The sequence below is a fragment of the Marinobacter sp. es.048 genome, from assembly GCF_900188435.1.
Lineage (GTDB): Bacteria > Pseudomonadota > Gammaproteobacteria > Pseudomonadales > Oleiphilaceae > Marinobacter.
Genome location: NZ_FYFA01000001.1, coordinates 2,000,013 through 2,057,683, shown reverse-complemented (window position 1 = coordinate 2,057,683; position 57,671 = coordinate 2,000,013). Strand labels below are relative to the sequence as shown.

The 57,671-nt window shown below is 58.2% G+C and carries 52 protein-coding genes (2 of these 52 cut by a window edge); 11 read left to right on the top strand and 41 right to left on the bottom strand.

All coding sequences use genetic code 11. The features are described from left to right. From nqrE to CFT65_RS09490, 6 genes are all read right to left on the bottom strand, one after another. Positions 1–312, bottom strand: the 5' portion of a protein-coding gene (gene nqrE, locus CFT65_RS09515; protein WP_014577568.1) for an NADH:ubiquinone reductase (Na(+)-transporting) subunit E. It extends 297 nt beyond the left edge of the window; 312 of the gene's 609 nt are visible here — the first part of the coding sequence; it begins with the start codon at positions 310–312; its stop codon lies off the left edge, out of view. Continuing rightward, on the bottom strand, positions 312–977 hold the full coding sequence (locus tag CFT65_RS09510) for an NADH:ubiquinone reductase (Na(+)-transporting) subunit D (protein ID WP_008175066.1): 666 nt from the start codon (positions 975–977) through the stop codon (positions 312–314). The genes nqrE and CFT65_RS09510 overlap by 1 nt, the downstream gene beginning before the upstream one ends. Positions 978–979: 2 nt before the next feature. Then, positions 980–1,783 (bottom strand): Na(+)-translocating NADH-quinone reductase subunit C, encoded by an 804-nt coding sequence (locus CFT65_RS09505; protein ID WP_088827790.1) that lies wholly within the window; start codon positions 1,781–1,783, stop codon positions 980–982. Further along, the gene (locus tag CFT65_RS09500) at positions 1,776–2,984 is read right to left on the bottom strand and encodes an NADH:ubiquinone reductase (Na(+)-transporting) subunit B (protein ID WP_088827789.1); all 1,209 of its coding nucleotides are present in this window, start codon (positions 2,982–2,984) and stop codon (positions 1,776–1,778) included. The genes CFT65_RS09505 and CFT65_RS09500 overlap by 8 nt, the downstream gene beginning before the upstream one ends. Positions 2,985–2,988: 4 nt before the next feature. Continuing rightward, positions 2,989–4,335: a Na(+)-translocating NADH-quinone reductase subunit A gene (locus CFT65_RS09495; protein WP_088827788.1), complete on the bottom strand. Its 1,347-nt coding sequence runs from the start codon at positions 4,333–4,335 to the stop codon at positions 2,989–2,991. A 269-nt stretch (positions 4,336–4,604) separates the two neighbouring features. Then, a complete protein-coding gene (locus CFT65_RS09490) occupies positions 4,605–6,074 on the bottom strand; it encodes a glyceraldehyde-3-phosphate dehydrogenase (RefSeq protein ID WP_088827787.1) in 1,470 nt (489 codons plus the stop codon). A gap of 221 nt (positions 6,075–6,295) precedes the next feature. On the opposite strand from CFT65_RS09490, the gene mfd reads away from it, so the two are divergent. Together mfd and CFT65_RS09480 are read left to right on the top strand one after the other, a co-directional pair. Continuing rightward, on the top strand, positions 6,296–9,814 hold the full coding sequence (gene mfd, locus CFT65_RS09485) for a transcription-repair coupling factor (RefSeq protein WP_088827786.1): 3,519 nt from the start codon (positions 6,296–6,298) through the stop codon (positions 9,812–9,814). Positions 9,815–9,859: 45 nt separating this feature from the next. Next, complete coding sequence (locus CFT65_RS09480; RefSeq protein WP_088827785.1) at positions 9,860–10,687, top strand: CsiV family protein; 828 nt, start codon at positions 9,860–9,862, stop codon at positions 10,685–10,687. Here the strand turns inward: CFT65_RS09480 and CFT65_RS09475 are convergent. From CFT65_RS09475 to CFT65_RS09455, 5 genes are read right to left on the bottom strand one after another with little or no spacing between them, the layout of a single operon-like run. Then, on the bottom strand, positions 10,662–11,450 hold the full coding sequence (locus CFT65_RS09475) for an S-methyl-5'-thioinosine phosphorylase (RefSeq protein ID WP_088827784.1): 789 nt from the start codon (positions 11,448–11,450) through the stop codon (positions 10,662–10,664). The genes CFT65_RS09480 and CFT65_RS09475 overlap by 26 nt on opposite strands. After that, on the bottom strand, positions 11,447–12,670 hold the full coding sequence (locus CFT65_RS09470; RefSeq protein WP_088827783.1) for a mechanosensitive ion channel family protein: 1,224 nt from the start codon (positions 12,668–12,670) through the stop codon (positions 11,447–11,449). The genes CFT65_RS09475 and CFT65_RS09470 overlap by 4 nt, the downstream gene beginning before the upstream one ends. Before the next feature lie 24 nt (positions 12,671–12,694). Further along, positions 12,695–13,189, bottom strand: a complete 495-nt coding sequence (locus tag CFT65_RS09465) for a L,D-transpeptidase (RefSeq protein ID WP_088827782.1) — start codon at positions 13,187–13,189, stop codon at positions 12,695–12,697. Between the two features lie 55 nt (positions 13,190–13,244). Next, entirely contained in the window at positions 13,245–13,922 is a 678-nt protein-coding gene (locus CFT65_RS09460) for a TetR/AcrR family transcriptional regulator (protein ID WP_008173132.1), read from the bottom strand. A gap of 60 nt (positions 13,923–13,982) precedes the next feature. Further along, the gene (locus CFT65_RS09455) at positions 13,983–14,876 is read right to left on the bottom strand and encodes a hypothetical protein (RefSeq protein ID WP_088827781.1); all 894 of its coding nucleotides are present in this window, start codon (positions 14,874–14,876) and stop codon (positions 13,983–13,985) included. 158 nt (positions 14,877–15,034) lie between these two features. Here CFT65_RS09455 and CFT65_RS09450 point away from each other — a divergent pair, with 158 nt between their 5' ends. Next, on the top strand, positions 15,035–15,655 hold the full coding sequence (locus CFT65_RS09450; protein ID WP_088827780.1) for a riboflavin synthase subunit alpha: 621 nt from the start codon (positions 15,035–15,037) through the stop codon (positions 15,653–15,655). A gap of 13 nt (positions 15,656–15,668) precedes the next feature. Here the strand turns inward: CFT65_RS09450 and CFT65_RS09445 are convergent, their stop codons facing one another. The 5 genes from CFT65_RS09445 to CFT65_RS09430 form a co-directional block, all read right to left on the bottom strand. Then, complete coding sequence (locus tag CFT65_RS09445) at positions 15,669–16,817, bottom strand: class I SAM-dependent methyltransferase (RefSeq protein WP_088827779.1); 1,149 nt, start codon at positions 16,815–16,817, stop codon at positions 15,669–15,671. 165 nt (positions 16,818–16,982) lie between these two features. Continuing rightward, entirely contained in the window at positions 16,983–18,029 is a 1,047-nt protein-coding gene (locus tag CFT65_RS09440; protein WP_088827778.1) for a class I SAM-dependent methyltransferase, read from the bottom strand. A 124-nt stretch (positions 18,030–18,153) separates the two neighbouring features. Continuing rightward, positions 18,154–18,327 carry a hypothetical protein gene (locus CFT65_RS19025; RefSeq protein ID WP_172408449.1) on the bottom strand — a complete coding sequence of 58 codons (174 nt, stop codon included), beginning with the start codon at positions 18,325–18,327 and terminating at the stop codon, positions 18,154–18,156. Positions 18,328–18,447: 120 nt separating this feature from the next. After that, entirely contained in the window at positions 18,448–19,131 is a 684-nt protein-coding gene (can, locus tag CFT65_RS09435; RefSeq protein WP_088827777.1) for a carbonate dehydratase, read from the bottom strand. 65 nt (positions 19,132–19,196) lie between these two features. Continuing rightward, entirely contained in the window at positions 19,197–24,083 is a 4,887-nt protein-coding gene (locus CFT65_RS09430) for an NAD-glutamate dehydrogenase (RefSeq protein ID WP_088827776.1), read from the bottom strand. A gap of 163 nt (positions 24,084–24,246) precedes the next feature. Here CFT65_RS09430 and CFT65_RS09425 point away from each other — a divergent pair, with 163 nt between their 5' ends. From CFT65_RS09425 to CFT65_RS09400, 6 genes are read left to right on the top strand one after another with little or no spacing between them, the layout of a single operon-like run. Next, positions 24,247–25,209: an AAA family ATPase gene (locus CFT65_RS09425; protein ID WP_014577587.1), complete on the top strand. Its 963-nt coding sequence runs from the start codon at positions 24,247–24,249 to the stop codon at positions 25,207–25,209. 37 nt (positions 25,210–25,246) lie between these two features. Beyond that, positions 25,247–26,188: a DUF58 domain-containing protein gene (locus tag CFT65_RS09420; RefSeq protein WP_088827775.1), complete on the top strand. Its 942-nt coding sequence runs from the start codon at positions 25,247–25,249 to the stop codon at positions 26,186–26,188. Continuing rightward, positions 26,185–26,655: a DUF4381 domain-containing protein gene (locus CFT65_RS09415; protein WP_088827774.1), complete on the top strand. Its 471-nt coding sequence runs from the start codon at positions 26,185–26,187 to the stop codon at positions 26,653–26,655. The genes CFT65_RS09420 and CFT65_RS09415 overlap by 4 nt, the downstream gene beginning before the upstream one ends. Then, complete coding sequence (locus CFT65_RS09410) at positions 26,649–27,677, top strand: vWA domain-containing protein (protein WP_088827773.1); 1,029 nt, start codon at positions 26,649–26,651, stop codon at positions 27,675–27,677. The genes CFT65_RS09415 and CFT65_RS09410 overlap by 7 nt, the downstream gene beginning before the upstream one ends. Beyond that, on the top strand, positions 27,667–29,481 hold the full coding sequence (locus tag CFT65_RS09405) for a VWA domain-containing protein (RefSeq protein WP_088827772.1): 1,815 nt from the start codon (positions 27,667–27,669) through the stop codon (positions 29,479–29,481). Before CFT65_RS09410 ends, CFT65_RS09405 begins: the two co-directional genes overlap by 11 nt. Beyond that, positions 29,475–31,211, top strand: coding sequence for a BatD family protein (locus CFT65_RS09400; protein WP_088827771.1), 1,737 nt, complete (start codon positions 29,475–29,477; stop codon positions 31,209–31,211). Before CFT65_RS09405 ends, CFT65_RS09400 begins: the two co-directional genes overlap by 7 nt. Before the next feature lie 3 nt (positions 31,212–31,214). Here the strand turns inward: CFT65_RS09400 and ccmI are convergent, their stop codons facing one another. The 9 genes from ccmI to ccmA all read right to left on the bottom strand — a co-directional run bounded on the left by ccmI (position 31,215) and on the right by ccmA (position 38,458). Further along, positions 31,215–32,483 carry a c-type cytochrome biogenesis protein CcmI gene (gene ccmI / locus CFT65_RS09395; protein WP_088827770.1) on the bottom strand — a complete coding sequence of 423 codons (1,269 nt, stop codon included), beginning with the start codon at positions 32,481–32,483 and terminating at the stop codon, positions 31,215–31,217. Positions 32,484–32,551: 68 nt separating this feature from the next. Continuing rightward, positions 32,552–33,025, bottom strand: coding sequence for a cytochrome c-type biogenesis protein (locus tag CFT65_RS09390; RefSeq protein ID WP_088827769.1), 474 nt, complete (start codon positions 33,023–33,025; stop codon positions 32,552–32,554). Beyond that, positions 33,025–33,561 carry a DsbE family thiol:disulfide interchange protein gene (locus CFT65_RS09385; RefSeq protein ID WP_088827768.1) on the bottom strand — a complete coding sequence of 179 codons (537 nt, stop codon included), beginning with the start codon at positions 33,559–33,561 and terminating at the stop codon, positions 33,025–33,027. Before CFT65_RS09385 ends, CFT65_RS09390 begins: the two co-directional genes overlap by 1 nt. Further along, the gene (locus tag CFT65_RS09380) at positions 33,558–35,564 is read right to left on the bottom strand and encodes a heme lyase CcmF/NrfE family subunit (protein ID WP_088827767.1); all 2,007 of its coding nucleotides are present in this window, start codon (positions 35,562–35,564) and stop codon (positions 33,558–33,560) included. The genes CFT65_RS09385 and CFT65_RS09380 overlap by 4 nt, the downstream gene beginning before the upstream one ends. Positions 35,565–35,601: 37 nt before the next feature. Continuing rightward, positions 35,602–36,072, bottom strand: coding sequence for a cytochrome c maturation protein CcmE (ccmE, locus tag CFT65_RS09375; protein WP_088827766.1), 471 nt, complete (start codon positions 36,070–36,072; stop codon positions 35,602–35,604). A 14-nt stretch (positions 36,073–36,086) separates the two neighbouring features. Beyond that, positions 36,087–36,326, bottom strand: a complete 240-nt coding sequence (gene ccmD / locus CFT65_RS09370; protein ID WP_088827765.1) for a heme exporter protein CcmD — start codon at positions 36,324–36,326, stop codon at positions 36,087–36,089. A 3-nt stretch (positions 36,327–36,329) separates the two neighbouring features. Next, on the bottom strand, positions 36,330–37,073 hold the full coding sequence (gene ccmC / locus CFT65_RS09365) for a heme ABC transporter permease CcmC (RefSeq protein WP_088827764.1): 744 nt from the start codon (positions 37,071–37,073) through the stop codon (positions 36,330–36,332). Between the two features lie 31 nt (positions 37,074–37,104). After that, a complete protein-coding gene (ccmB, locus tag CFT65_RS09360) occupies positions 37,105–37,830 on the bottom strand; it encodes a heme exporter protein CcmB (RefSeq protein WP_088827763.1) in 726 nt (241 codons plus the stop codon). Then, positions 37,820–38,458 (bottom strand): cytochrome c biogenesis heme-transporting ATPase CcmA, encoded by a 639-nt coding sequence (gene ccmA / locus CFT65_RS09355; protein ID WP_088827762.1) that lies wholly within the window; start codon positions 38,456–38,458, stop codon positions 37,820–37,822. Before ccmA ends, ccmB begins: the two co-directional genes overlap by 11 nt. Positions 38,459–38,713: 255 nt before the next feature. On the opposite strand from ccmA, the gene CFT65_RS09350 reads away from it, so the two are divergent. Both CFT65_RS09350 and CFT65_RS09345 read left to right on the top strand, forming a co-directional pair. Next, positions 38,714–39,973: a flagellar hook-length control protein FliK gene (locus CFT65_RS09350; RefSeq protein WP_228705812.1), complete on the top strand. Its 1,260-nt coding sequence runs from the start codon at positions 38,714–38,716 to the stop codon at positions 39,971–39,973. Further along, complete coding sequence (locus CFT65_RS09345) at positions 39,970–40,284, top strand: EscU/YscU/HrcU family type III secretion system export apparatus switch protein (RefSeq protein ID WP_088827761.1); 315 nt, start codon at positions 39,970–39,972, stop codon at positions 40,282–40,284. Before CFT65_RS09350 ends, CFT65_RS09345 begins: the two co-directional genes overlap by 4 nt. On the opposite strand, the gene CFT65_RS09340 is transcribed toward CFT65_RS09345, so the two are convergent. From CFT65_RS09340 to flhA, 16 genes are all read right to left on the bottom strand, one after another. Continuing rightward, positions 40,270–41,373, bottom strand: a complete 1,104-nt coding sequence (locus tag CFT65_RS09340; RefSeq protein WP_088827760.1) for an ATP-binding protein — start codon at positions 41,371–41,373, stop codon at positions 40,270–40,272. The two genes, CFT65_RS09345 and CFT65_RS09340, sit on opposite strands and share 15 nt — an antisense overlap. Then, positions 41,370–43,652, bottom strand: coding sequence for an ATPase, T2SS/T4P/T4SS family (locus CFT65_RS09335; protein ID WP_088827759.1), 2,283 nt, complete (start codon positions 43,650–43,652; stop codon positions 41,370–41,372). The genes CFT65_RS09340 and CFT65_RS09335 overlap by 4 nt, the downstream gene beginning before the upstream one ends. A 26-nt stretch (positions 43,653–43,678) precedes the next feature. Continuing rightward, positions 43,679–44,071, bottom strand: coding sequence for a DUF2802 domain-containing protein (locus CFT65_RS09330; RefSeq protein ID WP_088827758.1), 393 nt, complete (start codon positions 44,069–44,071; stop codon positions 43,679–43,681). A gap of 67 nt (positions 44,072–44,138) precedes the next feature. After that, the gene (locus CFT65_RS09325; RefSeq protein ID WP_008173094.1) at positions 44,139–44,627 is read right to left on the bottom strand and encodes a chemotaxis protein CheW; all 489 of its coding nucleotides are present in this window, start codon (positions 44,625–44,627) and stop codon (positions 44,139–44,141) included. Between the two features lie 134 nt (positions 44,628–44,761). Beyond that, positions 44,762–45,577, bottom strand: a complete 816-nt coding sequence (locus tag CFT65_RS09320; protein ID WP_088827757.1) for a chemotaxis protein CheW — start codon at positions 45,575–45,577, stop codon at positions 44,762–44,764. Then, positions 45,570–46,367 (bottom strand): ParA family protein, encoded by a 798-nt coding sequence (locus CFT65_RS09315; protein WP_172408448.1) that lies wholly within the window; start codon positions 46,365–46,367, stop codon positions 45,570–45,572. Before CFT65_RS09315 ends, CFT65_RS09320 begins: the two co-directional genes overlap by 8 nt. 193 nt (positions 46,368–46,560) lie before the next feature. Next, positions 46,561–47,343: a flagellar motor protein MotD gene (gene motD / locus CFT65_RS09310; protein WP_088827755.1), complete on the bottom strand. Its 783-nt coding sequence runs from the start codon at positions 47,341–47,343 to the stop codon at positions 46,561–46,563. A gap of 18 nt (positions 47,344–47,361) precedes the next feature. Continuing rightward, positions 47,362–48,102, bottom strand: a complete 741-nt coding sequence (locus CFT65_RS09305; protein ID WP_088827754.1) for a flagellar motor protein — start codon at positions 48,100–48,102, stop codon at positions 47,362–47,364. Continuing rightward, positions 48,102–49,253, bottom strand: coding sequence for a protein-glutamate methylesterase/protein-glutamine glutaminase (locus tag CFT65_RS09300; protein ID WP_088827753.1), 1,152 nt, complete (start codon positions 49,251–49,253; stop codon positions 48,102–48,104). Before CFT65_RS09300 ends, CFT65_RS09305 begins: the two co-directional genes overlap by 1 nt. Positions 49,254–49,308: 55 nt before the next feature. Continuing rightward, positions 49,309–51,432, bottom strand: coding sequence for a chemotaxis protein CheA (locus CFT65_RS09295; RefSeq protein ID WP_088827752.1), 2,124 nt, complete (start codon positions 51,430–51,432; stop codon positions 49,309–49,311). 16 nt (positions 51,433–51,448) lie between these two features. Next, entirely contained in the window at positions 51,449–52,234 is a 786-nt protein-coding gene (locus tag CFT65_RS09290; RefSeq protein WP_088828203.1) for a protein phosphatase CheZ, read from the bottom strand. A gap of 20 nt (positions 52,235–52,254) precedes the next feature. Continuing rightward, complete coding sequence (cheY, locus tag CFT65_RS09285) at positions 52,255–52,638, bottom strand: chemotaxis response regulator CheY (RefSeq protein WP_008173086.1); 384 nt, start codon at positions 52,636–52,638, stop codon at positions 52,255–52,257. A 162-nt stretch (positions 52,639–52,800) separates the two neighbouring features. Next, positions 52,801–53,544, bottom strand: coding sequence for an RNA polymerase sigma factor FliA (locus CFT65_RS09280; protein ID WP_088827751.1), 744 nt, complete (start codon positions 53,542–53,544; stop codon positions 52,801–52,803). Positions 53,545–53,575: 31 nt separating this feature from the next. Next, positions 53,576–54,388 carry a MinD/ParA family protein gene (locus CFT65_RS09275; protein WP_088559149.1) on the bottom strand — a complete coding sequence of 271 codons (813 nt, stop codon included), beginning with the start codon at positions 54,386–54,388 and terminating at the stop codon, positions 53,576–53,578. A 68-nt stretch (positions 54,389–54,456) separates the two neighbouring features. Then, positions 54,457–55,767, bottom strand: coding sequence for a flagellar biosynthesis protein FlhF (gene flhF / locus CFT65_RS09270; RefSeq protein WP_088827750.1), 1,311 nt, complete (start codon positions 55,765–55,767; stop codon positions 54,457–54,459). Between the two features lie 60 nt (positions 55,768–55,827). After that, a protein-coding gene (flhA, locus tag CFT65_RS09265) for a flagellar biosynthesis protein FlhA (RefSeq protein WP_088827749.1) crosses the window boundary here: on the bottom strand, positions 55,828–57,671 show its 3' portion. The gene runs 337 nt beyond the window's last position; only the last 1,844 of its 2,181 coding nucleotides appear in the window; the start codon falls outside the window, past its right edge — the gene reads right to left on this strand; it ends in the stop codon at positions 55,828–55,830.

Sequence of the window (57,671 nt, the reverse complement as noted above, 5' to 3'; positions counted from 1 at the left end):
CTTGTCCAGCACCATTTCCATGATCTGGACAATAGCCGCGATTACACCGATATACGTCAGCAATCCGAGAAAGCTCAAGTCGACATTTGGCAGACCTGCCCAGTCCAGAGCACCTTCACGAAGGATGGTGTTGTAAAGCAGGTTGTTCACCGGAACGGTTACCGTCAGCACTACAACAACGGCGATGCCAAGACCAGTCGCAGCCTCGATCTTCTTGGAGATGGCCAGAAAAGTACACATCCCCAGGAAGAACGCCAGAGCCATGTTTTCAACGAAAACTGCCTTCAGAATCAGACTGATATAATGTTCCATCAGAAGGCCTCCTTGGCGACATGACGTGACATTTTGTAGTCAGGCTCTTCAACCTGCTCCGGCTTCCAGGTCCGCAGACCCCAGATAGCCAGGCCGATGATGAAGAACGCACTCGGCGGCAGCAGCAACAAACCGTTCGGAATGTACCAGCCGCCTTCGTTGACCACCGGCATCAGGGACACGCCGAACAGGGAACCAGCACCCAGCAGTTCACGGAAGAAGGCAACAAAGATCAGGAGTACGGAGTAACCCAGACCGTTACCGACGCCGTCCAGGAAGCTCAGCCAGGGGCCGTTCTTCATGGCGAAGCCTTCCGCGCGACCCATGACGATGCAGTTGGTGATAATAAGACCAACAAACACCGACAGCTGCTTGGAAATCTCATAGGCATAGGCCTTGAGCACCTGGTCAACCACGATTACCAGTGAGGCGATAATGGTCATCTGCACGATGATCCGGATACTGCCCGGAATCTGGGTACGTACCAGCGACACCGCGAGGTTGGAAAATGCGGTAACGGCAATAACCGCTGCACACATAACAAGAGTAACGTTCATGCTGGTGGTTACCGCCAGCGCTGAACAAATGCCCAGAATCTGCAGGGCAATCGGGTTATTGCTGAAGATCGGTTCGAAGAGAACCTGTTTGGCTGATGCATCTGCCATGATCAGACCTCCCCTTCACGAAGTTTTTGCAGGAACGGCGCGTACCCGCGGTCGCCCATCCAGTAGTTGACCAGTTGCTCAACGCCGCGGCTTGTCAGCGTAGCACCGGAGAGAGCATCAACCTTATGCTCCTTGTCCTGCGCATCGGCGCCAACACCGCCCTTGACCAGTCGCACCTGGGGCTCGGAACGGTCTTCGTTGTAGACCTCCTTGCCAACCCACTGGCGCTTCCAGCGCGGGTTGTCCACTTCACCACCAAGACCCGGAGTTTCTGCATGTGCATAGAAACCCAGACCTTCGATGGTGTTCAGATCACCCTCAAGAGAAATGAAGCCGTACAGCGTGGACCAGAGCCCGTAGCCGTGGATCGGAAGAACCACGCGGTTGATCTGGCCGTTCTCGCTCATGGTGTAGACCTTGGCAACATTCGGGCGGCGCTTGATGCCGGCCTTGTCTTGCGACGACGGAATGTTGGTAGACATCTGCGGATCGGAAGCAGCCCTGTACATGTCGTATTTCATCGGATCCTGGACACCCACGTCGGAAGGTTCGACGAATTCACCGGTGTCGAGGTCGACCAGGCGAACATCAAAACGCGCAAACGCTTCTTCAATCTGCTCGGCGCTGGAGCCGGACTCCAACATGCCGGCGGCAGACAGAATATTGGTCTTGATATCCAGGTTCTGGTTCTGAATCTGGGCCGGGCGCAGCAGAACTGCTGCCGTGGAGACCACGACAGAGAACGCTATACTCAGCACCAGCGCAACAATCAGCGTGCGGGAGACGGTTTCTTTAGCTTTAGCCACGAGCAAGCCTCCGTTTGATGTTCGCCTGAACCACGTAATGGTCCATCAGCGGCGCGAACAGGTTAGCGAACAGGATGGCCAACATGATGCCTTCCGGGAAGGCCGGGTTGATGACGCGAATCAGGATTGTCATTACACCCACCAGTATGCCGAAGCACCAGCGGCCTGTGTTGGTCATTGCCGCGGAAACCGGATCGGTTGCCATGAACATCATCCCGAAGGCAAAACCGCCCATGACCAGGTGCCAATGCGCCGGAATCGCGAACATCGGGTTGGTTTCAGACCCGATAATGTTCAACAGCAGCGACATGCCGATCATGCCGATCAGCACACCGCCAACAATCCGGTAGCTGGCAATTTTCATGGCCAGCAGGATCAAACCACCGATGAGCACCGCCAAGGTTGAGGTTTCACCCATGGAACCCTGAATCGTACCCATGAACGCACTCATCCAGCCGATCTGGGTTTCAAGGGCTTCCAGGCCGCCGCTTGCGGCCCAGCTCAGCGCCGTGGCGCCACTGAAGCCATCAACAGCGGTCCACACTGTGTCGCCGGATATCTGTGCCGGGTAGGCAAAGTACAGAAACGCGCGACCAGTCAGTGCCGGGTTCAGGAAGTTCTTGCCAGTACCGCCAAACACTTCCTTACCGATCACAACACCGAAGGTAATACCCAGAGCCACCTGCCATAGCGGGATGGTGGGCGGACAGATCAGAGCGAACAGCACCGATGTGACGAAGAAGCCTTCATTCACTTCATGACGGCGCACAGTTGCAAACAGCACTTCCCAAAATCCGCCCACAATAAATGTGACAGCGTAGATCGGAATAAAGTAAGCCATTCCATAGATGAAATTATCCAGGACGCCGGCACCTGCTCCGGTCGAGGCGAGTGCAGTTATAAAGGCGGTACGTAAACCGCCATCGCCGACCATGGCATCCGGCGTGGCTGCCAGATAGCTATTGGCCTGAAAACCAATGTTCCACATACCGAAGAACATAGCCGGGAAAGTACACATCCACACCGTGATCATGATGCGCTTCAGGTCTACCCCGTCGCGAACGTGAGCGGTTGTGGAAGTCACCTTACCTGGCGTGTAGAAAATGGTGTCTACGGCCTCGTACAAAGCGTACCAGCGCTCGTACTTGCCACCCTTTTCAAAGTGATGCTCGATTCCATCGAGAAACTGTCTGATAGCCATCGTGTTAGCCCTCGATCTCGATTCTGGTCAGGTTCTCGCGGAGAATCGGACCGTATTCATATTTGCCCGGGCACACGAACGTGCACAGTGCCAGATCTTCTTCATCCAGCTCCAGCGCACCGAGCTTCTGTGCCATCTCTGTGTCGCCGACAATCAGCGAACGCAGCAGCTGCGTTGGCAGAATATCCAGAGGCATGATCTGCTCGTACGCGCCGACCGGAACCATTGCCCGCTCACTACCATTGGTAGTGGTGGTGAAGTTGAAAAGCTTGCCACTGGCCAGTTTGGACAAATAGATGTTAAGCACCGAGAACCGATTCGGCCCCGGAGAAAGCCAGCCCATGAACTCGCGCTTGTTGCCCTCTTCGAGCACGGATACCTGATTGGCAAACCGGCCAAGGTACGCGCAAGGGCCGTCGCCGCGGCGACCACCGAAAACAGAGCCGGAAATCGCCCGGACTTCGCAGTCTGTGGCAGCTTCACCTTCCAAAAGTTCCGCGAGACTGGCACCCAGGCGGGTACGCACCAGGCGAGGATTCAGTGCCTTGGGGCCACCAATCGCCACGATACGTTCCACCGGCACTTCTCCGGATTCAAACAGCTTCGCGATGTCGATGACGTCCTGGTAATTGATACTCCAGACGGTCTTGCTGCCGGACACCGGATCCAGATGATGAATGTGGGTGCCCACATTACCCGCGGGATGCTTGCCATCAAACTGGTGCACCTCGACAGCATCGGACTTGGGAACCGCGACGTTGGATCCCGGCTTGCCGGTAACAAAGACCTTGCCGGTGGTCAGCCTGGCGAGGATCGTGAGGCCTTTTTCAAACGCCTCGCTGTTCTCGCCAATGATAACCGTCGGGTCCGCTGCCAGCGGATTGGTGTCCATAACCGAAACAAAAATGGAATGGGGAGCGGAATCAATCTCGGGAACCTTGCTATACGGACGCGTCTTGAATGCGGTCCAGAGCCCGGACTCCACCAGATTATCGACTACCTGCTGGCGCTCCAGGCCGGCAAGATCCGCTTCGCTGTAGCGCGCAAAGGTCTCAGCCTCATCGCCATCAATTTCGATGACGATGGACTGGAATACCCGACGCTCACCACGGTTGATCTCTTTCACAACGCCCGCGGCGGGTGAAGTATAACGAACGCCTTCGGTCTTCTTGTCCGTGAACAGCAGCGTACCGCGTTTGACACGGTCCCCCTCTTTCACAGCCATCGTCGGCTTCATGCCGATATAGTCAAAACCGATCAACGCCACGTGGCGAACGGGTTTGCCGTCTGTAATGGTCTGCTCGGGAGCGCCGCTGATGGGAAGATCCAGGCCTTTTTTGATCTTGATCATTAGCCTCATCCAATCATCAGAAACTTTGCAATGGATTCGTAACGCCCGACACCTGCGGCCCAGAAAAACCATGAGAAACGGAGTGCCAGACGTACCCAAAATCGCGCCAATTATAGAGATTAAGGAATCCTATTTCCACCAGAAACCGGAACCGGTTAAAAGCCGACAGCTAATCGAGCCTGGCAAATGGCTATAAAAACAAAAACCCCGGCAGCCAGCGCTGCCGGGGTTTTTGAATACCTTTATCTCACCAGATCGGTGCAATGTGCTCAGTCTCTCGCACGTTTGGGGAAGATCGGGTAATTTACGCCCGCCATCTGGTTTACCACACGGACGACCTGGGCGCTGTAGCCGAATTCGTTGTCGTACCAGACATACAGAATCAGACGCTTACCGCTGGCAATCGTTGCCTGGGCATCAACAATACCGGCGTGGCGGGAACCAACAAAGTCGGTGGAAACCACTTCCGGAGAGTTCACGAAGTCGATCTGCTTCTGCAGCTCCGAGTGCAGAGCCATATCCCGCAGATATTCGTTAACACCTTCCACATCAACGTCTTTCTTGAGGTTGAGATTCAGGATCGCCATGGAAACGTTCGGCGTTGGCACCCGGATCGCATTGCCGGTCAGCTTGCCTTTCAGAACCGGCAGCGCCTTGGCGACGGCTTTAGCAGCGCCTGTCTCGGTAATTACCATGTTCAGCGCCGCACTGCGTCCACGACGGCTGCCCTTGTGGTAGTTATCAATCAGGTTCTGGTCATTGGTGTAGGAGTGAACGGTCTCGACATGACCGTCTTCGATGCCGTACTCGTCCTCAATCGCCTTCAGTACGGGGGTGATGGCGTTGGTGGTACAGGAGGCCGCTGACAGGATCTTGTCTTCGTCGGTGATCCAGTCGTTGTTGATGCCATAAACGATGTTCTTGATGTCGCCTTTGCCCGGAGCGGTCAGGATAACGCGGCTGACGCCCTTCGATTTCAGATGGAGGCCAAGCCCCGCTTCATCACGCCACTTACCGGTGTTATCGATCACAATGGCGTTATTGATGCCGTACTCGGTGTAGTCCACCTTGTCCGGTCCGTCCGAATAAATCACCTTGATGTAGTTGCCGTTGGCAATCAGGGCGGATTCTTTTTCATCAACCGTTATGGTGCCATCGAACGGCCCGTGCACAGAGTCACGACGCAGCAGGCTGGCACGCTTCTCAAGATCGTTTTCCGCACCGCCCTGACGAACGACAATCGCGCGGAGGCGCAGGTTGTTACCGCCGCCCGCTTTCTCAATCAGGATTCGCGCCAGAAGACGACCGATACGGCCGAAGCCATACAGGACAACGTCTTTGGTGTCGTTATGGGCGTCTTCTTCAGACTGTGCGGCGTACTGCCCGACAACCGCACCGATTTCGCGCTTCAGAAATTCGGTGAGATCACCACCTTCGTCCTTGAACTTGACCGCCAGCTTGCCGATATCCACGTGGGCCCGACCAAGATCAAGCTTGTCCATGGCCTGCAGGATCGGCAGGGTGTCGTGAACAGAGAGCTCGCTGTCTTCAACCTGACGCACAAAGCGGTGGGCGCGGATGATATCAATAACCGACTGGTTGATGATGGCGCGGCCGTATACAGAAGTAACCACATTATTCTTGCGGTAGAGGCGGCCGATCAGCGGAATCATGGCTTCCGCGGTGGATTCTCTTTCTGTCCAGTTGGACAGGTGCTGATTGATCTGTTCGTGACTCACGCTTGAACCTCTGCAGTTGGCACTGGGAAATTGGGGCGCACATTATCCAATTTAATCCGGTCGACCGCAAATACGGCAGGCCATGACCTTCGTATAGGACGCGCTTGCCAATTAAGCAAGCGCTGACCGGAGCGCGGGCGCCATGACAGTGCCGGGCGCGAGCGTTAGAATACGCGCCTTACCGCCGCCCGGACATCCACAGCAGGAGAGCCAGACCGCCCATGAGCCAAGGTGCCAGCACACGCCCGTCGCCCCGACCAATGATTGCCCCCGAATTTCCAACGCGGCCGGCCGATCACAGAACATGGGGTCAATTGCACGGCAGCAGTGACGCGCTGGCCATCTGTGAGAGTGCCCGCGCGCACAAGGGTCTGACATTGGTCATCACCCGCAGCACCGCCGACGCCATCCGGCTTGAACAGGCCATGCGCTTCTTCCTCGGGCTGCCTCCAGAAGAAGATGGCCCGGCGGTGAGCGACGACGGGCTGGAGCTGCTCTCCCTGCCAGACTGGGAAACCCTGCCCTATGATCTGTTCTCGCCTCATCAGGACATCATCTCCCGGCGAATCCGGACGTTGCACCGCCTGCCCTCCACCAGTCATGGAGTTCTGGTGGTTCCGGCACGAACCCTGATGCACAGGCTGCCGCCGGTAAACTACCTTCAGGGCAATACTCTGCTCCTGGAAGTGGGACAGTCCCTGGCTATAGATAACTGGCGAATGCAGCTGGAAGCCGCAGGTTACCGCCACGCCGAGAACGTTTACGAACACGGCGAATACGCTGTCCGGGGTGCCATACTGGACATTTTCCCCATGGGCGCCAGCCAGCCTTACCGGATTGATCTGTTCGACGATGAGATCGAAACCCTCCGCACGTTCGATCCCGAAACCCAGCGCTCGATCGACCGCATTGACCGCATTGAGCTGCTGCCCGCTTTCGAATTCCCCTGGCACAAGGAGGCACGATCGGGGTTCCGAAGCCGCTGGTTCGAACAGTTCCCGGAGGCCGACAAGGACACGCCCATCTACCAGGACGTAACACACGGCATCACCCCGCCGGGTATCGAGTACTACCTGCCGCTGTTCTTCGACGAGACGGCAACCCTGTTCGACTATCTGCCCGGTGCCACCCATGTCTTTACCGCCGACGGACTGAACGATGCGGTCAGCCATTTTGACAGCGAAACCCGCAACCGGTACGAAGACCGACGCCACGATCGCCTGCGGCCTATCCTGCCGCCTACCCGCCTCTTCCTGCAGCAGGAAGAGCTGTTCAGGCACCTGAAAGCCTTCCCGAGGGTAACGGTCTCCTCCGAAATCCACGATTCCGCCGGGTCGGTGAATTGCCCGACAGAAACTCTGCCGGACATCGCCATGGATGGTCGGGCCTCAGATCCTGCCGGTCGTCTCAAGCGATTTCTCGGCGAGTTCGACGGCCACGTACTGATCTGCGCCGAATCTTCCGGTCGGCGAGAAGCCCTGATGGAGAACCTTGCCGAGCAGGGCCTTGAGATGAAAACCCTCTCTGGCTGGCAGTCCTTCCTTGAAGACAAAAAGAGCCCCCTGGCCATTACCATTGCTCCGATGGAGCAAGGCCTTGTGCTCCCCGCGCATTCCGTTGCCCTGATTACCGAGACAGCCCTGTTCGGAGAACGGGTGTTGCAGCGACGCCGTCGTGAAAAGCCCACAGAAACCGACGATGCCGGTTTCCGGGATCTGTCGGAATTGCGGATTGGTGCGCCGGTGGTTCACATTGACCACGGCGTGGGCCGCTACCGGGGTCTGGAGACCATTACTGTCGAAGGCGAAGCCAGCGAGTTTCTGATGCTTGAGTACGCCGGCGGTTCCAAGCTCTACGTACCGGTTTCAAGCCTGCATCTTATTTCCCGCTATGCCGGCAATGACACCGAGCATGCGCCACTGCACAAACTGGGAACAGATCGCTGGAGCACGGCCAAACAGAAAGCCCTCGAGAAGATCCGTGATACGGCCGCCGAGCTGCTGGATGTCTACGCCCGCCGGGAAGCACGCAAGGGCTTCAGCTTTGAGGATCCGAAGGAGGCCTATCGCGCTTTTGCCGCCGGCTTCCCGTTCGAGGAAACGCCGGACCAGCAGGTCGCCATCCAGTCGGTGTTCGAAGACATGACCAGTGAGCGCCCCATGGACCGCCTGGTGTGCGGTGACGTGGGTTTCGGAAAAACCGAGGTCGCCATGCGCGCCGCGTTCATGGCGACATGGTCCGGCAAACAGGTAGCGGTTCTGGTTCCCACTACCCTGCTTGCCCAGCAGCATTATGAATCCTTCCGGGACCGCTTCTCGGACACGCCGGTTCAGGTTGAGCTGCTCAGCCGGTTCCGCACCGCGGGCCAGACCAGCAAGGCCCTGGAGGCCGTGGAGAACGGCAAGGCGGACATTGTCATCGGGACCCACAAACTGCTTCAGGGCGACATCAAGTTCAAGAATCTTGGACTGGTCATCATTGATGAAGAGCACCGCTTTGGCGTGCAGCAAAAGGAGAGGCTCAAAGCGTTGCGAGCGGAAGTCGACATGCTGAACCTGACCGCCACGCCAATTCCACGGACGCTGAACATGGCTATGGGGCACTTGAGAGACCTCTCGATTATCGCAACACCACCGGCACGGCGACTCTCGGTGAAAACCTTCGTGCGCCAGAAAGACAACGCCATGGTCAAGGAGGCCATCTTGCGGGAGATTCTCCGCGGCGGTCAGGTCTATTTCCTCCATAACGATGTGGCGACCATCGAGAAAACCGCAGAGGATCTCCGATCACTCATTCCCGAAGCCCGCGTGGGCGTCGCCCACGGCCAGATGCGGGAGCGGGATCTGGAAAGGATCATGTCGGACTTCTATCACAAACGTTTCAACGTGCTGGTTTGCTCGACCATCATTGAAACCGGCATCGACGTTCCCAGTGCCAACACCATCATCATCGAGCGGGCCGACAAGTTCGGCCTGGCTCAGCTTCATCAACTCCGGGGTCGCGTGGGCCGGTCTCACCACCAGGCCTACGCATACCTGCTCACGCCGCCGCCAAAATCGATTACGTCGGATGCCAAAAAGCGTCTGGATGCGATTTCGGAGGCGCAGGACCTGGGCGCCGGCTTCATGCTGGCCACCCACGATCTGGAAATCCGCGGTGCCGGGGAGTTATTGGGGGAAGAACAGAGCGGGCAGATCGAAAGCATTGGCTTTACCCTTTACATGCAGCTGCTGGACGAGGCCGTCAAGGCGATTCGCGAGGGCCGAACCCCGAACGCCGACCTGCCACTGAGCCACGGCACTGAAATGAACCTGAGAATCCCGGCGCTGATTCCCGAGGATTACCTGCCGGATGTCCATAACCGTCTGATGCTCTACAAACGGATTGCCAGCGTGGACAGCCCGGAAGCATTAAAAGAACTTCAGGTTGAAATGATCGACCGGTTCGGATTATTGCCGGATCCGGCCAAAAACCTGATCCGCCAGACCGAGCTTCGACTCCGTGCGGAAGCCCTTGGCATCGTGAAAGTAGACGCCGGCAAGGAATGGGCGAGGCTCGAGTTTGGCAGCTCTACACCAGTCGATCCCCTGGTTCTGGTTAAAAAAGTGCAATCCGCACCGGACCAGTACCGGCTCGAAGGTGCCAACAGCTTTCGTTTTCGGCTGAAGGATGCCACAACCGGTGGTAAACTCGACGGCATTTCCCGGATGCTTGGCGAGTTGGAGCCTGCTAAAAAATGACGCGTCCGGCTCATGAACGGCCGACCAACATGTGGAGTACGACCCTTGCAAATTGATGGAATTCGCTGGTGCCGATACCCGACCCGGGCCATCCTGGCAGCCCTCCTGCTGAGCTTTGCAGGCACAGGTGCTGCACAGCAGCCTGACCGGGCTACCTTGCCCCTTGAGCCTGGCACCCCCGTTCCCGATGACTACTACCGGGCCGAGTTTGTGATTCTTGAGCGGATTACAGAACCCGAGTCTGTTAATGAGCAGATGTCTGGCCGCACAGTAGAGGAGCCGACGGAAACAGAGGAGGTTCTCTGGTCAGTACTTGAAAATGGCACCACGGAAACCACTCTGGAACTGGCGCCCCGCAACGATCTCCATCTAGCCAGCGCCGCTGCCAGACTTGAACGCAGTGGCCGTTATCGTGTGCTCGTGGCTGCTGGTTGGTACGAGGCGTTTCCACCGGATTACGAGGGGATACCCTTGCGGGTTGAAGCAGGCGACTGGCTCAACGAGGCTCGCACCCGCGAGGTTGAGGGCCGCATAACCATTGACCGGCAACGCTATCTGCACGTTAATGTTCATCTCAACCACTGGCAACTGGCGGAAGAGCCATCGGCGCTGCCTGCAGAGGCGGCGACCGAGCTCTCTGAAGAAACACCCCCCGCCCCGGACGCATCTGACGCTAGTGACTCCGCCCCAATGTCAGCAGCAACCGGAGAAGCAGCCGGTCAGCAACTACCCGTGCTGGCTGAACCCGCGCCCCTGGAATTGTTAACCTGGATCCGGGAAACCCGCCGGATGCGCAGTGAGGAAATCCACTTCCTCGATTCCCCCACCATCGGCGTACTAGTGTTCTTCAAGAAGATTGAGGCAACGGAGTAAGCACACCGAGGCCGGCCATCGAGACTTCGAGAATCCGTTTGACACCGGACATGCCCTGCTCGATGGCCGCCTCAATCTCTGCCATGGTAATAATGTGGTCGGATTTGCCGGCCGCCCAGTTCACCACCAGACCGAGACAGACGTAGCGCATACCCAGTTCCGCCGCCAGCGCGGCTTCCGGCATACCGGTCATGCCCACCAGATCGCAGCCGTCCCGTTCCATCCGGATGATTTCAGCCGCGGTTTCCAGCCTCGGGCCCTGGGTTGCGCCGTAAACCCCGAAACCGGAAAACGGCACGTTTTCTGCGCCGGCGGCATCGATCAGGATCTGACGCGCACTCTCATCGTAGGGCCAGGTGAAATCAATGTGGGTCACCGAGTCCAGATCCCCCTCGAAGTAGGTGCTGGCGCGCCCCCAGGTGTAATCGATAATCTGATCGGGAACAACCACATGGGCAGGCCCCATATCCGCATGAATACCGCCCACGGCGTTGACGCCAACCACCGTTCGGACACCGGCATCATAGAGGGCCTTGAGGTTTGCCCGGTAATTCACCTGATGGGGTGGGATACGGTGGGGATTACCATGGCGCGACAGGAAGATAACCGGCTGATCACCTAACCGCCCCTCAACCAGGGGCGCGGAAGGAATTCCCCAGGTCGTTCCTGCCTTGTTCTCCCCAGTGATTTCCAGGCCAGACAACGTGGTCAGGCCTGTACCACCGATAATGCCTACAGGATGCATTTTCTCCGGTGACGTCATTCTGACTCTCCTGAATCTTCTACATCTCCGGTGGTCTGGCGATTCTGCGATTTCTGCGCACTTTTCCCGGAGGAGGCTTCCCCACTCTGATTTGCCGAGCCGTCGGACTGCGATCTGGACAATCGAACTCCCTCGGGCAAGTGCAGAGTCCGGGTCGGGAAGGCCACCTCGGCTCCGTACCCTTCAATAATATCGCTGATCTTCAGCAGCACATCCTGTTTCACCCCATGGAACGGAACCCACTGGGTTGTCTTGGTAAAGCAATAAACCATGATATCCAGTGACGACGCATTGAAAGCCAGGAAGTTCACAATCAGGGTCTCATCGCTCTCGATGTCCTCATGCTGCTGAAGCATGGCTTTAATATCTTCCACGATCGTTGCCATCTGCCCGACATCGGCATAGCGGATGCCAATGGTCTCGTAGATCCGACGATTGCTCATGCGCGAGGGGTTCTCTACCGCAATGGTGGTAAACGCGGCATTCGGCACGTAAAGCGGACGCTTGTCGAAGGTACGAATGGTCGTCAGACGCCAGCCGATATGCTCGACCGTACCCTCGATATTCCGATCCGGCGAGCGCACCCAATCGCCGACCTTGAATGGTCGATCAAGATGAATGATAAAACCGCCAAAAAAGTTGGCCAGCAGGTCCTTGGCGGCAAAGCCAACAGCAATACCGCCCACGCCGCCGAAGGCCAGGACGCCGGAAATGCTATAACCCAAGGACTGCATTGCAATCAGCACCGCGGTAATCAGGACTACAGCCCGGGACAACTTGCTCACCGCATTAACGGTGGTGTAGTCCATGGGCTCTTTCATCTTTAGAGGAGACACCAGAATCCCCTCCGCTTCCTTGATCAGTCGCAATACCGCCCACACCAGGACAAAGATGAAACCGATCTGCAGAACAGACTCATTGGCCTTGAAGATCTCTGCTTCCGAGTATTTGTGAGCTACCTCCGCAGCCCAATAGACACCCTGCAGCCATACGAATGCGACAACTGGTTTGCGCGCCGCATGCAATAGCGCGTCGTCGAAGAGGTTTTTGGTCTGGCTGAATTTGCGCTCAAGCGCCGCGATAATGTGGCTGGCGATGTAGGCCACCGTGGCCGTCCCGAAAACCAGCGCAAACACGACAATTCCGACACGCCAGGCCTCAGACAGCAGCCCGAAATTCTCGATCCAGCCATTCACCATGGCCATAACATCCCCGATCATCGGATCCCTCTGGTTTCGAAAGGTTTATCGAATGGAAACGGCCGTTCCCGGCACGACGCGCTCAAACAGATCAATAATGTCTTCATTGCGCATCCGCACACAGCCGTGTGACAGCGGCACGCCCATAGGCTCGCTGTCAGGTGTGCCGTGAATGTATATGAAGCGGCGGAAAGTATCGACACCCGGGCCCCGGTTTTTGCCCCACTCGCGACCACATAACCAGAGAATCCGGCTCAGGATCCAGTCACGGTCAGGATGTAGACGGGAAAGTTCGGCGCTATAGGTTTCGCCTGTCGGGCGCCGGGCACGAAATACCGTTCCCTCCGGAACTCCGGCGCCAATACTCGCGCGAATATAATGTTCGCCTCGTGGAGTGCAGCCACTGCCATCGCTCTCACCCGGCCCGTGTGAACCGGTGGAAACCGGATAGGAGGCAATAAGCTCTCCGCCCTCGGTTTCAAGCCGCAGGCGCTGGAGGGTCAGATCAATGTCAATGCGGACTGATGCAGGATGCGTCAAAACCGGTCAGGCTCCCATGGAGATTCAGAGGAGAGCCTAACCGAGACAGAGGAATTCAGGCAACCGAGACCTTGCTGCCGGCGGGCGGAATCAACATGGCATCTTCAGCCTGCATACCGGCGGCCAGGAAGGGCACCAAACGGGCAGCAATTTCCTGGACGGTGGTTTCCACACCCAGCTTGTTCTGGAGGATATCCCTCAGCGCATCGCTGCTGGACATGGTGAACGCCGTTGCCCCGAGCATGAACTGGATTCGCCAGTAGCGATCCACCGACGACAGCTGTGGGGTCGCTTCCTTGAGCAGCCGCATGAATCGGCTGAAGGGCTCGCTATACTCCTGCTCGAGAAACTTGCGTAAATGGCCCTGGGACTGGGTGTAGGCAAGCCCGAGCAGGCGCATAAAGATCGAAATACCCTTTTCGTTACGCTGGGGCATGCGCACCGCACTTTCCGTGAGCGCCCAAAGCGTTTGATTCAGGGTTGGCGGCTTGCCGCTGCATCGTTCTTCAAGTTCATCAAAGGCGTTTTCCAGCGTGGCAGAAAACGGCGTCAGAAAGCGCGCGAACACCGCATGAATCAGGGCGTTCTTTGAACCAAAGTGGTAATTGACAGCGGCCAGATTTACTTTAGCCTTACTGGTAATCATTCGGAGCGAGGTTTCCGAGAAACCCCGGTCGGCGAACAGCTCTTCGGCTGCATCGAGAATCCGGTCAACGGTATCAGACTGCGCCATTTTGTTATCAAAGCCTCTAGCAAACGTCTGTTTGAAACATACGTTTGAAGCGCATCCATGTCAAGTTCTGGGGTCAGGCTCTGCCGCCACCTCTTCCCAGCCCTGGTCAATCGCTTCCTGGTTACCCTCGAAGAAGGCTTTCTGAACGCGGCTGTATGCCTTCTCTGCCTCCAGCAGGTATATCAGGTAAAGGCGTACGTGCTCCCGACGATTCAACTGGCGCGACAGGACTCGGTTCTCGGACGACCTGAGAAGATTGCTGAAGCGCGTGTTCTTCAGCGCAGGGTTAAAATCAGCCATTCGGGCACATTGCCAGACAAGGCCATCTGCCCCCTCCAGATGAGCAACGTGCTGCCTTGCCTCTCGGAGCATCCGCCGTCGGGTCATGATCAAATCAAGATAGGAAGGCTTGGTGGTGTAGATTCTGCGTACCGCCGGTATTCCCAGAAACAGAATGATCACAAAGGCACCGAAGCCGCCGCCGGCAATCCAGGCCGGGACAAATCCGGTCAGTCCACTCAGAAAGATGGCTGCGGCAATCAACGCACTGAACAACCATAGATCCCGACCCCGGCGCGCCTCGGCCATAGTAAAGTTGTCCGGCCAACCGTTCATGGCGAGCAGATCGAAGTCCATAAGCAGCACCCGGTCACACTGCCGCAGCATCAGCCGAAGTTTGCGTTGCCGGGATTCTGCCAACACCCTCTCGGTCCCGCGACTGTCCGCCTCCCGTGACTCCTCACCACCTAACGGTTTACCGGTTTTGGCAGCGGTGTCCGGGGCCTGATGGGACGGTGCATTTTCTGCGGCCTGACTAGCGGATACTGGCGCCGAAGCCTGGGCACCCGCAGTTATGGGCGCCGGCACAGGATCGGCCGCCCGGCCTGGCCTCAGTACCGGGGCCTGCGCCGGCTCATTCGCCTGGTTAGCAGCCTTACTCTGATTTTCAGCCATGACAGATTGTCCGAATTCAGGGGTTTAAACAGGTATCGACCATCGCATCGGATACTTGAATTCCCCCGCCTCAACCTTGGCATTGGTCAGCCCGCTCGTTATCCTTGGCGCACCTGCCAGAAAGGCATCCGCACACCACACCTAACGAGGTCGGGATTATGTTCACAGGCATTGTCCAGGGCATTGCAACCATCGAAGACGTCAGTGCCGAGCCCGGACTGAGCACCTTTGCTATCAGGCTACCGGCAGACAAAGCAGGCGGCGTGTCCATTGGCGCTTCGGTGGCAATCAACGGCACCTGCCTGACCGTGACACGCCAGGAAGACAGCGTGCTTTATTTCGATGCCATGCAGGAAACCCTGAGACTCACCACATTGGGGGACCTGAAAACCGGAGACCAGGTCAATTTCGAACGGGCCGCCCGAATCGGGGATGAAATTGGCGGTCATCTTCTGTCAGGGCATATCCACACGGCGGCGAACATCGTCGAAATCCTTCGCACGGAAAACAACGTTACGCTGTGGTTCGAAGTCCCCGACGAATGGGCCCGCTACATCTTCCCCAAGGGCTACATCGCCATCAATGGCGCCAGCCTGACCATCGGCGAAGTTCGTGGCAACCGGTTCAACATCCATCTGATTCCGGAGACCCTGCGCACCACAACCTTTGGCACCTGTGAAGAGGGTGAACGGGTGAACATAGAGATAGACAGTCAGACCCAGACCATTGTGGACACCCTGGCCCGCCTGGGTTACGACCGCCCGGCTCCCACTCTTTAACCCGTATGACCTTTTAGCGGTTGCCGGCCCGGAACACCACAAACTTGGGGCTGGCATCCAGCTGTTCTACCAGAGAAAAATACCGCCGCAGGCTTCGGTGATAGCCCAGGTGGCGATTTCCTACCAGGAGCAGGCGACCGCCCGGCCTCAGGTGTTGCGAAGCCTGCTCGAATAACCGCTGGGCAATGTGGTCACCGATCACACCACCCTCGTGAAACGGCGGATTCAGAAGGATCAGGTCGAAAGCGCCGGTACCTGTAACAATGCCATCGCTGTGAGAGAAAGTCGTGCTGGCGTCCGGAAAAGCTCGTTCAACATTATGGCGGGCACTGAGCAAAGCCTGGCTTGAAACGTCGCTGAAACCCAACTGTAGATCTCCTCTTTCCGCCAGCGTCGCCAGGCCCAGCACGCCGTTGCCACAGGCCAGATCAAGTACAGAGCCGCCGGACTGTATAGTCGATACCGCTTTCGCCACATGGGGCAGAAGCAAGCGAGTACCGATATCCAGATTTTCCCTGGCGAACACCGCGGGCATTGCCTCGACTGCCACATCGCCGTTCCGTCCGGTTAATCCATACCCCTTCCAGGTAGCTGACCAATTCGCCAGACTCGGTGCTCCTTTCCGGCAACGAATTGCCCGAGCCTTTTTTCTCGCGGGCAGAACCTGCTCCGTCTGCACCGCTTCGGCAAACACGTCGACGCTTTTCGCGGGCAGATGCTTGATCATGCCTCCTGCCAGCAAGACACCGGCATCAGCCATCACGCCATTGAGCCAGCGCAACAACCAGGCCAGATAGTCAGCCTGGCGCGGTATTCTCAATACCACCAGGTCGAACGGGCCTGCCGGGGGATCTATCCAGCTAAAAACAGATTCAGGTAAAGCAAACTCGGGGTTCAAGGAAACATTACTTGCCAACGCAGCGGGCAACAAAGCGCTGTCAGCAACGACGGTCGGCGACAGCCGCGAAAGCCCTAACGTCAGAGCCCCGAACTGGTCATCCACCACCAGGACCCGGGGCTCATCAAAGGCTGCCGCAGCGCCAAGAGCCTCTTCAAGCAGAAGCTCGTCCGCCGCATCCCACGCCCTGAGCGTCGGATCACCGGTGCCCGGCCGGCTGAGAGTCAGCGTGCCTTGCGAAAAAACGAGTTCGGCAGTTGTCATTTCGGGCATCCTGTGGGCTTTTTGTCACAAAAGCGCCATTCTAGGCTGTTTATTCTAGAAATTAACCCTAACGTGGAGGGTGTTCACGCTGAATATCCCTTTTCCGGTTGGCTCCGTTGTTCTGGACGCGAACCTCTTGCCCCTCACCCCAGGGGCTTTTTTCGTTCAGGAACGGCGAAAAGCGCGATAGACCGTAAAACGCCGATCTTCCCGCAGGCGTTCAACCGGTCCGATGCAGCGCTTCATCAATGGCTCATAGGGCAGAAAGCTGTTCGCCACCAGGCGCACTTCACCACCCGGTGCCAGATGACGCACCACCTCTCGAAGAAAGCGTTCGGTCATCGACAGGTCAGTTCTGACACCATTATGAAACGGGGGATTGCTCAGAATAACGGGCCAGGTGCCCTCCACTCCCGAAAGGCCATCCGAGGCCAGGATGCGTCCCGAAACGCCGTTGCGCTCATAGGTTGCCCGGGCACAGACGACCGCCTGGGACTGAACGTCGATTCCGTCAACCTTTACCCGGGGTTGGTTCTGCTGCTCATGCCAGCGGTGCAGCCAGGCACCAAGAACACCGGCGCCACACGCGAAGTCCAGGACAGAACTGGATCGCAACGGATTCTCGTCCAACGTTTCCAGCAACATCCTGGTGCCCTCGTCCAGCTCGCCGAGGCTAAAGATACCCGGCAGCCCAGCGACTTCCAGATGCACCGACTCGCAGTCAATGCCGGTCCAGGTCATCCACTGCTGAAGCGAGAATTCGGGCAGGGGTTCGATATGTTCCGCACACCAGACCTGGCAGTGCCTGGCACTGTCGGTCTTGGTCGCTTCAGGCGCCACGGCTTTAAGCTGTTTGACGGCTCCGGCAATGCCTTCTTTCTTCTCGCCAACAAGCACTAGCCGGGCGCCCCGCACAGCCAGCGAGCGCGCCAGGGCAAGACGCAGGTCAAGCTCCGCCCGCGCCTTGGGCAGAAACACGACCAGGGTGTCAAAGGTGCCGGCAGCCAGTGCCGGGTCGTCGTAGCCGAAACAGATCTGCCAGCCGTCGCGTCCGGCAAGCGAAGCACACACACCGACATGCTCACTCATGGCTATACCGCCGGCCGGCAGATTCGCCAGCAGTTCGTTGGCGGCTACGCCCAACAGGGCCACCCGCCCCTGCAACAGGTGGCGGTTTCGCAACACGGCGTCATGGGAATTGGGCAATGACATTGATTGGCTGATCCCGCGTGGATGGTTCGGAAACGGGATACTTTAACCGGAATGAGCCCTCGCGTCTCCCTAGGCAGGCAGAGACCGGAGGGCTATCAGAGGGCAAATACCATGGCAAACTCAGTTACTTGTAACGGGCGACCGTACCAACACGCAGAGCATCTTCAGGGGACATGCCCCAGTCTTCGGGTTGGCTGGCGTCAGAAGGTTTGCGTCCCCGACCCCGTTGATCCGGGCCGGCAGTACCGTCTTTACGCTGATTCAGGGCTGTCAGGGCTTTTTGCATCAGTTCTTTCATGGTCTACCTCCTCGCTTACTGCAGGATCTACTGTAGCAAAGCGGGAGGTGACCAACTGTGATGACGCCGAGGGTCAGGAAGTGACGCTCATCACGATTTTTTGACGCAATTTAACATTCTCTACTGGACGCTTTTCTGACGCCCCGAGCGCACCGGCCTCTGCACCAATTCATCGATACTATTCTGCCTGACCCGTTCACGATCCTCCTCGCTGGCGACTGACAACCCCATGTCCCGGAGAATCCCGTCAGCGACATCGTAGACAAAGCCATGCACCGTGAGTGGCTGCCCCCGCTTCCAGGCTTCCTGAACAATGTTGTTCTGGCAGACATGGCCTACCTGTTCAACAACGTTGAGCTCGCACAGCCGGTCCACGCGATCCTGAACGCTTGGCAAATCATCCAGCACCTGCTGGTGCCGGTCACGGACATCCTGAACATGACGAAGCCAGTTGCTGATCAGCCCAAACCCTTCATTGAGCAATGCCGCTCTCACCCCGCCACAACCATAGTGGCCAACCACCAGAATGTGCTTCACCTTTAACACTTCGATGGCGAACTGCAACACCGAAAGACAATTAAAATCCGTATGGACAACCACGTTGGCCACGTTTCGGTGAACGAAGAGTTCCCCCGGCAGAAGATCGACGATCTGGTTGGCCGGTACACGGCTGTCCGCACAGCCTATCCATAGGTATTCCGGTGCCTGCTGGTTCGACAGGCGGTGAAAAAACTGCGGATCCTGAGACTTGATGCCATCCGCCCAGGCCCGGTTTTTTTCAAGAAGATGGTCAAGCTGACCCATTATCCCACTCCGTTTGATGGTTCCCGATCATCGATTGAACGGGAATGCGGATTTCAAAGCAATACTCAGTTGGTCTGAACCTCTGCCCCAGTGTGTGGTTGGTGCATGGTGCTCTGGGCCAGATCCAGCAATTCGCGCAGGGCCACCGAGAACATCGCGTATTCTGGCTCTCTCACCCCCTTGAGCTCGGAAAGCATGGATTTCCAACGATCAATCATCTGCTGATGGCGCGACAGCCAGCTCTCCACACAGGCAGATACGTCTTCCGGCTTTTCCGCCAGCTTCAGAACGCCGGTAGTCAGAGCCCGCTGCTGCCAGTCCAGATCCTCACGGAAACTCTCCCGGGCCAGTGCCTGCCAGTGGGAAGCCGGTTGCATCGCCGCAATAGCGCTGGCAAACCAGTTCAGGTCAAGGCGGTCACCCAGCTCATAGTAGAGGTTGGCGACAGTTTTCAGGGGCATGCCAGAGGCTTCGTGGGCCTCAATGATACCCAGGGACGAATACAGGTACCCGGTACCCGAAACCACGGAGGCCAGCTCTGAAGGAAGGCCAGCATCCACAAGAGCCTGATGCCGTTTTTTCCAGGTGGTTTTGGCCTGATCACCAAGATACTCGGGCAGCCCGGCAGTAATTGCCCAGACGCTGTCGGCAAACCGCTCCATATGGTGCTGAATGCTGAGCTCAGCACGACGGTTACGCAACAGCCAGCGTACCGAGCGGCGCATCAGGCGCATGAGGTCCTGCATCAGCTCCATCTGCAGTTGGGCCGGTACATGAAAATCCAGGGCCTCAATCCTGTCCCACCAGTTATCAATACGAAATACATCCCGGGCGATGATCCAGGCCAGTGCAATGGAGGCCGCATCAGCTCCTGTCGATTGGTTCAAACGCTCCACAAAGGTAATCCCCATGTGGTTGACCATGTCATTGGCAATCTGGGTCGCGATGATTTCCCGACGCAGCTGATGCTCTCCAAGCTCCTTCGAGAATTTCTGGGTCAAATCCCGTGGAAACACCTTGTACATTTCCCCAGCCAGCAACGGATCGTCTGGCAGTGTACTGTCGATCAGGGTCTGTTTCAGATCGCCCTTCACATAGGAAATCAATACTGACAATTCCGGCCGGGTCAGTCCCTTCTTGTCCAGCTTGCGCTCGGTCAGGGTTTCGTCATCCGGCAGGAACTCCAGGGGCCGGTTCAGCTTACCCTCGCTCTCGAAGGTGTTCATCAGCCGGCGATACTCCTCCAGCCGCGTTGCCGCATCCTCACTGGCAATACTGATAGCCTGAGTTTGCCGGTAGTTATTCTTGAGCACCAGCTCCGCCACATCGTCGGTCATCTCTTCCAGCATGACGTTGCGCTGCTTGTTGGTAAGATCGCCCATGGCCACGGCCCGGTTGAGCAGGATCTTCATATTGACCTCATGGTCGGAACAATCCACGCCACCAGAATTATCGATGAAATCGGTGTTCAGGCGCCCGCCCCGCAGGGCGAATTCAATCCGGCCGAGCTGTGTAAGACCAAGGTTGCCGCCCTCACCGACCACCTTGCAGCGCAGCTCCGAACCATTGATCCTCAGACCGTCGTTGGCCTTGTCCCCGACATCGCCATGGGATTCGCTGGCGCCCTTCACGTAGGTACCGATACCACCCACCCAGAGCAGGTCGACCTGAGCCCTGAGTATGTGCGAGATCAGCATGTTGGGCGGCACCCGGTCCGATTTGATGCCCAACAGCTTCTTCATTTCCGGGCTGACCGGTATGGACTTGGCATTCCGGCTGAAGACTCCGCCGCCCTTGGAAATGAGTTTGCTGTCGTAATCGGTCCACGCCGAGCGAGCGAGCCCGAACAAGCGCTTTCGCTCCTTGAAACTTTTCTCCGGATCCGGCGACGGATCAATAAAGATGTGCACGTGGTTAAAGGCCGCAACCAGTTTGGTCTTCTCGGAGCAAAGCATGCCGTTGCCGAAGACGTCGCCGCCCATGTCACCAATACCGATGGCGGTGAATTCATCCAGAGCCGGGTTGATACCCATCTCCCGGAAGTGACGTTCTACCGACACCCAGGCGCCGCGGGCGGTAATGCCCATTTTCTTGTGGTCGTAGCCATTGCTGCCGCCGGAAGCGAAGGCGTCGCCCATCCAGAAGCCGTATTCCGCGGCCAGTCCGTTGGCAATATCCGAGAAGGTGGCTGTGCCTTTGTCAGCTGCGACCACCAGATAATGGTCATCTTCGTCGTGACGAATCACTCGGTCCGGAGACGCAATACCCGTATCCACGAGGTTGTCGGTAATATCCAGCAACCCCCGGATAAAGGTTTTATAGGCCTCTATGCCCTCCGCCTGGAACGACTCCCGGTCTGACGGATCGGGCAGGCGTTTGGCAACAAAACCACCCTTGGCGCCGACTGGCACGATGACTGCGTTCTTGACCTGTTGGGCTTTGACCAGACCCAGAATCTCCGTGCGGTAATCCTCGAACCGGTCAGACCAGCGCAAGCCACCGCGGGCGACCTTGCCACCCCTGAGATGCACACCCTCAACGCGGGGTGAATACACGAAAATCTCGAACATCGGCATGGGTAGAGGCATGTCCGGAATCCGGGATGGATCGAACTTCACGCTGATATAGGGCTTGGGACCGCCAGCCTCATCAAACTGGTAATAGTTTGTGCGCAAGGTTGCCTGGATCAGCTCCAGGTAGAGCCGAAGTACACGGTCCTCACTGAGATTCTCAACATCCTCAAGGCCGGCATTGAATTCGATTTCCAGTTTCTGCTGGGCTGCCTGGCTCTTGCCCGGGCTCTGATAGCGCTCCGGGTTAAAGCGTATCTCGAAAAACTCCAGCAACAACCGCGTCAGCTCAACATGATTTACCAGGGTGTTGGAAATAAAGGTCTGGCTGTTGGAGAACCGGATCTGACGCATGTACCGGGCATAGGTCCGCAGCAACGCGATTTCCCGCCAGCTCATGTAGGAAGAAAGCAGCATCCGGTTAAAGGCGTCGTTTTCCGCTTCGCCGTACCAGACCCGGCGGAACAGCTCCTCAAAGATTGGCCGAATACGGTGAATGTCCACGATATTGCCGGTGTGGGCCTTGAGGGTGAAATCGTGGATCCAGACCGTCTTGTTGTGCCTGTCAGTCACCTCGAAGGGGTGCTCACCGATAACCCGGAATCCCAGGTTATCGAATATCGGCATCACATCCGAAAGGGGCAAGGGCTCATCGGGGTAAAAGAGCTTGAAATGCAGCGTGCTCTCATCCTCTTCCAAAGCCCGGTAGAAGCTCATGGCCAGATCGTGATTGTTAGCCGATGCCGCAATGTGCTCCAGATCGATAGCCGCTCGCCTGGGCGAGAACATATCGGTATAACTGGCCGGGAAACCACCCGCCCACAGCCGGTAAAGTTCATTGCCCTGCTCTTCACCATAAGCCTCGGTCAAGGCTTCGGAGAGACCGTCACGCCAGGACTGGGCAAGCTCCATGACCTTTTCACGGATCTCCGCCGTAGGCAGTTGGCGGTTCTCAACCTGGGGTACCCGGATGGTGAACTGGACCCGCGCCAATACCGACTCGGAAAAGTGCGTTACGAACTCAACGTCCTCGGCTTCCAGCCGGTCTACCAACACCTGCTCTACCTTCAACCGCAATTCGGTGTTGTAGATGTCCCTGGGGAAGAACGCCAGGCAGGTAACAAACTGACCGTAGACATCTTCCCGCAGGAACAACTCGATGCGGCGGCGCTCCTGGATATACAGGATACTTTTTGCCACCTTGAGTAATTCGTCCGTCTCAATCTGGAACAGTTCATCCCTGGGATACACCGTCAGGATCTGCTCCAGTTCCTTGCCGGCGTAATCGTCACGGAGGAACCCGGACCGCTTCATTACGCTCTGGAACTTCCGACGCAGCAGGGGGATCTCGTCGGGCCGCTCATTGTAGACCCGAGCAGTGTAGAGGCCGAGGAAGCGACGTTCACCGACCACCTCGCCCTTGCTGTTGAATTTCTTGACCGCAATGTAGTCCGGGTAAGCAGGACGATGCACCCGTGAACGCTGGGCCGACTTCGCGAAGATGAAAATATCGTCGCACCGGGTCATTTCGTGTCGGGTGCGCTGTGGCAATTCATTCAGGCGAACCCGGTCCGGGCGTTCGTTATTGACGCGAAGAATACCCAGTTCCGAATTCTCTACCCGACGCACCACCATGCCGCTTTTGTCCTTGGCAAAGTCGTACTCGTCATAACCGAGAAACGTAAAATGATCCCCGGCCAGCCATTCCAGAAATTCACGGGCCTCTTCTTTCTGCTCATCATTGATGCCTGCGGTGGTGCTTTCCAGCTCGCCGAGAATCTCGTTTACCTTCTCTGTGACTATAGGGAAATCGCTGACAGCGATCCGCACCTCATGCAGCACATTCTGGAGCGCATCTTCCAGGTCCCGAAGATCCTCGGGATTACTGTGCCGATCGATCTCGAGAACAATGAAGGCCTCGTAGGCCGAACCAGAGGCTTTCTTTTTGGAGGTGTGCAGTTTCTTGAGCTTGCCACCTTCGTCCCGCTCTACCTGGAGGATCGAGTGCTGGATAGAATGGGTACCGATTTCCCGGTGGTTTATCGCAATGCGCAGGGAATCAATCAGAAACGGAATGTTCGGGTGCAGGATAAAAACAACGGTGTGGGTCGATTGCCAACCGTCACTCTCCAGGTCGGGGTTGAAAACAGCAACCGGAGTTTCCTCGGCAGACCGCTTCTGCAGAAACTGCCAGGCTGCCAGAACGGCGCCGTAGGTATCCGCAAATCGTCGACTGACCAGCTCTTCGAGGGGAATATGAGCATAATGCTGCTTGGCAAATTCGCTGATTTTCTTGGCTTCGGTTTTGGAAATCTTCTTTGCGAAAGCGTCAGCCAACTGTTCAAAGAATTGATCCTTGCTGGCCACTGTCAGCGCATTCATGGTCGACCTCAGTTAGTGTGAAATAAACGTAATCGGCGTATCGTCACATAAGCATAGTCAAACCCTTGATTTTTGCCGGCCAGACGCCAAAACTTCGGCAACTACCTACGCAAGATACGGGTTTCTCCGGAACATCCTCAGATACAGAGAGCAGTCATTTCCAATGTCGCTACAGCATACGTTCGGTGAGTTACGGGAACAGTTAGCCAAACGGATAATCGGGCAGGAAAAGCTGGTGGATCGTCTGCTGATCGCACTGCTTGCCGACGGCCACCTGCTGGTAGAAGGTGCGCCTGGACTGGCGAAAACCACCGCCATCAAGGCGCTTGCCGACCACCTCGAAGGCGATTTCCACAGGATCCAGTTTACGCCGGACCTGCTGCCCTCAGACGTCACCGGCAGTGAAATATACCGGCCTGAAACAGGCCAGTTCGAATTCCAGCGCGGCCCCATCTTCCACAACCTGGTGCTTGCGGACGAAATCAACCGTGCGCCTGCCAAGGTGCAGTCTGCGCTTCTCGAGGCCATGGGCGAACGCCAGATCAGCGTGGGGATGCGCACGTTTCCGCTGGATCGGCTGTTCCTGGTGATGGCCACCCAGAACCCCATCGAGCAGGAAGGTACCTACCCGCTGCCCGAAGCCCAGCTGGACCGCTTCCTGATGCATGTGGTTATCCACTACCCGTCGGCGGAAGCGGAGAAGGCCATTCTGCAACTGGCCCGGAACGATTATCGTCATGGCCTTCCGAAAACGGACCTTCGCCTGACGCCAGACCAGGTGTTTGATGCCCGCGCGGAAGTCGCGAACATCTACATGGCGGAACCCGTCGAGCAATATTTGTTGGCCCTGGTGCTGGCAACCCGCGACCCGGCGGCACTGGATCCGGAACTGGCCCGCTGGACAGCCTTCGGCGCCAGCCCCCGTGGCACCATCGCCCTGGACCGCTGTGCCCGTGCGCTGGCCTGGCTAGATGGCCGGGATTACGTAACGCCCGACGATGTCCGAGCCATGGCCTTCGATGTGCTGCGACACCGCATCCTCCTCACGTTCGAAGCAGAGGCCGAAGGCATGACCGCTGACACGGTTATCGAACGGCTGATCGAACGTGTTCCGGTGAGCGCCTGAAGCCATCGACGGAAGCAATACACGGGAGCCGTCAGGCATGGGCAACACCGAAGCAATAACGCACATCGGCCTACCGGATCTGATCCGCCTGCAGGCAGACGCACGGGCACTGAAACTGCCCTCTGCCCGCCCCGTGCGTTCCCGCCACGCCGGCTTGCAGCGCTCACCCCAGCGCGGCCGCGGTATGGCGTTTGCCGAAGTCCGTCTTTACCAGCCCGGAGATGACATCCGCAGCATCGACTGGCGGGTAACGGCCAGGCGTCAGGAACCGCATACCAAGCTTTATGAGGAAGAGCGGGAACGGCCTGTGCTGCTCCTGTGCGATCTCGGTCCCAGCCTGTTCTTTGCCAGCACCGGCGCCTTCAAACAGGTTCGCTGTGCCCAGATCGCCTCCATTCTGGCCTGGCTGGCGTTGTGGTCCGGGGACCAAGTGGGCGGTATTGTTTTCAATGGTGAGACCCTGAGCGTCCTTCGCCCTGCCCGTCGTAAGAAGTCGGTGCTGCGCTTGCTGGACACTCTGGACCAACAGCAACGACGGGATAACCGAGGGCCGGTTCAGGACGAGCAGGCCGGTCAGTGCCGGCTGGACACGGCACTGATCGAGGCCCGCCGGGTGGCCCATACCGGCAGCCGGATTTTCGTGATCAGTGATTTCCTGAATATCTCGCCAGAGACCGGCACACTGCTCGGAGCCCTCGCCCGTCATAATGCCGTCAGCGCTTTGAGAATTGTGGACCCATTGGAAAAAGAGCTGCCGACAAGCGGACGCTTTGCGGTGGCCGGTCCGGACGGTCCGGTGTGGTTCGACGCAGGGAATCCCCGGTTCCAAAGGGCCTGGCATGAAAAAGTCACTAACCATGAACACAGGCTGGCAGAGTGCTTCCGTACTTCCGGCGTTGCCATGGCAGAGTTATCCACGGCGGAGAACCCCGCATTGACCCTGAAGTTGCTGCTGGGGCCCGGAGGGCGAATCGGATGAACCCGCAGGATCCGCTCAACCAGCTCCGGGACATTCACCTGCCCGAAACCGGTGGCTTCTGGCCGCCGGCTCCGGGTTGGTGGATTCTGGCCGTCCTGCTCATTGCCGCGCTCGCCGCCCTGACCTGGCTGGTTCTCCGGCGACGAAAAAGAAACCGCTGGTTCCGATTCGCGCGGGCCGAGCTCGCCAGACTGGAGCGTTTAGCCAGCCCCGACCCCTCGTGGTTTGCACAACTGAACACCCTGCTGAAGCAGGCTGCCCGTGAGCGCTACCCCGACCAACACCCGGAAGCGCTGACTGGCGATGCCTGGGTGGAATTCCTTATGACCACCGCACCCAGAGACCGGGTTGCCTCCAGACCAGTTGCCGAGGCACTGGTGCACAGTGCGTGGCGGCCCACGGTTTCGGCTGAGCCCACCGAGGCACTGGCGTTCGCCCGTTTGTGGCTGGGAGGGCAGAAATGCTGAATTTTGCCTGGCCCTGGGTACTGGCTCTGGTGCTGTTACCGCTGATCCTGAAATGGCGCAAGCCCAGGGGGCAATCGGTCGACGCGCCGGTGCTGCCGGTTGGCCACTGGCTGTCGGACCTGCCCGGGGTCAGTCGTCGCGGCAATGGCGTACCGATCTGGCAGCAACTGTTGCTGTTTCTTATATGGACCCTTTTGGTGATTGCGCTGGCAAGGCCGCAGCATTTGGGCGAGCAGGTTCAGATGCCGGTTTCCGGCCGGGATCTGATGCTGGTCGTGGACATTTCACCCAGCATGGATGAGCAGGATATGGTCCTGCAGGGCAGAAGCATCAATCGCCTGCAGGCGGTCAAGCGAGTGCTTGATGACTTTATTTCCCGCAGACAAGGCGACCGGCTCGGTCTGATCCTGTTCGGCACCGAGCCCTACGTCCAGGCTCCCCTCACCTTCGATCTTGAAACCGTCAGAACCCTGATGCGCGAGGCAGGCCTGGGCATGGCCGGGCGCGCCACCGCCATTGGCGACGCGGTGGGTCTGGCAACCAAACGGCTGAGAAACCGGCCCCAGGACCAGCGCGTTGTGGTCCTGCTGACCGATGGCGCCAATACCGCCGGCGAAATTACCCCGGACAAGGCCACCGAAATTGCCGCGGCTGCCAGCATCCGCCTGTACACCATTGGCATTGGCGCCGAGTCCATGGTGCAGCGTGGCCTGCTGGGTTCGCGCCGAGTCAATCCCTCCAGGGATCTGGACGAAAACCTGCTGACCCGCATGGCCCAGCAAACCGGCGGTGAGTATTTCCGGGCGCGCAGCCTGCCGGAGCTGGAACTCATTTACGAGAGCATCGATCAACTGGAACCGATCGAGCTTGAAGGCAAGTTCTATCGACCGGTAACCGAGCTCTATGTCTGGCCCGCCGGGCTTGCGATCATTCTGTGGCTGGCCCTGTTCCTCGTCCGCCACGGGCGGGAACTTGTTGCTGAAACCCGCCGGAGCAAGGAGGAGGAAACGCATGTGGGCTGACTTCCATTTTCTGCGACCGTTCTGGCTATTGCTGCTCCTTCTGTTACCGATCCTGTATCTGGCATTCCGGCAAATGCGCCTGGGCGACAGCGGCTGGTCCCGGCTTATTCCAGCCCGTTTGCTATCGCCGCTGATTCGTCATGATGGCAGCTCGGGCAAAGCAACGAAATCGCCTCTGGTTCCGGCTACTGCTGCCTTGATCATTCTGTCCCTGGCCCTGGCCGGGCCGGCCTGGCGGGAGGCACCCACCCCACTGAAACAACCGGTCGACAGCCTCGTGATTGCACTGGACCTGTCACTGTCCATGCTGGCCACGGACCTGGAGCCTGATCGCCTGACCCGGGCCAAACGGAAAATCCGGGATATTCTCGAGCTTCGGGAAGGTAGCCTGACCGGCCTGCTGGTCTTTTCGGGCGATGCCCACGTGGTGACACCACTGACCGAGGATGGCCGTACCATTGAGGGCATGCTTAACGTCCTGGACCCGGTCATCATGCCAGCCACGGGCAACCGGGCGGATCTCGCGGTTGCCCGCGCAAAGGCGTTACTTGAGCAGGGCGCACCGGGCGAAGGTCGCATACTGCTGATCACAGACCGCATTAACGATAGCTACGAGGGAACCATCCGAAATGCGCTCTCCGGCACCGGGTATGCGTTGAATACCCTGGTTGTCGGCACCGAGGAAGGTGGTCCCATTCCCCTGGCCCGACGCGGCTTTATCCGGGAAAACGGCGACATTGTTATCAGTCGCGCCGACCCGGAAGCGCTGGCGAAACTCGCTGGCAGTACCGGTGGCCAGAGCCATGAGCTGACCCTCGACGATACCGATATTCAATCCCTGAACCTGAGCCCGAGGGACAGCGACGAATGGCAGGAGTCAGAAGATGGCCTGACGGTCAGTCGCTGGCAGGATGATGGCTATTGGCTACTCTGGCTCGCCCTTCCCCTGGTTTTAATGGGCTGGCGCCGCGGTGCCTTCAGTGCCCTCGCACTGATGCTGTTGCCGGTCTGGCCACAGCCAGCTGCAGCCATAAGCTGGGATGAGCTCTGGCAACGGGAGGATCAAAGGGCCCCTGAACTGATCGAGAAAAGCCCGGAAACAGCCGCCCGGCAACTGGATGACCCGGAATGGCAAGGTTCCGCACTGTATCATTCTGGCCAGTTTGAAGACGCCGCCCAGGCGTTTGCCCGTTCACAGGGCCCACGTGCCAATTATAACCGGGGTAACGCACTGGCCCGTGCCGGCAAACTGCAGGAGGCTCTGGCTGCCTACGATGCAGCCCTGGAAAAATCCCCTGAAATGGAGGATGCCCGGCACAACCGGAAGATTGTCGAGGAGCTTCTGAACCAACAGCAACAGGGTCAGGACGGTAGCCAGAACAACAACCAACAGGATTCCGGAGAGTCCCAGGGCAACGAAGGCAATCAGCAACAGAACGGTGAGAATCAGGACGGAAACAGTGAAAGCGAAAATTCTGGCAGCTCGGGTAATAATCAGCAGCAAACCCCCGAAAACAGTCAGTCCTCGCCCGGCAACCAGGATCAGCAAAACAATCAGGCCGATGAGCAGAATCAGCAGGAATCCGGCGAGGACGGCAACCCAGAGCAGGCATCTGGCGACAACGAATCATCGCCAGGCCAGGCTCAGGCGCCCGCCCCTATTTCTGAAACGCCGTTGACCCAGAGCCAGGAGCAATGGCTCAGACGGGTCCCGGACAACCCGGGCGGCTTATTGCAGAGGAAGTTCCTGCAGCAGTATCAACAACGCCAGACTCCATCCGATGAGGGCGATACACCATGGTAAAACGGCTGATGATACCCGCCATCTGTCTGTTTCTTCTGACGGCACTCTGGCTGCCGGCCCAGGCACAAACCCATACACAGGCCCGGCAACTGACAGTCGAGCCAGACCGGACCCGTCTCTATGAGGGCGAGGTTCTTACCCTGACCGTAAAAGGCAGCATGGAGATCGACATCAATCTCGGCAACCTGTTCGACTTCGACATGTCGAGCCTGCCAAAGCCTGATATCGAGAAGGTGGAACCCGATTTTGAAATCCTGGCACAGAACCAGCAGTACAGTATCCGCACCGTAAACAGTCAGATGGTGGGCGAAATCACCTGGACCTACCAACTGGCACCGAAAACCACCGGCGAACTGACCATCCCTGCACTCAACTTCAAGGATGCTGTTTCGGAGCCGGTTACCGTGGAAGTCTTAGACGGCTCGCCGCCGGACCAGGCCGCGACTGGACGGGACAGTTTTATCGAGCTGTCCGCCGACAAGGATGAAGTCTATGTACAGGAGCAGTTGATCCTGACAGTGCGGCTTTTCTTCAGGGGTAACCTGATTCGCGGCGAGCTGTCTGAGCCGACTCATCCCCATGTGATTATCGAATCCCTGGGCAGGCAGCAGGAATTTTCACGCTATCGCGACGGTGTGCGATACCGCGTGGTGGAGCGCCGTTACGCGATCTTCCCCCAACGGCCAGGAACCTTGAATCTGCCCCCTGTGCGCTTCGAGGGACAGGCCAGGGATGCCTCCGGCAGCCTCCGTTTTCTGAGGGACAGTGAGGAGCTTTTTGAGGTGCCGGTCAAGGATGTTCCTTCCCAGTTCAGTGGAGATACCTGGCTGCCGGCAACCGGCTTGTCGCTTGAAGAGTCCGGGCTTCCCCCGTCGCTGGAAGTCGCGACCGGTGAAAACATTACCCGAGAGATCAGGCTGACGGCGGCGGGCTTGCCCGGGGAGGCCCTGCCACCCTTACCCGATACTGTCCCGGACGGACTGAGAAGTTACCCGGAAGAGCCAGAGAGGCAGACCGAAACAACGCCGGCGGGCCTGACCTCTTCGCTGAAGCAATCCGTGGCTCTGGTACCGGTTGAGGCGGGACAGATGACGTTGCCAGCCATTCGCATTTACTGGTGGGATACCGAAGCGGATCGGGAACGTGTTGCCGTCATTCCGGAGAAAACGCTGACGGTAAAAGACCCGCATGCCGTTGCCGCGGCTGCGCCCCCGCAAACCGACCAGGGCAGTTCAGATCGGGAACCCGATGCCGCCAACATTGAACCCTCGATTGAACCGGCAGCTGACGAAACCGGACTCTGGCAATGGCTCAGCCTGCTGCTGGGAATTCTCTGGGCCGGGACGTTACTGGCATGGTGGTGGTCAGGCAAAGGCCGAAAAGTGACGTCGGAACAGACTGACAAGCGGGATGAAGATGCCGCCTTCGACCGTCTGGCCAAGGCCGCGAGAGATGGCGCAGCAATGACACCGGAACTTGTGGTGGAGTGGGCAAATCTGCACTCGCCCGGCCACGGCTTCCGCTCTGCGTCTGACGTTGTCGATCATTTCGGCGACGAGACACTGGCCACGGAACTCCGAAGGCTTCAGGCCAGGCTTTTTGCGCCCCGACACGAGCACGACGCCTGGGATGGTCGACCATTGGCACGAGCCCTTGAACATATCCGGAAACGGACACCGGACAAAACCATGGCCGACCTGCCTCCGCTCTATCCGGAGGGCCTGTCCTGAGGGTTAATCAATCAACTGCTGATCAATCACAACCGCTACCGGCGCTTCCTGGCTTTCATTAACACTTATGGGCGCGTCGGTGCTGCCCTGCCAGTCGCCCGCTTGGGCGCTGACACTGCCTGAACGGCTGAGACGGGCCGTCACGACAACCTCTTCAACACTGGAAATGGTGGCCTGGGGTGACATGGCGTACCGGTCGTCCAGCCGGATCTCCACCGGCAACTGATCTGCCGTCAGCCGCGCTACTGCCAGAGGCGGACCCTGCTGGACATTGGGCTGGCGGGCAAACAGGAACAGCGTGGTATCTGCAGGCACCTGAGTCTGGAAGTCCTCGGAAAGCGTTACCCGAACGGTAACCCCAGCACCGGAGGTTTCGGCTGCGGCCACCTGTGCCGGTGGTTCCTCGCCGAGACGGGTGTAGGCTTCACGAATACCTTCCCGAATGGAGCCAATCTGGGGGTGGTCCGGTGCTACGATTTCGATTCGCTCCCAGTACTCGATGGCTTCCCGATAGTTCTGCTGGCTGAAGGCGTTGATCCCCAGCAACCCGAGGGCATTCACTTCATCCGGGTTCAGCTCACGGGCCTGTTCAATGGCCGCCGTAACCTCTTTCGTCATTGCGCCCTGGCTACCGAAGAACAGCGCCTGGGCAGACAGACCATAAGCAACGGCTCTCGCCCGGCTATCGTCATTTACACTGTCGGCCAGTTGCCGGAATGCCCAGGCTGCATCGTCATAGCGCTCCAGGCGCATGTAGGTGCGCCCCAGCATCGCCCAGCCATCCGGGTTATCCGGGCTGGCTTCCAGCCGCTCCCTGAGCTGCCCGGAAAGCTCGGTCATCTGGGCCTGTCTCGATCCTTCGGTAGCTCCCATTTCCTGCATAGTGATGAACTGTTCAACCCGGTCCATCGCGCCCCAGCGCTCATACAGATAAACGGTGGCCGCGGGGATCAGAAGAATCGATACCAGCGCCACTGCCATGGCGCTCCTGCGGCCACTGATCACGGGCCTTACCTGTTCCTGCTCCGGAACGTCATCGAGCATGCTTCCCGCAAGCTCTTCTTTGAGTTGACGGTAATTTTCGTCGTCCAGAATACCGGCCTCGTATTCGTTATCGAGCTCCTTCATCCTGGAGCGATAGGCCATCAGATTCTGGTTTTTCAGGTCTGTCTGTTTTCTCGCACCGAGCCGATGGAAAAAGACCGGGTACAACACAAACATCAGGGCAAGAACGATCAGTACCGTTGCGGCAATCCAGAAAATGTCAGTCATGAAGTTTCAGTCACAGGTTCAGAATTAAGAATGAGGTAGCGGCCAGGACATGCCGACAAGTGCCGGCTTCAGGACGGTCTGTCCTGCTCTGTCAGCATTTTGTCGACACGGGCTTTCTCTTCAGTGCTCAACGCCGGGCCTGACGGGCCCGCTCGCCGGGAACGGATAACCACACCGGCAACCACCAAAAACCCGCCGAACACCGCGATCGCAGGTGTCGCCCAGAGCAGGAATGTCCGGCTGTCCAGCTCGGGTTTGTAGCGAACAAACTCACCAAACCTGCCAACGAGAGACTCAACGATTTCCTCGTTACTGGACCCGTCTTTCATCATCCGATAGACAACATCCCGCATGTCCTTCGAGATAGGCGCGTTGGAATCGGCAATGTTCTGGTTCTGACATTTCGGGCAGCGCAGTTCCGAAATCAGGTTCTGGAAACGCTGCTCCTCGACCCGATCCTCAAAATCGTATACGTCAGCTACATCGGCTGCAGCGATTCCTGAAAACAGAAGTGCAAAAACCAGGTAGAGGATCCGGAGCATCAGCCATTCCCCCGAACGTCATTGATGACCGGGAGCAACTTCTCCTCCCAGACCGTTTCATTGACGACACCCACGTGGCGATAGCGGACGACACCGCCGGCATCAATCACGAAGGTCTCCGGTGCTCCGTATACCCCCAGATCGAACCCGAGCGTGCCCCGAGGGTCGTAGATGGTTTTCCGGTATGGGTCCCCTAAACGATCAAGCCAGACCAAGGCATCCTCACGGTTGTCCTTGTAGTTCAGACCAATGATATTGACGCCTTTCTCTTCGGCCAGCCAAATCAGGTCGGCGTGCTCATCCTTACAGGCGGGACACCAGGTTCCCCATACATTCAACAGGCTGACCTGGCCACGGAAAAGGCTCTGGTCCAGCATGGTCTCCGGGTTGTGCAGGTCCTTCAGGCTGAATGCCGGCACTGGCTTGCCGACCAGCACCGACTCAAGCTTGGTGGGATCCTTGCCAATACCCGCGAACAGCACCACACCGACTACAAGGGCGATCAGCAGCGGCAGAAAGAGCAGGAACCGCTTCATGAGGTTGCTCCGGCGGACGTGGCAGAGCCAGGTTCCGGCACCCCAGGGCCGGCCTGCACCTTCTGGTCGGCGCCCTCCCGGATTCGATACCGGCGATCCGAGATAGCCAGGAAGCCTCCGGCCGCCATAAACAGAGAGCCCAGCCAGAGCCAGCGTACAAGTGGCTTGTATTGCAGGCGAATGGCCCAGGCCTCGTCGGTGATACGTTCACCAATAGCCACGAAGATGTCCCGGAACAGGCCGGCGTCGATGTCGGCCTCAGTCATAACGCTCATACCAACTGAATACTGGCGCTTTTCAGGATGGAGCACGGAAACTCGCTCGCCATCCAGCATGACATCAAAGGTGCCGTACTGAGCGGTAAAGTTGGGGCCCTGACGCGCACCGATGTCCTTGAACACGAACTGATAATCACCGACTGTCGCTACATCACCCGGCACCATGCGTACATCCCGCTCGATACCGTAGTTCGACACCACCGTTGCGCCCGCCATGGTAATAGCCAAGCCAAGATGTCCGAGCACCATGCCGAAATAGCTGCGGGATTGGCGCTTGAGCCCATGGATGCGGCCTTTCCGGGAAGAGGACTTGTCCCAGAGATCCCAGAAGGTGGCAACCGTTACCCACATAGCGGAGAAAATGCCCAGGAACGCCCACGGCTTGAAGCCGCCGTAACCGATCAGTACAGCGGTGGTGGCGACAATGCTGATTGCCAGGGGCCAGAGCAGCTTTCGCGCCAACCAGCCACCATCGGTTTTCTTCCACCGGGAGAAAATGCCGGCACCCAACAACAGGCCCGTCGCCACCGCCAGGGGACTGAACGTCAGGTTGAAGAACGGTTCACCGATCGACAGCTTGCCCAGATCCAGGTAATCAAGGACCAACGGATACAAGGTGCCGACGGCAACCAGAAGCGTCGCTGAAACCAGGAGCACGTTATTGAACAGCAGAAACACTTCCCGCGATAGCGAGCCATAACGGGAGCGGACATGCACTACAGGCGCCCGGAATGCATAGAGCGCGAGACTTGCGATCACTGTTACTGCAAGCAGGGCCAGCAGGAAAGTGCCCCGCTCCGGATCAGAGGCAAAGGCGTGAACCGAGGTCAGCACCCCCGATCGAACGAGGAAGGTACCAAGCAGGCTGAGAGCAAATGTTACGATCGCCAGCAACACTGTCCAGCTCTTGAACACGCCGCGTTTCTCTGTCACCGCCAGCGAATGCATCAACGCAGTACCGGACAGCCACGGCAACAGCGACGCATTCTCCACCGGATCCCAGAACCACCAGCCGCCCCAGCCAAGCTCGTAATAGGCCCACCAGCTTCCGAGCGCAATACCAAGGGAGAGAAACGCCCAGGCAACTGTGGTCCACGGGCGCGACCAACGGGCCCAGGCAGCATCAAGCCGGCCATTGATCAGGGCGGCGATTGCAAAAGCGAAAGCCACCGCAAAGCCGACATACCCCATGTAGAGCATCGGCGGATGAACAATCAGCCCGAAATCCTGCAGCAACGGGTTAAGATCCGCGCCATCGGCAGGCACATTGGGCAGCAGGCGGTCGAATGGATTCGAGGTGAGAACAATAAACAGCAGGAAGCCCACACAGACCATACCCAATACCGAGAGCACCTGGGAGATCATCACCGCAGGCAGGCGGCGGCTGAACACAGCGACCGCCAATGTCCAGCCAGCCAGCATCAGTATCCAGAGCAGCAGTGAGCCCTCGTGACCGCCCCAGACCGCACTGAACTTGTAATACCAGGGCAGCAGGCTGTTGCTGTTATTGGCAACATAGGCCACGGAAAAGTCGTCGGTCACGAACGCGTGGGTCAGAACTGCGAAGGCAAGACCGATAAAAACAAACATGCCCGACGCCAGCGGCCTGGCAAATGCCTGAAGATTGTCCCGGCCGGTCAGGGAACCGGCGAGGGGGACTACGGAAAGGAGCACTGCCAACAACAGCGCGAGAATCAGTGCAAGCTGTCCGAGTTCGGGATACATCAAAGGCCTCCAGAAACCAGGCTGTTAAATAAAACGGTTAGTAGGATACGGTTTCCGCACTGCCACTGGCTTTTTGCTGGCCCTTCGCGGCCTTCTCCAGTGCATCCGCAACTTCCGGCGGCATATAGTTTTCGTCATGCTTGGCCAGAACCTGATCGGCCACAAAGCGACCGTTATTATCCAGTCTGCCCATGGCAACTACGCCCTGCCCTTCGGCAAACAGATCCGGAAGGATACCTGTGTACTGGACCGGCACTGACGCGTTGAAGTCGGTTACCTTGAACTCAACCATCAGGCTGTCCGGATCACGGAGAACCGATCCTTCCTCGACCATGCCACCGGCCCGGATTCTGACATCTAACGGCGCTTCACCTGCGGAAATCTGGGTGGGGTCGTAGAACAGATTGATGTTCTGGCGCAACGCGTAGGTGGTCAGACTCACAGCAATGCCCAGTCCCACCAGGAGGAACAGGACGATTGTCAGTCGCTTTTTTCGGATTGGATGCATCAGCTATCTGCCTTTCAGTCTTGGGAAACCTTGACGCGGGTGAAGGACGCTGCCGAAGCCGATGCCGCCTGCTGATCCTTCCGCCCGGCCTGGAACTCATAACCTCGACGGCAGGCTTCAATGGCCGCTTTTCGGCGGCGCAGTGACCAGACCATCAGGCCAATCATAAGCAGGAAAAATGCAGCGTAACAAGACCACACATAGGGCCCGTGGCCTTCCATCACCATAAATGCCGAAAAGGAATCAAACGCCATACTTCAGACCCTCCCGGCCAAAACGTAATCTTTAACCCAGCGCGTTCTCTGCTCGCGTAACAGAATCTCTGTTTGCATACGCAGACAGGCTAGCCAGCCAAACAGCAGATAAAGCCCCAGCACCGACAGTAGCAAAGGCACCCACATTTCTGCCGGCATGGACGGCTTTTCCGTCAGTTTGAACGTCGACGGCTGGTGTAGTGTATTCCACCATTCAACGGAGTACTGGATAATCGGTATATTTACCACCCCGACCAGCACAAGCACCGCTACCGCCCGTGCCGCAGATTTTTCATCATTGATCGCCCTGTCCAGGGCAATGACGCCGCCATACAGGAACAGCAGGATCAGCATCGAGGTCAGCCGGGCATCCCAGACCCACCAGGTTCCCCAGGTGGGCTTACCCCAGACAGCGCCGGTAAACAGTGAAAGAAAGGTCAGGACCAGACCCACCGGCGCGACCGACTTCACAAATACATCGGCCAGCTTCATGCGCCAAACCAGAGTGACAACGGCTGCCACAGCCATCATTACGTAGACTGATTGGGCGAGAAAGGCCGTGGGCACGTGAATAAAAATAATCCGGTAGCTATTGCCCTGCAGGTAATCTTTCGGCGCAAAGGCCAGCCCCCACACAATGCCCGCCATCAACAGCAGGATGCCACCTGCCAGTAGCCAGGGCATCAGCCGGGCTGCAATCCCGAAGAACCATTTGGGAGAACCCAGCTTGTGAAAAAATTGCCACATCAGATGGTCACCGTCCTACCGTTACCTTGTTTTACCCGTTAGACAGGCTAATACGCAGCGCCGCTGCCGATGCGAAGGGCGCCAGAGTCAGTGCCAGCATCAGAAATGCGCCCATCAAAGCGAGATAGGCACCCACGGGAGCACCCTCCGCAGCCGAAGCCACCGTTCCCGTTCCAAAAATCAGGACGGGAATGTACAGCGGAATGATCAGCAGGGACAAGAGTACCCCTGCCGACCGTAATCCAAGCGTCAGTGCCGCGCCGATAGACCCGATCAGGCTCAACACAGGTGTACCGATCAGCAGCGTTAGACACAAAACTCCGATGGAGTTCCCGTCGAGATGAACCATTACGCCCAAAACCGGCGTCAGTACCACCAGCGGTAAGCCTGTCAATACCCAGTGCGCCGCTGTTTTTGCCAATATCAGCAGAAACAGGGGCTGGGGCTGAAGCACCAGTTGCTCGAGCGTGCCGTCATCAAAATCATGTCGAAACAGATGGTCCAGTGACAACAACACCGACAGCAACGCCGCCACCCAGAGGATACCCGCTCCGGCCTCCCGCAGGAATGACACTTCCGGGCTAACCCCAAGGGGAAAAAGGGTTACGACCATGACAAAGAACAATAGCGGATTGAGAAGATCCTGCCGCTGCCGGAAGGCCACCTTCATATCCCGGGCAAACACAGCCTGCATCGCCGCCAGTACTCCGACAGCATCTTGCTGTAAAGTCAACGCCGGTCGGCAATCAGCATTCATTGATTGCACCTCCACCCAGAACAATACGCTGCATACCGGGTATGCTGAGATCGTGGTGGGTCGTCACAACCACCGCACCTCCTTCGGCAGCCCGTTGTTGAAGCAGTTCTTCAATGGCGCTGACGCCGCTCGCATCAATGGCGGTAAAAACTTCATCCAGCAGCCATAGCGGCTCATCGGCGATTAACAGGCGTGCCAGGGCCACCCGTCTTTGCTGACCTGCGGAGAGATTCCGGCAGGGCACATCCTGAAACCCGGTCAACCCTGTACCAGCAAGCGCCTCGCGCAGAACCGGATCCGGCAGCGGCCGACGCCCTGCCGTCAGTGCCCGGAGATTTTCCATCGGTGTCAGCAATGGTTTAATGCCGGGCCGGTGGCCAAGATACAGGGTATTGCGGAGGAATTCTTCCCGCTGGGCAGACCTGGGCTTGCCGCACCAGAGCAGCTTGCCGGACCAAGCGTCATTCAGGCCTGCCAGCATCCGCAGCAGAGTGGTCTTGCCGGAGCCGTTCGGGCCCTCGACACGGGTGACCGTACCGGGCAGTATGGAGAACGACAGGTCACGGAACAGGATGCGTTCATCCCGTTCGCACTGCAGATCGACAGCCTGTAATAACGGCTCAGACATCAGGGCCCCGTAACCAGGACGATGCGCGTGAAAACGGCATCGCGTGCATTCGTGACAGCGGCAGCCATGAACATTGTTCGCGCGTGACCTACCGGCGCGGCGTATTATAACGAAAGCGCCGGCGGATTACTCTTGTCCAACATCAAATCAGTGACGATGAAACTACCCAGCGGACAACAGCCACCGAGAACTCCTGCCCAGCCTGCAACGCAGACTTCCCGGCCCGCGGTCACATCCGAAGCGGCCGGCGAGCCCATGGCGGCATCAGCCCGGCAGCTGCTCGACCAGATGCAGCTGGCCAACAGGGAAACCACCCTGGCCCGGGTGGCGGAGATCATCAACCGCCAGGGCGGCAACAACGCGGATCTGTTACTGGACATTCGAGGCAAGTCGCTTCTTGTTCAGGCCGCTGTCGGCAAAACAGAACTGGCTACCGGTGACTGGGTAAAAGTGATGCGTGCAGGCAATGAACTACAGCTGATGGGCAAACTGGCGCCCGCACCCGAAGCCGGGATTGCCCGTGCCCTGGCCCAACGTCTGCCGTGGCAGCAAACCCTGGACGGCGGCCTGACCAGGCTGCTGGGGACACTGACACAAGGCCTGCGGCAGGAACCGCTACCCGGGCAACTGCCGTCATCACGAAGTGCTCAACCGCTTCCGGAAGCCGCCAGGCAGGCTATTGAACAACTGGTGGCGAGGCTACCTTCGGGAACCAGCCTGACCCCCGGTTCAGGCGGCCAGGACGCAACACCGCAGCAGGTCCGCCAATGGCTTTCTGAGAGTGGACTTTTCGCCGAGTCACGCCTGGCCCAGACACCGTCGGCCCAGCTACCCGATCTCAAGCTAGCGCTGGGCAGGGTGATCACCGCATTGCTTGCCCAACAGGGCAGCACTCCGGAACAGTTCAACCGGCTGACACCTATTGCAACGCCGGAGTTGATGCAGGCGCCACTGCAATTTCCCCAACCCCTGTCAACACCCCAGCCCCCGGGCAGTGGCGACGCGCCCACCGTGGGGCAGATGCTTCGCCTGCTGGCGGGGATGCTCAACCGGATCACCGTCAACCAGTTACACAGCCAAGTACTGACGGCACGGGGTGGTGGCGAGGCGCCGGGCCCGGCACCCGCGTCCACCCTGGTACTTGACCTGCCATGGCTGACACCCCAGAACGAACCGAGGCTGGCTCAGGTCCGGATCGAACAATATCCCGAAGACAGGGAATCAGAAACCAGATCCGCGAAAACCACCACAGCCGAATGGCGGCTTTCACTGACCATGGATCTGGATGAGGCAGGGCCTCTGCACTTCGATGTCGCCCTTCGCCAGCAGGCGGTCAGCGCACGGGTCTGGGCGGAGAAACAGGCAACCCTGCGTCAGGTGAACCAGGAGCTTCCCGCACTACGACAGAGCCTGACCGATCTGGGTCTGGAAGTGACCGACCTGGACTGCCGCCGCGGCACGCCTCAAAGCAGCGTAACCCGACTCGAACACAGATTGGTGGATACCCGGGCATGACATCAGAGACAGAACAGCACAGCCGAGCCGCAGTCGCGCTGAAATACGATGGTGAGAAAGCGCCCACCATCAGCGCTACAGGCACCCACGAGCTGGCGGAAGAAATCATCCGCATAGCCCGCGAGCACAATGTGCCACTTTACGAAAACGCAGAACTGGCCAGCATTCTGGCCCGCCTGTCATTGAACGAAGAGATTCCTGAATCACTGTACCGGGTGATTGCCGAGATCCTGGCCTTTGCCTTCCACATTCGCGGGCTGACACCTGATGACCGCAAGCCCGGCGCACCGGAAGATTCAGTGAATCAGTGACCGGAGCGCCCACGCCTGCTGCCAGTTATCGCCACGCCTTGGCGCCACGGTGGTTTCAAAGTAATGGCGCAACCGGCGCCGATCCTCGGGCTGGTCCTTCAGAGCCGAGCCGATGATGTGGTGCATCAACTGCTCAACCGTGATACTCCCGCCACCGTAGTACCAGGCATTGAGGCTGGCCGCATGGGCAACGGAAACGGCTTCCGCCGTGGACAGCGCTGAGCCGGCAAGCCGGTCGGTACTACGGCCGTCCAGGGTCTGGCCATTGCGCAGCTCGTGAAACATGGTCACCAGAATCTCGATGACCGTCTCATCAAGCTCCACCTCAATGCCAGCCCGGCGGTTAGCCCTGCTGACTTCCCGAAGCACCACGCCCATCTCGTCGGCCAGATTTCGGATTGGCCGGATTTCTTCAAAGTCCATCCGCCGCTTCAGCGCGGCGCTCATCCGATGGACACCCTCATCGATACTGTTAGACGTGGCGATGACATTAAAGCCTTCCCGTGCCAGCACTACACCGTCGTCACCCGCCAGCTCGGGAATCACCGCGACCCTGTCGGAAAGAACGGAGAGCAGCGCATCCTGCAGCGCCTGTGGGCAGCGGGCGATCTCTTCAAACCGCACCATTCGACCCTCCATCATCCCCCGCAACAACGGGCTGGGTACCAGCGCTTTCAGACAGGGACCCTCGGTGTGCAGAACCGCTTCGTTCCAGCTGTATAACAGTTGCCCAACGTTGCTAACCGCCCCACCTTGCAAGGTTAAGGTGGAGCTGCCGGAAATGGCGGCAGCCAGCAATTCCGACAACCAGGATTTGGCCGTCCCCGGCTCGCCAACCAGAAGGCAGCCGCGACTGGTACAAAGGGAAATGATGATCCGGACCACCATGGCCCGGTCGGCAACGAATTTTCGTTCGATGCCGAGTTTCTCATCTCCCATCACAAACCTTTCCACCGCACGGGGCGACATCTGCCAGCCGGGAGGCACTGGGCCGTTATCCATACTCCTGAGCTTGTCCAGCTCAGCAGAGTAGACTACCTCCACGGGCTGCCGCTGGGCCGCCTTGTTAACAGATTGCTTGTTACTCATTCCTGACTCCTGCGGCCGCCACGGACTTCCGGTGCCATGCGTTCCCTCGGGAGAATTCGCGGCAGTTCGGAAAGCGGGATAATGCCTTCAATTACATGGTCCAGAGCGCTGTCCCGCATGGTTACCAGGCCGGCATCGAGAGCGCGCCAGCGTAATTCGCCGATGGGTGGTTGGCTGGAAATAGCGTTCCGTATGTCCGAATCGACTTCCATGTACTCCACAATCGCCACACGACCCCGGGTGCCGCGACCGTTGCATTTATCGCAGCCGGCGCCTTCAAAGCATCGGAAATCCGCGGGCGGGCCATCAGGAAACACCTCGGACAGAATCACCGGATCTGGCTCTGCAGGCTTGCTGCAATGCTTACAGATCCGCTTGGCCAGGCGCTGGGCAATGACAGCGAGCAGCTCACCGGCAATCGAGTTAGGATGGATACCCAGATCGTATAGACGTTGCAGTGAATCCACCGCGTCGTTGCAGTGCAGCGTAGACAGAACCACGTGCCCGGTCTGGGAGGCCCTGATCGCTTCCAGCGCAGTTTCCTGATCTCGAATCTCGCCCACCAGAATCACATCCGGATCTTCCCGGACAAACGCTCTCATGGCGTCGGCGAAACCAAAGCCAATTTCCGACCGGACCCGGGTCTGCTGGATGTTATCGATGGAGTATTCAATAGGGTCTTCCACTGTAATCACTTTCCGGCGACCATCATCGGCAAGAGTCTGCAGCCCTGCATACAAGGTGGTGGACTTGCCGGAACCGGTCGGCCCCACCACCAGCACCAGTCCGGCCGGGTTATCCAGCAGGCGCTGATAGCGGGCGCCGATCATCGGCGACATGCCGAGCTCGGCGATGGTCATGGCGCGCCCTGTCTGGGGCAGGAGGCGAATAACGGCATTCTCTCCGTGAAGAGACGGCTGGGTCTGGATCCGCAGGTCATAGGCCATATCACCCAGCTGCAAACGTGACCGTCCACCCTGAGGTAGCCGGTGCTCGGCAATATTCAGCTCCGCACGGAGCTTGATCACATTGATCACCCCTTTGATTTCCCGGGGCGATAATTGATATTGAGGTAAATCGTGGAGATCGCCGTCCACCCTGAGGCGAATACGAATGCGCTCGCCGTATTGCTCGATGTGAATGTCGCTGGCTTTTTCGCTAACAGCATCCAGCAGTATGGCTTCGTAGACAGACACCAGATAGGGACTGACGTGCTTGTTCTTCGGATCCTTACCCAGTATTCGATCCGTGCTTCCCGCCGTGTCCTTTTGCTGATCGGGGCCGGGGCCGTGATCCGCTGAAAAGCTTCGGCCCTTGGCGGTCAGATCCAGCGCTGACCAGAGGCGGCGAAAATCCGTCGGTGTCACCAGCAGGCAATCAACCACCTGGTTGGGGCTCAGACGTTCCAACTGGTCCGTCCGCGCATCTGGATCATCAGTTACCACAGTGATTCTGCCATCCTCTTCGGCAATGGGAATCAACCGCGACAGATCCAGAAACGTCCGGGAAAAGCGCCGGAACAACGCCGGGTGAAGATCTGGCAGAAGCTCGTCCGCGTCGGTGAAGGTCATACCCCGCTGTCGTGCCAGGGAGCGGTATAGATCAATTTCTTCAAGATTCAGCTTGCGCCGGAGAACATCAAGCAAGCGGCAGTTCTGCTTCGCCGCTTCCGCTTTTGCCTCGGCCAGGATCTTGTCATCTACAAGCCCCTGATCAATGAGGATCTGTTCCACGTTGCGGTTAAAGTCGACCCAGCCCAAGGTTCGGACCCGCTCCAGTCTGGCATCGCGCCGGACGAACATGGCGAGGCTCGGCACGGGCCCCGCACGACCTTCAAGGCAAACCAGATGGCCGTCGTCACGCAGCAGGCGGGCCAATGCAGCTCGATCCTGGATAAACGTGGTGCACAGAACCAGATCGCATAAGGGGTTTGGCTCCGGCGCCTCTTCCGCACTGGCAACCACTACATCCACATTGTGCATGCCAAGCCGGAAAAATCGTTCCCTGGCCGCTTCGGCGACAACCGAATTTTTCTCCAGGAAAATCACCCGATGTGCCATGCCAGAAAGCACGGCGGCGAGATATCCGGAGCCACCACCCACATGCATGACCACCTGATCCGGCTCGATCTCGGGAAGCAGCGAGAGGATATGACTGACGGTTTCTTCACGGGGAATGGAGTGACCGGTTATTGAGGGAGCGAGATCGGAACCGGAAACAAAATCATGGCGGGATACAGATCGGAGGGCCTCAAGGGCCCTCGGATAAACTCTCTTCATTCAATAGCGTCCGTAACGGCATGGTATCAGGCCGCCTGACGTTTTCTGAGTGCTGACACCAGCTCGGCCTCGGGACGGGAAATTCCGCACGTGTTCATAAGATCGTCGATATCGGCGCCGAGATCAACCAGTCGAGAGGCTTCATCGTAAGAGATTCGCAGCGGATCGTTCTGGCGCATTTCGTCGAGCGTGGTCCTCAGCTCGTGCAACTGTCGTTCACAGCTGACCAGCCGTTGTCCTACCCCCATGCTGCCACTCGTAGTGGCATGCAGTTCCCGGCCAAGGGTATCGCAGCGCTCTTTCAGCGTTGCTCTCAAGCTGCGCACCTGGCGCCCGAGAACCAGGCCCTGAACGAAAACCAGACACAAGGCGGCAACAGTCAACGCCCAGGGAAGGTATGAAGGAATTTCTGCAAACATGACGGATGTCTCCCGTAAATTGCCACGGAAGGCATCCATCTTCAGGCCCGTAACGAGTTGCCCCGGATTACAGTGCCGCGATTTCCGCCCACTCGTGGTCTGACAGCATCTTGTCGAACTCAACCAGAATGATCAGTTCGCCATCCTTGTTGCACACGCCCTGGATAAACTTGGCACTTTCCTCGTTACCCACGTTCGGTGCGGTCTCAATTTCGCTGGCTTTCAGGTACACCACCTCGGCCACGGAATCCACCAGAATGCCCATTACCTGGTTGGCCGATTCCATCACCACAATCCGGGTGGCGTCGGTTACTTCTGCGTCCGCCAGGCCGAAGCGCCGGCGGGTGTCGATTACCGTAACCACGTTACCCCGAAGGTTGATGATGCCGAGCACATAATCCGGGGCCCCCGGAACCGGAGCAATCTCCGTGTATCTCAGCACTTCCTGAATCTGCATGACATTCAGACCGTAGGTCTCATCATCCAGTCGGAAGGTAACGTACTGCAGTACCTGATCGTCCTGGGCCTGATTGGTTTGTCCGCTCGGGGATGCCATAGCGATGTTTCTCCTCTTGGGCTGCCCGGCGGGCAACCTGATCGTCAAAAAAATATCATCAGTGCCCAATACTATAGTTAAGGGCACAAACCGTGCCAGCACGGCTCGGTTTCATTCAGTAACCATTGTTTTCGTCAGCTCAGATCCAGATGGTGCTCTCTTTCCGCCCGCACCAGCAAGTCTGCCATGGTACGCACATCGATCAGCGCGCACATATGATCAATCACCGTGCCAGCCAGCCAGGGCCGTTTGCTGCGGGCGGTCCGCCAGCGCACTTCGTCGGGCCGTAGGGTGAAAGACTGGGCCACGTCATCACAGGCCAGCCCCCAGTCGCTGTTATCCAGCCGGATCACAAACCGGTAGTTGTCACGAACACCGGACGGCACCCGCCCTGCCATGATCCATTCGGCGGTGTCCACCACACGAAGGTTGTGGTCCCGGTCGGGCCGGATTCCCATATACCAGCGTGGACTTCCCGGGATGGGCCGGATCTCTTCCTCAATACGATGAATGGCACCGAGAAGAATCAGCGGCACCGCAAGCTGCAGCCCTGCAACCGTGAATATGAGGCATTCGAAAGGCTGCTCTGACCATTCCGGACGAGAAGGTGGCGCAGCCGGCTCCGGCTCAGGCTCAGGCCGGACCTCCACTTTTTGCTTCGATACAGGCTCTTCCGGAGCCTGGCGCTCCACGGGCCGCACTGGTTCTGCAGACTTGCCCTGGGCCGGTCTGGGCGGTTCGGGACTTGCCGCCGGTTTTTCGACAGTTGGCACCGGAGCCGGTTTCGTTCGGGTTGCCACAGGGGCTTCCTGGGTTGCCGGCTTCACCGGTTCAGGCGTTGCGGTTTCCTCCCGGAGCGCAGTGTCCGTGGCCGTGTGCAGCAATTCATCAAGGTAACTGGCAATCGCGTTTTCCGGATCCGCCAGCCTTGTCAATTTATCGTCAGCCATGCTGACGCTCCTTCACCCCACCCACCCGGGACATGAGATCGTCCAACAGATGGTTGTAGGCCCGGACACCGTGGGTTTCCGCATCCAGAGCGGAGGGAATAATACCGCCCTGACTGGCATCCCGGAACTTGGTGTCCACCGGAATGGCAAACTGCCACAAGGATTCACGGTAGGTCTTACGCAGGAGGTTAAGGCTTTTAACCGATGCCTGGGTACGCCGGTCGTACAGGGTTGGCACAATGGTGTAGGACAGCTCGTTTTTCTGGGAGCGCATGATCATCTTCAGGGTGTGGAGCATTCGCTCCAGGCCTTTGATGGCCAGAAATTCGGTTTGCACGGGAATAATCAGATGCTGCGCCGCGGCGAGGGCGTTGACCATCAGAACCCCAAGGGAGGGGGTATTGTCCAGCAGGACATAATCGAAATCGTCCCAGAGCTGGGTCAGGGCCCGGGAGATGATCAGCCCCATACCCTCGACGCCGATCATCCTTCGCTCAAGGGTGGCCAAGGCCGCACTGGCCGGTAGCAGGGACAGACCCTTGCAACTGGTTTTGGTAATCAACTGGGCCGGAAGCCCATCGGGCACCTTGCCCTGATGCTGGAACAAATCGAAAACGCTGTGGGCAATGGTGTCCGGATCGTACCCGAACCAGCTGGTAAGCGAGCCGTGGGGATCCAGATCCACAACGAGAACACGCTTGCCGCGTTCGGCAAGCAAGCCGCCCAGGGCGACCACACTCGTGGTTTTACCGACACCACCTTTTTGATTGGCTACTGCCCAGATTCGCACGCTTTGATTCTCCAGAGAATACATCGGTGTGGCTGGCAATTAACCTTTGCCACAGTCCCGTTTATCGGCCATTCCCCGGGCAACTTGAACCAGTCCTCGGAAAATCCGGCAAGCTGTTGCCGGCGCCTTTTTGTTAACGGGAGTAATACAGGAACCATGCCAATGGCTCTATACGCATCTGCCAACAATCCGTTCAACGCATGGCACCGCGGATACTGGCGTCACGGGAAATCAGCAACACCACTCGCCGGTTTTTGCGCCGCCCCTCTTCCGTGTCATTCCGGGCAACCGGCTGATACTGACCATAGCCAACGGCTGCGAGACGTTCCGGTTCGATGCCCTCCATCACCAGCATCCGAACCATCGACGCCGCCCGGGCGGCAGACAATTCCCAGTTGGAGGGATAGCGAGAAGTACTGATCGGCTGGTTATCGGTAAAGCCTTCAACTTTGACCGCGTTGTCCCGATTCTTCAGGACGATAGCTATTTTCTCGACAACGTCAAACGCGTCGTAATGGGGCTCGGCGTCACCGCTGCCAAACAACAGACTGTTGGGCAAATTCAACTCCAGCCACTGGTCGCTGGTCTCCAGTGAAACCACCCCCTGGTTGATCAACTCATCGAATTCCATCGACAGCTGGTCAGCCATGGCTCGAAGTGCTTCCGTTCGGGCCTGGGCATCTATCTCCGGATTACGTGGAGCTTCAGTCACTGCCGGCGGAATAACGTTCTCTGCAGGCGCGTTCAATGACCTTTGGGGCTGGTCGCCAATCTCGATTGGCTGAAAAGACCTCTGTGGCGCGTTAAACACACCGGTCAGGGTTTCCGACAGGACTTTGTACTTGCCTTCGTTGACGGACGACACCGAGTACATCACCACGAAAAAGGCGAACAGCAGCGTGATGAAATCCGCATAGGAAATCAGCCACCGCTCCTTGTTGTGCAGATCATCCTGGGGTTGCCTACGGCGCCGCATAAGTTGGCCTGCGCATGCTTACTGCAGGAAGCCCCGCAGCCGCAATTCGATGGATTTCGGGTTTTCACCCTCGGCGATGGCAATAATGCCGTCGATCATCATGTCCTCGTATCGGGTACGTTCCCGCACGATGCCACGCATCTTGTTGGCGACCGGGAAGAACAACAGATTGGCGAGAGCCACACCGTAAATGGTGGCCACAAAGGCGGTTGCGATCCCGCTGCCCAGAGACTGTGGATCCTCCAGGTTGGTCATCACCTGTATCAGCCCCATCACAGCCCCGATGATGCCGATGGTCGGCGAGTAACCGCCCATGGCCTCGAACACTTTGGCAGACTCCAGATCACGCTGCTCACGGGATTCCAGGTCCACTTCCATGATGCCCCGAATGGTCTCGGTTTCGGCACCATCCACTAACAACTGCAATCCCTTGCGGGCAAAAGGTTCCGGTTCTCTTTCGGCAAGGCCCTCAAGGCCGAGCAAGCCCTGCTTCCTGGCTTTGACACTCCAGTCGATGACCTTGCCAATTCCGTCTTCCAGGTTAATGAACGGCGGGACGAATACCCAGCGCACCTGGGTAAAGGCCCGTTTGAGCATCGGCCACGAGGTCTGCAGAATAGTTGCGGCCAGGGTACCACCAATAACAATAATGGCTGCCGGCCCGTTGAACAGGGAGCTAACGGCCCCGCCTTCAAGCAGATTGCCGCCGAGTATGGCGGCAAAAGCCAGTACGACCCCGAGCAGACTCAGGATATCCATCAGCAGACACCTTCAACCAGGCGTGGCCCGATCTCGTCCAGCGATAGCACATCATCTGTCAGCCCTGCCTTGGCGACCGCCATGGGCATGCCGTAGATAACCGACGACTTTTCATCCTGCGACCAGACGTCGGACCCGCTCTGTTTCATCATCCGGCAACCTTCTTTGCCGTCCGAGCCCATGCCGGTGAGAATGACACCCAGCGTCTTGCCCGGAAAACTCCTGGCCAGTGAACCGAAGGTTACGTCCACACAGGGCTTGTAATTGAGTCGCTCGTCTCCGGGCAGGATACGGATCCTGGCCTGCCCACCCCGATTCTCAACCATCATCTGTTTACCGCCGGGTGCCAGCAAAGCAAGCCCGGCCCGCAACATATCGCCATCCTCGGCCTGCCGGACTTCAATCCGGCAGAGCTTGTTCAGACGTTCGGCGAAGGCCGGCGTAAAGCTGGCCGGCATATGCTGCACCAGCACGATAGGTGCCGGAAACGTTGCCGGCAACGTTGTCAATACCCGCTGCAGGGCAACAGGTCCGCCGGTTGAGGTGCCAATACCAACTACCGCGTAATGCTTGGCCCCGCCCCGGCGGGAGTGACGCCTTGGTGCCTCGGGCCCGACCGGAGCCGCAGGGCTCTGTGTGTCTGGGCGCTGGCGCGGCGTGATGTCCGGACGGGGACGGGCCGGCGTGCCTGGCGCCCGGGAAGCTGGCGCCGACGGTTCGGGACGGGCCGGAGCCGCAGGCCGGTTTCCGGGCCGACTGCGTGCCACGTCAAGAATTCGATCGATGAGGATTTTCTGGAGCTGGCTGTTATCCCGGGCAATTTCTTCGAAATTCTTTGGCAGGAAATCGACGGCGCCGGCTTCGAGCGCGTCGAGGGTTACCCGAGCGCCTTCATAAGTGAGCGAAGAGAACATGAGCACCGGTGTGGGGTGCTTGCGCATGATTTCGCGCACAGCGGAGATGCCATCCATCACCGGCATTTCGTAATCCATGGTGATCACGTCGGGACACAGCTTTTCGGCCAGTTCCACGCCTTCCCGACCGTTGGTAGCAGCCCCAACCACCTTGATCTGGCCAGAGCTGGTCAGGATTTCCGTCAGCCGTTTGCGAAAAAACCCTGAATCGTCAACGACCAGGACAGAAACTGTCATCCACTTCTCCTACCCAATCCATAGTTCTCTGGCAATGTCACCTGCCGGATGCGGCTCAGCCGTAATGTTGCAGCAGGCTGGGAACATCAATAATCAGCGCAATCCTGCCGTCGCCGGTAATGGTGGCGCCCGCCATCCCCGGCGTGCCCTGGAGCGCCCGCCCGAGGGGCTTGATCACCACCTCTTCCTGCCCGACCAACTGGTCGACAACAAAGCCCACCTGTTTGGTACCCATGGCCACGATGACAACATGGGCGTTTTCGGGCACCTCCGGGGAAGCACCGCCACGAACCAGCCATCGCTTGATATGAAACAGCGGGAATACCTTTTCCCGAACCACAATGCACTCACGTCCATCGACAATGTTGGTTTTGGTCAGGTCCAGATGGAAGATTTCGACCACGTTGACCAGCGGCAGCGCAAAGGACTGGTCCCCCAGCATGATCATCAGGGTCGGCATGATGGCCAGCGTTAGCGGAACCTTGATAACAATCCGGGAACCCTTGCCCAGTTCCGATTCGATGCTTAACTGACCATTGAGCTGGCCAATCTTGGTTTTCACCACATCCATGCCGACACCACGACCGGAGACATCGGAAATCTGCTCCTTGGTGGAAAATCCGGCGGCAAAAATCAGGTTGAAACACTCAGAATTAGTCAGCCGATCGGCAGCATCCTGTTCGTAGATACCCTTCTCGACTGCCTTTCGGCGCAACACTTCCGGATCCATACCGGCGCCGTCATCCTCGATGAACAGGAGAATATGATCCCCCTCCTGCTCGGCAGACAGGGTGACGGTACCCTGGCGGGGCTTACCGGCTTTCTCGCGCACCTCCGGGGCTTCGATGCCATGATCGACCGAATTCCGAACCAGGTGAACCAGCGGATCAGACAGTGCTTCGACCAGGTTCTTGTCAAGGTCGGTGTCTTCACCATGCATCACCAGGTTGACCTCTTTCTTGAGATTCCTGGCCAGATCACGAACCACCCGGGGGAACCGGCCAAACACCTTCTTGATCGGCTGCATGCGGGTCTGCATCACTGCAGACTGGAGATCGGTGGTGACCACATCGAGGTTGGACACCGCCTTGTGCATATGTTCGTCCTCGCTTTCGGCACCCAGACGCTGCAAGCGGTTACGCACCAGCACCAGCTCCCCCACCATATTCATGATGTCGTCAAGGCGCTTGGTGTCGACACGAACCGTCGTTTCCGCAGCAGGAGCTTGCTCGCGCGCGGGCATGGCCGGTGCAGCAGCGCCTTTGGCTTCCGGCTTCCCTGCTGGCTTGGGGGCCGGCTTCGGCGCCTCTGCTTTTGGCTTTGCCGGCTCTTTCGGAGCTGCAGGCTGTTCAGGAGCTGAGGGCTGTCCCGGCGCTGAGGGCTCTCCCCCCGCTGTCGGGCTTCCGCCTTTGCCGTGAAGATCGTCCAGCAGTTTCTCGAATTCGTCGTCGGTAATCAGGTCATCGCCGCCCTCGGCCTTGGCGGCCGGCTTTTCTTCTTTGCTGACAGCCTCTTCCTCGCCCGCTGGTGCACCGGCAAACTGCCCTTTTCCGTGCAGCTGGTCCAGCAGCGCCTCGAATTCGTCGTCGGTAATTTCGTCGTCTCCGGAACTTTCCTTCTCGCCCTCGGCCGATCCGGCACCTGAAACCGATGAAGTATCTCCGGATTTCTCGTCCTGCAATGCATCCAGAAGCTGCTCGAATTCGTCGTCGGTGATGTCACCACCGTCTTCTGCCGATTCGCTCTCTTCGTGCTCAGCTTGGGGCGCAGCAGCCGGTACCCCCTCGCCCTCCGGCTGGGCCAGGGCATCCAGACGGACAATCAGTTCCTCCGGGGCCGGTGTCAGCTCCTCGTGATTACGGACCTGCTCAAACATCGCATTGACGTTGTCCAGGGCTTCGAGAACCACGTCCATCAGTTCTGAATCCACCTTGCGCTTGTGATTGCGCAGGGTGTCAAAAACGTTTTCGGCGGAATGGCAGCAATTCACCAGCGCTTCAAGCTGAAGAAAGCCCGCGCCGCCTTTCACGGTGTGAAAGCCACGGAAGATGGCGTTAAGCAGATCACTGTCGTCAGGATGTTGCTCAAGATCTACCAACTGCTCTGACAGCTTTTCGAGGATCTCGCCGGCTTCTACCAGGAAGTCCTGCAAAATCTCTTCATCAGCATCAAACGCCATGCGTTACCCTCTTTATTCAGAAACCGAGACTGGACAACAGATCGTCTACGTCATCCTGTCCCGAGACTACATCTTCACGCTCATCGGCCTTGATCTGGGGCCCGACGCCCTTCTCTGCAGACTCTTCCTTCTCTTCAATCTGGTGCACCGTGCCCGTGAGCTGGTCCACATGACTGGCCATCACCACCAGGCTGAGCATCTGCTCCTCTACCTCTTTCACCAGCGCGGTTACTTTCTGGATAACCTGGCCCGTCAGGTCCTGGAAATCCTGAGCCAGCAGGATTTCCGAGAGGTTGCTGTACATGGTGTCGGCGTCCGTAGCCATGCTGACGAAAAAGCGATCAATCCGCCCGTAAAGCTCGCGGAACTCGGCCGGCTGCATTTCCCGGCGACGCAGACGCTGCCACTCATCACGCAAGGCGGCTGCTTCGTCTCTCAGGGCATTGGCCACAGGCATGGTTTCCTCAACCAGATCCATGGTCCGGTTGGCCGCTTCACCGGTCATCTGCACGACGTACTCGAGGCGATCAGAGGCATCTGTCATCTTCGACAGTGCTTCCTGCTGTTCGGCGTTACGGGGGTCAATCTGGAAGTTCCGGATCGCTTCGTGCAAGCTCCGGGTCAATCGCCCTACCTCACGGTACAGACTCTGATCCCTGACCTCGCTGAGTTCATTGATCAGGGTCATGGCTTTGGCATAATCCCCCGCATCAACACTCTCTGCCAGTTCTGCTGCCTGCCGCTGAAGCTTTTCCGTTACCTCCGGTTCAAGGCCCCGATGGTTCTTTTTGCTATCGCTCATGAGAGCCATCCGACCTCTGGTTACTGGATTCTTTCAAAGATTTTCTCAATCTTTTCCTTGAGCACCGCGGCAGTGAACGGTTTGACCACATAGCCGTTCACGCCCGCCTGGGCAGCAGCAACGATCTGGTCGCGCTTCGCCTCAGCCGTTACCATCAATACCGGCAGGGTTTTCAGATTTTCGTCAGCCCGAACGGCCTTGAGCAGATCGAAACCGGACATGCCTGGCATGTTCCAGTCGGTCACCAGAAAATCGTATTTGCCGCTTTTAAGCATTGGCAGCGCCGTATTGCCGTCGTCAGCTTCATCGGTGTTGGTGAAGCCAAGATCACGCAGCAGATTCTTGATGATCCGTCGCATTGTGGAGAAGTCGTCCACAATGAGGATTTTCATGTTTTTGTCCAATGGGACCTCCAGTTAGTGACACCCGGAATTCGTTTGACCTTCGCGTTCAAAGTCTAGCAGGCCGCTGTTTTAACCGCTTATTGTCAGACCTTTGCTTCGGTTGTAAAGCATCGGTTACCAAAAACTACAGACTGCCTCTGCGCGGACACAGACTGAACGCAATCAGCTGTCCGATTCGTGGCGCCAATCCGACAGCCGTCCCCGAAGGCGCAGGGCAGCCTGACTGTGAATCTGGCTTACCCGGCTCTCGCTGACGCCGAGCACGGCGCCAATCTCCTTCAGGTTCAGTTCTTCCTGGTAATACAGGCTCAGCACCAGCTTTTCCCGCTCCGGCAGGTCTTCAATGGCCTCAGCGAGGCTGCGCCGGAAGGCATCGGAGGACAACCCCTCCAGGGGATTATCCTGCGTCTCTGTCTGTTCTATCGGCAGCTCTCCGGATTCATTGAGCTCATCGAGGCTAAAAAGTCGGCCGCTGTTCGAATCGGAAAGGTAGGAGTGATACTCGGCCAGCCCCATACCCAGCTCTTCAGCCACTTCCAGGTCCTGGGCTTCACGACCAAGACGGTCTTCAACGGCCTTGATGGCCAGGGAAATACGGCGGGCGTTGCGATGCACGGAACGGGGAACCCAGTCGCCCTTGCGGATTTCATCCACCATGGCGCCGCGAATCCGGATACCGGCATAGGTCTCGAAGGTGGCACCTTTGGCGGAGCTGTAACGCTGGGCGGCCTCAAGCAAGCCGATCATGCCGGCCTGCATCAGGTCTTCAAGCTGAACGGAGGCGGGCAGGCGGGCCATCAGGTGAAGGGCAATTTTCTTGACCAGCGGGGCATGCTGCTCAACGAGCTGAGACGGTTTCTGCGCACCCGACTGGTTATAGATTCCGAGGTTTTTCGCCAATGCCATGTATCCGGTTTCTTGTTTGACTGGATCCGATTCAGACTTCGACGAGCCGCTCCACAAAAAATTCCAGGTGCCCGCGGGGAGAGGACGGCAGCGGCCAGCTATCAACCTTGTCGGCCAGCGCCTTGATCGCCAGGGATGCTTTCGCCCTTGGATAGGCGTCCAGTACCGCGCGCTGTCGCTGAACCGCTTTCTTCACAGCCTCATCGTAGGGGACTATTCCAACATATTGTAGTGCCACATCAAGGAAGCGCTCGGTGACCCGGGTCAGTTTTTCGAACAGATGCCGGCCTTCCTGTTCATTTCGTACCTGGTTGGCAAGAATACGGAACCGATTGGTGCCGTACTCGCGGTTCATGAGTTTGATCAGGGCGTAACAGTCGGTAATGGACGTGGGCTCGTCACACACCACCAGCAACAGCTCCTGGGAGGCCCTCAGAAAACTGACCACTGATTCGGAAATCCCGGCGGCGGTATCAACGATCAAGACATCGATCTGATCACCCAGTTCGCTGAACGCATTAATCAGCCCTGCATGCTCCATGGGGCTGAGCTGGGTCATTCTTTGGGTACCGGAAGAGGCGGGGACAATCTTGATGCCGCCGGGACCATTCACCAGAACGTCCTTTAGATCACAATCGCCCGCCAGAACATCCTGGAGGTTGCGATTGGCAGTGATGCCCAGCAAGACGTCGATATTGGCGAGCCCCAGATCGGCGTCGAGCAGCACCACTCTCCGGCCTTTCTGCGCCAGGGCAATTCCGAGGTTCACCGACACGTTACTCTTGCCGACACCACCCTTTCCGCCGGAAACTGCAATCACCTGTACCGGATGTGCTCTGCTCATACTGTTTTTGGTCTCTCGCCACGTTTCGCCGGCTTTTTCTCCGACGCCTGCTGTCAATCTGTCCGGTCTCAGGCGTGCTCTTTCAGGCCCTCTGCGACCGCTTGCTGTTGCTGGAGTGTTTTCAGCCGATCCACGGCCAACCGCACCAGCGGAACGGCTTCTGCGTGGTGCAGGTCTTCAGGAATCTTCTGGCCGTCTGTGTAATAGGCTACCGGCAGACCGGTTTCCATCACAAACCCGAGAGACTCGCCCAGCGTCAGGGCCTCGTCGATTTTGGTCATTACACAGCCCGCAAGATTTGCCATCTTATAGCAATGCCAGACGGATTTCATGATGCGAGGCTGACTGGTTGCCGAGACGACCAGATGGGTTTTGATATTGTGATGGCTGCGAGCCAGTTCGGCCAGTTGTTCCTGATAGCCTTTGTCAGCGCTGGTCAGCCCGGCAGTATCGATCAGCACCAGATGACGGTCTGAAAGCTCGTCGAGAATATCATCCAGACTGTGGCTCTCATCCACCACCCGAACCGGCACATTCAGGATACGACCGAACACGAACAGCTGCTCATGCGCGGCCACCCGATATCGGTCGGTGGTAACCAGGGCCACCGAGTCGGAGCCATGCTTGAGCACGTAGCGAGCCGCCAGCTTGCCAATGGTGGTGGTCTTGCCGGAACCGGTGGGACCTACCAGCGCGTAGGCGCCACCCTCATCAAGCCACTCCATGCGGGAGGTCCGGACGCCGGTACACAGCATTTTCAGGGACTGTTTCCAGCCATCTTCCAAGCGCCCTGCCTTATGGCGCCGGGAAATTGACCCAGCCAGATCAGTGCCGAGACCGAATTCCTGCAAACGCTCAGCCAGCCGCTGCTGAACCGCGGTGGTTGCCGAAACCTCCGGCTCCGGTTGCGGCCGACGGCCCTGCATCATGTCCCTCAGGGAGCTGATCTCGGCGCGCATTTGCGCCAGCTCATCGGAATAGGCTGCCCGGGGCGCTTGCGGCACAGATTCAATGTCATCAAAACCACCGCTCGCCGCGTCCTGAACAGCAGCAAATGACGCGTCGGCGTAGCTGGCTCCGTGGGCGGCACGCTTTTCCCTGACTTCACGGATGCGGTCACGGGAGCGGCTCAACTCGTCCTCAAGACGGCGGTGCTGCTCCGCCTGCATCTCCGCAAGACGGGACCCGTTGGTTGCTTCCTCCGCCTGATTACCCAGTCGCTGCCGTGCCATGTTTTCGTCGTAGTCCAGCGCCGTCACTATTTCGACACCGCCATCAACCCGACGGTTGGAAAGAATCACGGCATCCGGCCCCATCTGTTCACTGACCTGTTTCAGCGCCTCTGCCATGGTCTGAGCAAAAAACCGTTTTACTTTCATGATGCCTCTTCCTCCACCGGCAACGCCGTGCCGGCGCTGTCCGCTCTGTCATCCGCGCCGTTACTGGCCAACGGACGCCACGATCGTAATCTGTTTGTTATCCGGAATTTCCTGGTACGAGAGCACGTGCAGTCGCTCTACCCCATAACTGGCAAATTTCGCCAGAACCGGCCGCAGGGGCCCGGACACCAGCAGGATGGCTGGTTTGCCGAGCATCTCCTGGCGCTGGACGCTCTCCTGCAGGGAGCGCTGGAGCTTTTCAACCATATTCGGCTCCAGAACCAGGCCAATATCTTCCTGACCGCCGGATTGTTGACTCTGCTGAACTGACTTTAGCAATAACTGTTCCAGATCCGGATCCAGGGTGATCACCGGTATCTCCGATTCGTTGCCGCAGATGCTCTGAACAATCATCCGGCGCAGGGACTGCCGGGCAACGGTGGTCAGCAGTTTCGGATCCTGGCTCTTCGGATGCACGTTCACGATGGCCTCGGCAATGGACCGCATATCCCGGATCGGCACTTCTTCCTTCAGGAGGTTCTGCAGCACTTTCAGCAGCAGGCTGATGGACACAGTGGTGGGCACCAGCTCCTCGGCCAGCTTTGGAGAAATCTTCTCCAGCTGATCCAGCCACTTCTGGACTTCCTCGTGACCCAGCAGTTCGTGGGCGTGCTTCTGCAATACCTGGTTCAGATGGGTGGCAACCACCGTACTGGCATCGACCACGGTATACCCCAGGGTCTGGGCCTGGTCTTTCTTGTCTGGCTCGATCCAGCTGGCATCCAGACCAAACGCCGGATCCTTGCCCTCAATCCCCTCTATTTTTCCGAACACCTGGCCGGGGTCTATGGCCAGCTCGCGGTCCGGATGGATTTCGGCCTCAGCAATGGTCACGCCCATCAGCGTAATGCGATAGACGTTGGGCATCAGATCCAGGTTGTCTCGAATGTGAACCGAGGGCATCAGAAAGCCCAGATCCTGGGACAACTTTTTACGAACACCCTTTATGCGACTGAGCAACTGGCCACCCTGTGACTTGTCCACCAGCGGAATCAGCCGGTAGCCCACTTCCAGACCGACGATATCAACGGTGGACACGTCGTCCCAGCCCAGTTCCTTGGTCTCGCCGGGTGCCGGCAGCTGGCGCCCCTGATCGCCGCCTGCATCACCGCCGGGAGGCAGATCGCGACCCGCCGGCCGTGGTGCGGAACCGCCAGCGCCCCGCGACGGAAATGCACCCTCTTCCTCGACGGTCTGCCTCTGGTGTTTCCAGATATACCAGGCAGCACCGCCCGCCAGGGTACCAAGCCCCAGGAAGGCCACATGGGGCATGCCCGGAATCAGACCCAGGATAATCAGGATGGTGGCTGCAATAGACAGGGCCTTAGGGGCACTGAACATCTGCTGAAGGATCTGCCCACCCATGTCCTGGCTGGAGGTTACCCGGGTAACCATGATCGCCGCAGACGTGGACAGCAGCAGCGAGGGAATCTGTGCCACCAGGCCATCACCAATGGTCAGCAGCGCATAGCGCTCCATGGCCAGCCCGAAATCAAGACCGTGCTGCAGCATACCGATGGCAATACCGCCGATAATGTTAATGGCAAGAATCAGCAGACCGGCAATCGCGTCGCCCTTCACAAACTTGGAAGCACCGTCCATGGAGCCGTAGAAATCCGCCTCTTGTGCAATCTCGGAACGACGATGCTTGGCTTCGTCCTGATTGATTAGGCCAGCATTAAGATCCGCATCAATCGCCATCTGTTTTCCGGGCATGGCATCCAGGGTAAAACGCGCACTCACCTCGGATACCCGGCCGGCACCCTTGGTCACCACCAGGAAGTTAATGATCATCAGGATCGCAAACACCACCAGGCCCACGGCGTAGTTGCCACCAATCAGGA

Bases quoted from the DNA above. Each gene is read 5' to 3' on its own strand.
- CFT65_RS09295 (WP_088827752.1), bottom strand. From the start codon at position 51,432: ATGGCGTTTGATGCTGATGAAGAGATTTTGCAGGACTTCCTGGTAGAA.
- CFT65_RS09320 (WP_088827757.1), bottom strand. From the start codon at position 45,577: ATGGCTGACGATAAATTGACAAGGCTGGCGGATCCGGAAAACGCGATT.
- CFT65_RS09475 (WP_088827784.1), bottom strand. From the start codon at position 11,450: ATGACGTCACCGGAGAAAATGCATCCTGTAGGCATTATCGGTGGTACA.
- CFT65_RS09500 (WP_088827789.1), bottom strand. From the start codon at position 2,984: ATGGCTATCAGACAGTTTCTCGATGGAATCGAGCATCACTTTGAAAAG.
- ccmC (WP_088827764.1), bottom strand. From the start codon at position 37,073: ATGTGGCAATTTTTTCACAAGCTGGGTTCTCCCAAATGGTTCTTCGGG.
- CFT65_RS19025 (WP_172408449.1), bottom strand. From the start codon at position 18,327: ATGAAAGAACTGATGCAAAAAGCCCTGACAGCCCTGAATCAGCGTAAA.
- CFT65_RS09330 (WP_088827758.1), bottom strand. From the start codon at position 44,071: ATGTTTGCAGAAATTCCTTCATACCTTCCCTGGGCGTTGACTGTTGCC.
- CFT65_RS09430 (WP_088827776.1), bottom strand. From the start codon at position 24,083: ATGAATGCGCTGACAGTGGCCAGCAAGGATCAATTCTTTGAACAGTTG.
- CFT65_RS09510 (WP_008175066.1), bottom strand. From the start codon at position 977: ATGGCAGATGCATCAGCCAAACAGGTTCTCTTCGAACCGATCTTCAGC.
- CFT65_RS09290 (WP_088828203.1), bottom strand. From the start codon at position 52,234: ATGAGCGATAGCAAAAAGAACCATCGGGGCCTTGAACCGGAGGTAACG.
- CFT65_RS09390 (WP_088827769.1), bottom strand. From the start codon at position 33,025: ATGCTCCGGATCCTCTACCTGGTTTTTGCACTTCTGTTTTCAGGAATC.
- CFT65_RS09335 (WP_088827759.1), bottom strand. From the start codon at position 43,652: ATGAAGAGAGTTTATCCGAGGGCCCTTGAGGCCCTCCGATCTGTATCC.
- CFT65_RS09350 (WP_228705812.1), top strand. From the start codon at position 38,714: ATGGCGGCATCAGCCCGGCAGCTGCTCGACCAGATGCAGCTGGCCAAC.
- ccmD (WP_088827765.1), bottom strand. From the start codon at position 36,326: ATGGCGTTTGATTCCTTTTCGGCATTTATGGTGATGGAAGGCCACGGG.
- CFT65_RS09405 (WP_088827772.1), top strand. From the start codon at position 27,667: ATGTGGGCTGACTTCCATTTTCTGCGACCGTTCTGGCTATTGCTGCTC.
- CFT65_RS09300 (WP_088827753.1), bottom strand. From the start codon at position 49,253: ATGACAGTTTCTGTCCTGGTCGTTGACGATTCAGGGTTTTTTCGCAAA.
- ccmA (WP_088827762.1), bottom strand. From the start codon at position 38,458: ATGTCTGAGCCGTTATTACAGGCTGTCGATCTGCAGTGCGAACGGGAT.
- CFT65_RS09345 (WP_088827761.1), top strand. From the start codon at position 39,970: ATGACATCAGAGACAGAACAGCACAGCCGAGCCGCAGTCGCGCTGAAA.
- ccmI (WP_088827770.1), bottom strand. From the start codon at position 32,483: ATGACTGACATTTTCTGGATTGCCGCAACGGTACTGATCGTTCTTGCC.
- CFT65_RS09275 (WP_088559149.1), bottom strand. From the start codon at position 54,388: ATGAGCAGAGCACATCCGGTACAGGTGATTGCAGTTTCCGGCGGAAAG.
- CFT65_RS09325 (WP_008173094.1), bottom strand. From the start codon at position 44,627: ATGGCATCCCCGAGCGGACAAACCAATCAGGCCCAGGACGATCAGGTA.
- CFT65_RS09450 (WP_088827780.1), top strand. From the start codon at position 15,035: ATGTTCACAGGCATTGTCCAGGGCATTGCAACCATCGAAGACGTCAGT.
- CFT65_RS09280 (WP_088827751.1), bottom strand. From the start codon at position 53,544: ATGGCATTGGCGAAAAACCTCGGAATCTATAACCAGTCGGGTGCGCAG.
- CFT65_RS09495 (WP_088827788.1), bottom strand. From the start codon at position 4,335: ATGATCAAGATCAAAAAAGGCCTGGATCTTCCCATCAGCGGCGCTCCC.
- mfd (WP_088827786.1), top strand. From the start codon at position 6,296: ATGAGCCAAGGTGCCAGCACACGCCCGTCGCCCCGACCAATGATTGCC.
- can (WP_088827777.1), bottom strand. From the start codon at position 19,131: ATGGGTCAGCTTGACCATCTTCTTGAAAAAAACCGGGCCTGGGCGGAT.
- CFT65_RS09380 (WP_088827767.1), bottom strand. From the start codon at position 35,564: ATGTATCCCGAACTCGGACAGCTTGCACTGATTCTCGCGCTGTTGTTG.
- CFT65_RS09305 (WP_088827754.1), bottom strand. From the start codon at position 48,102: ATGGATATCCTGAGTCTGCTCGGGGTCGTACTGGCTTTTGCCGCCATA.
- CFT65_RS09425 (WP_014577587.1), top strand. From the start codon at position 24,247: ATGTCGCTACAGCATACGTTCGGTGAGTTACGGGAACAGTTAGCCAAA.
- CFT65_RS09460 (WP_008173132.1), bottom strand. From the start codon at position 13,922: ATGGCGCAGTCTGATACCGTTGACCGGATTCTCGATGCAGCCGAAGAG.
- motD (WP_088827755.1), bottom strand. From the start codon at position 47,343: ATGCGGCGCCGTAGGCAACCCCAGGATGATCTGCACAACAAGGAGCGG.
- CFT65_RS09400 (WP_088827771.1), top strand. From the start codon at position 29,475: ATGGTAAAACGGCTGATGATACCCGCCATCTGTCTGTTTCTTCTGACG.
- flhF (WP_088827750.1), bottom strand. From the start codon at position 55,767: ATGAAAGTAAAACGGTTTTTTGCTCAGACCATGGCAGAGGCGCTGAAA.
- ccmE (WP_088827766.1), bottom strand. From the start codon at position 36,072: ATGCATCCAATCCGAAAAAAGCGACTGACAATCGTCCTGTTCCTCCTG.
- CFT65_RS09445 (WP_088827779.1), bottom strand. From the start codon at position 16,817: ATGACAACTGCCGAACTCGTTTTTTCGCAAGGCACGCTGACTCTCAGC.
- CFT65_RS09470 (WP_088827783.1), bottom strand. From the start codon at position 12,670: ATGATCGGGGATGTTATGGCCATGGTGAATGGCTGGATCGAGAATTTC.
- CFT65_RS09385 (WP_088827768.1), bottom strand. From the start codon at position 33,561: ATGAAGCGGTTCCTGCTCTTTCTGCCGCTGCTGATCGCCCTTGTAGTC.
- CFT65_RS09415 (WP_088827774.1), top strand. From the start codon at position 26,185: ATGAACCCGCAGGATCCGCTCAACCAGCTCCGGGACATTCACCTGCCC.
- CFT65_RS09340 (WP_088827760.1), bottom strand. From the start codon at position 41,373: ATGAGTAACAAGCAATCTGTTAACAAGGCGGCCCAGCGGCAGCCCGTG.
- CFT65_RS09440 (WP_088827778.1), bottom strand. From the start codon at position 18,029: ATGTCATTGCCCAATTCCCATGACGCCGTGTTGCGAAACCGCCACCTG.
- CFT65_RS09410 (WP_088827773.1), top strand. From the start codon at position 26,649: ATGCTGAATTTTGCCTGGCCCTGGGTACTGGCTCTGGTGCTGTTACCG.
- ccmB (WP_088827763.1), bottom strand. From the start codon at position 37,830: ATGAATGCTGATTGCCGACCGGCGTTGACTTTACAGCAAGATGCTGTC.
- CFT65_RS09455 (WP_088827781.1), bottom strand. From the start codon at position 14,876: ATGGCTGAAAATCAGAGTAAGGCTGCTAACCAGGCGAATGAGCCGGCG.
- CFT65_RS09420 (WP_088827775.1), top strand. From the start codon at position 25,247: ATGGGCAACACCGAAGCAATAACGCACATCGGCCTACCGGATCTGATC.